Below are 46,929 nucleotides of genomic sequence, written 5' to 3' on the forward strand. Positions count from 1 at the left end.
TTGTTGGGTTAGATACAACAATTATACCAGAAAGAGGGGGGTCATTGCTTTTTTTGTTAAAAGTAGCTACAATCCTTGCAATAGCAGGGTTTTAAATAAATAAAACAAAGATAGTGTTTACACTATCTACAAAATTGAGGGGGATAATTAATGAAAAAAGCAGTATCAATTATATTGGCATCTTTAATGGTATTATCTTTAAGTGCATGTGGAGCGAAGACTGACACAGCAAAAGATGGATCAGCAGCTAAAAAGGTATCGGATAAGTTAATTGTTTATTCACCACATCCAATAGAATTTATAGATCCAGTAGTTAATGAATTTCAAAATCAGACAGGAATTAAGGTTGAGATTGTAGCAGCAGGAACAGGAGAACTTTTAAAGAGAGTTGAAGCAGAAGGAGCAAACCCATTAGGAGATGTTCTATGGGGAGGGTCATTATCCACTCTTGAGCCAAGTAAGGATTTATTCGAAAAATATCAATCTGTAAATGAAAAAAATGTTGTTGATGATTATAAAAATGTAGATGGACATATAACAAGATTTACTGTTATACCAAGTGTTATCATGATTAATAAAAATCTTATAGGAAAGATTAAAGTTGAAGGGTTTAAGGATTTATTAAACCCAGAGCTTAAGGGCAAAATAGCTAATGCAGATCCTTCTAAATCCTCTTCTGCTTTTGAACATGTGATAAATCATTTATATGCTATGGGAAATGGAGATCCTGAGAAGGGTTGGGATTTTGAAAAAGCATTAACAAAAAATTTAGATGGTAAGCTTTTAAGTGGTTCTTCAGCAGTGTATAAAGGTGTAGGGGATGGAGAATATACAGTAGGATTAACATTTGAAGAAGCAGCCGCAAAATATGTAAAAGATGGTGCGCCAGTTTCTATAGTTTATCCAAGTGAAGGGACTATTGCAAAAGCTGATGGTGTGGTTATTATAAAAGCTGCTAAAAACATGGAGAATGCTAAGAAGTTTATTGATTACGTTACTAGTAAGGAAGGACAAACACTAATAGTTAATAAATTAAATAGACGTTCAGTTAGAAACGATGTTCCAGCAGCAGCAGGCCTTAAACCACTAGATCAAATTAAGATAATAAAAGATGACGAAGCATGGCTTAAAGAAAATAAACAGAAAATTTTAAATAAATATAAAGATATAGTTACAAGCAACTAAAAAAATGAGCCCTAGGACTTTTAAATATAATATTATTAAAAAGTCCTAGGGATTTTTTTATAAAATTTCAAGTAGGGAGGAATTTAAATTATGAGTACATCCATTGAATTTATAAATATAGTAAAAAGATATGATGATATTACAGTAATTCCAAAGCTTTCACTTAAAATTAAGGAGGGGGAATTTTTCACACTACTCGGACCTTCAGGTTGTGGTAAAACTACTCTTTTAAGGATGGTAGCTGGTTTCAACTCAATTGAGGAAGGAGAGATTACTTTTAATTCAAAGGTAATCAATAATATTCCAGCGCATAAAAGAAATATCGGTATGGTGTTTCAAAACTATGCAATATTCCCTCATATGACAGTATCAGAAAATGTTGAATATGGTCTTAAGCTCAGAAAACATAGTAAGGAAGAGGCGACGAAAGAATTAGAGGATATATTAAAGGTCGTAAAAATATACGAATATAAGGATAGAGCTCCAGATAAGTTATCTGGAGGACAACAGCAACGTGTTGCACTAGCAAGGGCTATTGTAATTCATCCAACTGTACTTCTTATGGATGAGCCTCTATCAAATTTAGATGCAAAACTTAGAATAGAAATGAGAAGTGCTATAAGAGAAATACAAAAGAGTATAGGGATAACTACAGTGTATGTAACTCATGACCAAGAGGAAGCACTTGCAATTTCAGATAGAATAGCCATTATGAACAAAGGTGTTATTCAGCAAATTGATACACCTCGAAAAATTTACTTAAGACCATCAAATGTCTTTGTTGCTACATTTATTGGTCACTCTAATATATTTAAGGGCAAAATACTTATAGAAGCGGAGAAAAATTACGTTGTTTTTAAAAATGGATATAAAGTACCAATGGATAATTTAAAAAGTGAATCTAAAAACGGAAAAGAAATCCAAATATCTGTAAGGCCAGAGGAATTTATAATAAGCAATAATAATGATGGAATTAGAGGGGTAGTTCACTTCAACACATTCCTTGGAAAATATATAAATTACGAAGTAAAGCTTGATAATGGAGAAATAATTGAACTAACACAGGATACTAGTACTAATGATGCTTTTCATGAAATTGGACAAGAGTTATATCTACAAGTTTATAATAAAAAAATTAATATATTTAATAAGGAAGGGAATATAAGTCTTATCAATGGAGTGGAGAAATATGAAAAATAAAAAGAATAAAAAAATTAGATTTGATTTTTGGACAATAATAATTATTCTTTCTTTTTTATTATTTGCTGTATTTCTAATTTATCCACTAGGTTCATTGTTTTTGACTAGTTTTCAAGATGTGGACACTGGGAAATATACCTTAGACAATTTTGCGATGTTTTTTACTAAAAAGTATTACTATGGAACACTTATGAATAGTTTTACTATAAGTATTATAGTAACTGTTTTAGCTATTTTAATTGGTGCACCCTTAGCTTATATCATGGCTACTGTAAAAATTAAATTCAAATCAATTGTAGAAGTACTTATTATAATATCTGTATTATCTCCACCTTTCATAGGGGCATATTCATGGATATTATTACTTGGAAGAAACGGAGTTATTACAAATTTCTTTTTAAATACCTTAGGAATTCACCTTCCTAGTATTTACGGATTTAAAGGGATTTTATTAGCATTTACTTTAAAACTATTTCCATTTATATACTTATATGTATCAGGAGCATTAAAGAAAATAGACGTTTCATTAAGTGAAGCTGCAGAAAGTTTAGGTTGTAGTGGAATGAAAAAAGTGTTTACTATTATACTACCACTCATACTTCCTACAATAATGGCAGGATCATTATTGGTATTTATGAATTGCATTGCTGATTTTGGAACACCAATGCTTATAGGTGAGGGCTTCAGAGTTATGCCAGTTTTAATTTATTCGGAGTTTGTATCTGAGGTAGGCGGTCAAGCAAATTTTGCAGCAGCTCTAAGTACAATAATGGTAATTATAACAGCAGTTATTTTTTTAGGGCAAAAATATGTAGTTAATAGAAAGTCATATGTTATGAACTCATTAAAGCCCATATCTGCTAAAAAGATTGTTGGATATAAGAACGTTTTAGCACATTTATTCGTTTATATTGTTGTAGCATTAGCTGCAATTCCGCAGGTAACAGTAATATATACTTCTTTCTTAAAAACAAGTGGATCAAGGTTTGTTAAAGGATTTTCACTAAATAGCTATAAAACTGTAGTTTCAAAACTGGGAAATTCAATTCTGAATACTTATGTATATGGTATAATAGCTATAATAATAATAATATTACTGGGAATGCTTATATCTTACGTATCTGTACGAAGGAAAAGTGCATTAACATCTTTCTTAGATACATTAACCATGTTCCCATATATTATTCCAGGGTCTGTTTTAGGTATTACATTATTATTAGCATTTAACAAGAAACCAATGCTGCTAAGTGGTACTTTTATTATAATGATAATTGCATTTGTTATAAGAAAACTACCTTATACAATTAGATCTAGTGCAGCAATACTTATGCAACTTAGTCCAAGTCTTGAAGAGGCATCAATTAGTTTAGGATATTCTGAAATGAAAACCTTCTTTAAGGTTACTGCAATTATGATGATGCCAGGGGTACTTGCAGGAGCAATTTTGAGCTGGATAACGGTAATAAATGAATTAAGTTCATCAATTATCTTATATACAGGTACTACAAGAACCTTGTCAGTTGCCATATATACAGACGTTATAAGGGCAAGTTATGGAACAGCAGCTGCATTATCAAGTATACTTACGATCACTACTATTGTTTCACTTATAATTTTCTTCAAAGTAACAGGCAAGAAAGAAATAAGCTTATAAAAACTTAGGTAGGAGGAAGTGCGTATGAAAAATATAAAAAGAAAATTTTTCAAGGAAGAAATAAGAAAAACTTTTATATTATACGCATTGACTCCTATCATAATTTTGTCTTTTGTTTTTTATAATTTATTATTTTTGTATAGTAGCAAAAGTATTGAGAAAAGTAATAAAAGATATAACGACAGTATATCCAATGTTATAACTAAAGAGTTTGTAAGCTATGGATTTGAAGTAGATGATTTAGTTAAATGGGATGAAATAAAAAAGGTTTTTTATAATAAGCATGATGAAGCTAAGATATACGAGAGGCTTTACAATGTAGTTAATAAGCACAAAATAAGAAGTGTTTTTTATATTTACAATGCAAAGGGAGAGGCTCTAATAACCAATGCTAAAGGAGAACCTCAATATGCCAAAAGTGATGACTTATTTATGGGTGGAGTTTTTAAAAAGATGAAAGACAATCCTAACAAATCAGTTATGATGCTTAATAGGGCTCAACTTGATGTAAATACAAGAACTGTATACTCAATAGGAAAAACTATTACTGATGATAATAATCAAGTTGTAGGTTTTATTGTTTTTGATATTTTAGAAAATGAGTTGAATAAAATAGTTCACAGTAGTACAAATCATCATGCTGTAATAACTGATAGATATAATAATAATATAGTTACCACGAATACTGCACTTCTAGATGGTATAGGGAAATTAAAACCATTTTTGGATGAGGAAAATAATTATGTATATAATAATTCTGTATTAGAGGGTAATATACAAATTTATACTATTACATACTTGGACTTTGTAAAGAATATCTATTTCATAGGTGAAATATTTTTAATCTTAGTATTTTTAATATTGGTATTTTCTATGTTATTTATAGCTAAGAAAATAGGAGTAAGTAAGACAAGATCAATTGATAAATTGTTGTCTGCTATTAAAAGTGTTCAAGAGGGTAATTTAAATACTGTTGTCTCTATAAACTCTAATGATGAATTTCAAGTTATAGGTCAGTATTGTAATGAGATGATAATAAAAATAAATGAACTTATAGAAAAAAACAAAGAAGAAGCGAGAAGAAATGTAATGTCAGAGCTTAAGCAGTTAGAAGCGCAATTTAATCCTCATTTTTTATTTAATACTCTTGAAATGATTAAATATATGATAAAAACAGATGACAACAGTGCCACAAAAACTATTGTTTCATTGGCTAATCTGTTAAGGTATAGTATAAATAGAAATTTTGAAAAGGTGAAAATCCTGGAGGATATTAAATATATAGAGGATTATCTTATAATACAGAAATTTAGATTTGATGACAATTTTGATTACAAAATAGATTTAAGTAAGGGAGCAGAAAAATGCTTAATACCTAAACTTATAATACAACCTATTATTGAAAATAGCATAAAATATGGATTTGAATCAAAAGAATATTTAACAATAAACATACATTGTAGAGTTGAAAAAGAAAATTTGATAATATCCATTACTGATACTGGAGAAGGCATGAGTTATGAGAAATTATCTGAAGTATTAAATCTGATAACTAACAATGAAAATGATACAAACCATATAGGACTTTACAATGTTGAAAAGAGAATTAATCTTATATATGGTATGGAGTACGGGATAAATATATATAGTAAACTCCATGAAGGTACGCAAATAGTAATTCACCTTCCAGCCAATAAAAGTGAGGAGTAGATTATGATTAAAGTGCTTATTGTAGAGGATGAGAACTTAATAAGAAAAGGACTAATTAATACTATCGACTGGTTGAGCATGGATTGTGTAATTGCAGGGGAAGCATCTAACGGTAAAGAAGGGCTAAAAGCCATTATAGAAATTAAGCCAGATTTAGTTATTACTGATATTAAAATGCCAATAATGAATGGTATGGATATGTTGCAAGAAGGTAGCGAGATTTATAATTTTGAAAAGATTATTTTAACTAGCTATGGAGAATTTTCATATGCTAAAAAAGCTATAGATTTGAAAGTGTTTGATTATGTACTAAAGCCAATTGATGAGGTTAAATTTAAAGAAACAATTGTAAAGGTGAAAAATAAGATTAACGAGAAAAAAATATATGATGAATTCAAAACTGGGGTAAGGGACTATAGAAATATTGATGTTTTAAATTTGGAGTACTATTTAAAATCTGATAATAGAAAACCTCATTATACCGAGGCAATAATTGCCTATGTAAAAGAAAATTATTCAAAAAAGATTAGTATTGAAGACATTGCAGAAAAATTAGCAGTAAGTTCAAGTTACCTCAGTAGAAATTTAAAGGAACAGACAAATCAAACATTTCATGACTTTCTAAATAGATATAGAGTGCAAAAATCAATTGAATTACTTATGATTGGTGAGTACAGGGTTTACGAAATATCTTCTATGGTAGGGTTTACTGATTATAAACACTATTCGACTGTATTTAAGAAATATATAAAAGCTTCACCCTTAGAGTTTGTAAAAGCTAATTTATACCTTAAAAAGGAGAATGAAAATGACGATGAGTAAAAATATTTCATTAGTAATTACTGACATGGATAAAACTCTATTAGATAACGATAGCAATATATCAGAAAAGAATTTATCCTCTATTAGAAAGCTAAAAACAAATAAAATTAAGTTTGCTGTTGCTACTGGAAGATCAAGAAGCTCTTTATGTAACTTTATGAAAAAATATAAATTAATGGATGAAATAGATTACATTATAAGTATGAATGGTGTTAGTATTTACGATACTAAATCTGAAGAAGCATACGATTTCGGGTATGTGGATGAGAAAATTATTAATGAAGTTTATGATTCTTATAAGGATTATGACGTTTCATTTGCAGTCCATGAGGGTAATTGTTTAATTTGTAGTAAAAAGACTATTTATACAGATATTGAATGTGAAGTAAATGGATATGGTGTATCTGAGGTAATTGATTTTACAGGAGCGATAAATAAAAAATATGCAAAGTTAATGTTAATTGGAGATAAACGTATAGTGGATAGCATATATAGTAAATTAGCGCAAATCAATCCAAAAAATTTTAATTTCTTTAAAAGCCATGATTATTTTTTAGAGATTGTTAAAACAGGTGTGTCTAAAGGCAATGCATTAGTAAAACTTTGCGAATTAAAAAATATAGATATATCCAATGTAATGGCAGTAGGGGATAATCTTAATGACTTGGATATGATAAAAAATTCTGGATTTGGCGTAGCAGTAGAAAATGCTCATGAGGAACTGAAAAAGTATGCAAATTTTATAACAAAATCAAACAATGAGAATGGATTTGCATACGCTTGTGATGAATTAATTGATTTTCAAATTAATGAATACTAATTTTAATCTATATTTTGCTTCGCTCATAAAAACCCCCCGGTTACATTTTCCACTCAAGTATCTTATTTAAAAAACTCTTTAGTTGCTTTGATTTAGGAAATTCGAATATTTCCGAGCTTTTACCACTTTCAATTATTTTATTATCTGCTAAATATATGGACTTTTCACAAGCATTTTTAGCAAAACCCATTTCGTGAGTTACAATTATAGTTTTCAGACCATCATTTTTAAGCTCACGCAACATATCTAGCACTTCCGAAGTATACTCTGGATCAAGGGCTGAGGTTGGTTCATCCAGTAATAAAAGCTTTGGCTTTACAGCAACTGCCCTTGCTATAGATATTCTCTGCTGCTGACCTCCTGAGAGCTGAAATGGGTATTTGTTCTTCTCCTCTAATAACCCAAACCTCTCAAATAGCTTATTAGCTGTTTGTAATGCTTGTACTTTATTTATTCCAAAGCTATGTATAAGTGGAAGTGTAACATTTTCCATGGCTGTAAGATGCTCAAAAAGACCCTTAGATTGAAATACAAATCCAATATTTCTTCTATAATTTTGCAGTGGTTTTTCATTAAAATCAATTTTCTGATCATCAATATACATTTCGCCAGAGTTCGGGATAAGTAGGCCACCAATAATACGAAGCAAAGTAGACTTGCCACCTCCAGAGGGACCAATAATGGCAATTGAGTTAATGTCATCTTCAAAGCATATATCTTGTAAAACTACTTTATCTTCAAAACTTTTAGATATGTGTTTAAGCTCTATATTCATGCTTAAACCTCCTTTCAAACATTCCAGATAACATTGATATGAAAAAAGTAAGTATAAAGTATAACAATCCAACAAATATATAATTTTCGAACATTCTAAAGTTGTCTGCAGATATTTCCTGTATTGTTTGTGTAAGTTCAATCACAGCAATTACAGAAAGCAGGGACGAATCCTTTATTATAGACGAAAATTGACCTGCAAGTGCTGGTAACGTTCTTGACATTAAAATAGGGAACGTAACAAGCTGAAAAGTTTTTAATGGAGTAAGGCCAATAGCTTTAGCTATTTCATATTGCTGATTATCAATACTTTCCAGGCCGCCCCTAATAATTTCAGAGATGTAGGCTCCTTCAAAAATTGAAAGAATTATAATTCCAGCTAAGTATCGGTTGTCAACACCCCAAGCGGTGCCGATAATATAATAAAAAATGTAGATTTGTACCAAAAGTGGTGTGCCTCTTATTAGCTGTACATAAATTTTACATAGATAACTTATTGTTAATATTTTTGAATTCTGAAAAATAGCAGTTAATGAACCAATAAATAGACTTATTATTAGACTTCCAATAGATATTGCTATCGTCATCAGAAATCCCTGCCATAACCGCTGTCTGTATTGAAAGAGCGTTGTAAAATCTAATTCCAAGCCAGCTGATTTCACAGATAACCAAACAAAACCAATGAGAATTAGAACTACACTAATGGAACTTAAAACTTTATTTATAACTGTGGGCTTTTGATCAATTGTATATCTCATATTATCCCCTTAATCGAAAAACCATGGGAAACCAAGTTTATCAAAAATTTGTTTTTCCTCTGGCATATATTTGTTTGTAAGATCATTAAATTCACCCTTTTGTTTGTATTCTTTTAGAAAATTATTTATTTTATTTAATAGATCAGAATTCTCTTTTTTAACAGCCATTCCCCAATTGTCACTGTTCTGGAATGGTATTAATATAGCTTTTGTAGTATCCTTATTAGACTGATTCTGACGATAAATTGTTAGCTGATCATAAATAAAGGCATCTGCTTTTCCTTGAGTAACTTCTGTAACACATGCATTTTCTGAAGAAAGCGCATTTATCTTTGCTTTTGTCAAAAAATTTGTTGCATATATATATCCTGTAGTCCCTTTTTTAACATCTATAATTTTACCCTCTTGATTTAAGTCCTCAATTTTATTTACACTGGAGTTATTATTTACTAATAATGCAAGATAGGAATGAGCATATGGTATGGAAAAGTCCACAACCTTTTTACGTTCATCAGTAATAGTCATAGAAGATATAACAACATCTACCTTTCCAGTCTGAAGTGATGGAACAAGTCCATCCCAATTAGTATTTTCGATTTTCACAGGTCTTTTCAAATATTTACCTAAAGCTTTTGCCAAATCTACGCTGACACCACTTGGATTTCCTGATGCATCTTTTGTTTCAAAAGGTGGATATGCAAGCTCCATTCCTACAACTAATGATTTGTCCTCAGTACTTACATCTTTCTTCTTTGTTGTGCAACTTGTAAACAAAGTTGTTATAAGTATTAACACTAATAATGATGGTACTATTTTTTTCATAAACACAAATCCCCCTATTTTCTAAATTCCTATTATGGAATATAATTTATCATTTTTTATTAGCATAACATCTGAAATCCTTACATTTAGTTTAACTTATTATAGAATATCAAAGACTACTTACTTTAGCAAGAATAATAGACTAAGAGACTAAGAGATTTACTCCTTAATCCTACTTTAATTTAATTTACCATTCATTCTAATGGATACTTTGGAGCTTTATTTTTTCATTTAAAGTATATTTCCATACATTTATCCTAATCATAATTATATAATAAAAAAATAAAAAATATAAATGAAGGATGGCTAAAAAATGAAAAATACAAAATTTTCTTTAATATTAATTAGTGTTAGTATGACTATTTTAGTATTTACTGGCTGTGGTACACCAAACTCTACGAAAGTGCCAATGAATAATACCGATAGTACTAACCAAGTTAATAAATCTAACCAATCTACATCAACAGCCACAATAAACACAATTTATTCTAATACTCTTAAAGAACTAGTTACTGCTAATACAATAACAAATGCCCAATCAGAACAAGTACTTGCAGCGATAACAAAATATATGTCACAAGGGTCAGCCACAAATAGTAGTAATGGAACAACGGGAACACCAGGAACAACAGGGACAGCAGGATCAACAGGATCAACAGGATCAACGGGCACAGCAGGAACACCAGGAATAACAGGAACAGGCACAACAAATTCAACAAATTCAACAAACCAAATTGAGACAATAAATAATACTAATGTAATTAATGAATTAAGCTCATTAGTTAAAAGTAAAGTAATTACTCAAGCGCAGGCTGATACAATATACCAAAAAATTCAAACGGAATTGGAGAATATGCAAAGTAATAAATAATTGGTTGGGAAATCATGATTTTTAGTGTTTTAAGTATTCTATTATCTTAGCTATAACACCTAATACTTTCACCTTATCGAATTATATCTTAAGTATAAAAAACTGGCCACCTATTCAGATGGCCAGTTTTACTGATTATTCTTCTAATCCTAGAATATCTTCTATGGCGTTTTTATAAAGAATTGCCTTTGCACCGTAGATTGCTTGGATTCCTCCTCCAACTTCTAGAACAGCAGTTGCTCCTATTTTCATGAGTTCTTCTTTGTTTACCTTGCCTATTTCTTTAACACTAACTCTTAACCTAGTTATGCAAGCATCAATATCTTCAATATTTTCTTCTCCACCTAAAGCAGAAATGATAGCAACCGCCTCTTCTTTTAAAGATGTTTTTGTGGTCACTTTATTAGTTTCAGTAACTTCTTCTCCTCTACCTGGAGTTAGTATATTGAACTTAAGGATAAAGAACTTAAATGAGAAATAGTATAGTACTGCCCATATAGCACCTACGGGCAATTCAAGCAACCAGTTCGTCTTTGCGTTTCCTTGTAGTATTCCAAAGAGTGTAAAGTCGATGGCTCCACCTGAAAATGTATTTCCAATAGATATATTTAAAATATCCGCTATAAAGAACGATATACCGTCTAGAAAAGCATGGAATACATAAAGCAGTGGGTTAACAAATAAGAACATAAATTCAATAGGCTCTGTGATTCCTGTAATAAAAGAAGTTAAGGCCGCTCCAAGGAATAATCCGCCAAAGAGTTTTCTCTTTGCTTTAGGCACGGCATGATACATGGCGAGACATGCTGCAGGAAGTCCAAACATCATGGTTGCAAAACGTCCGGCAAAAAATCGAGTTCCTTCTGTGTATAATCCCACATGGTTAGGATCCGCAAGCTGTGCAAAGAATATTTTCTGTGCTCCAACAACTTGACTACCTGCTACAGTTGCAACTCCACCTAGCTCAGTATACCAAAACATTGGATATATAATATGGTGAAGTCCTACCGCTCCACAAAGTCTCATCAAGAATCCATAGAAAAAGGTACCTATGGGCCCCATTTTTGAAATAGTGTTTCCTGAATTAATAAGCATCTGCTGGAATGGTGGCCATACGATAAAGAATATAGCACCTAGAAAGATAGCTATAAATGCGGTTACAATAGGTACAAAACGTGACCCTCCGAAGAAACCTAAAACTTCAGGTAATTGAATGTTATGATAGCGGTTATGCAAATAGGCTGCAAAACTTCCAATTACTATAGCTCCAATAACACCAGTATCGATAGCTGCTGCGTCAGGCTTAAAAATCCCAAGCATAGTACTTGTGGTGCTTGTCATAATCAAGTATCCAACCACTGCGGCTAATGCAGCTGTTCCCTTGTCTTTTTTTGCCAACCCTATGGCTAAACCGATAGCAAGTAAAAGTGCTAGATTACTAAATACAACGTTTCCAGCAGATGCCATGATTTTAAATATTGCTTGTAAAATCGCAACGTCTAAAAAAGGATATGCTAATACTGTATTTGGGTTAGATAGTGCTCCACCTATACCCAGCAACAATCCAGCTGCAGGAAGTATGGCAATTGGCAACATAAAGGATTTCCCGATTTTTTGTAATTGTTTGAACATAAAATTACCCCCTTATTTTTTAAAACAGATAGAACAAAATTTCTCCAACCTTTTAACTAAACGTTTTCATTAAATTCTACAAATACATCATATATATTTTAACTTATCTTAGATAAATATTATTTTATAAAGATAGGGAAACATATCTCATGTTTATATTTCACTGTTTTTTAATAGAGTTAACAAATTTCTTAGTAATTAATTGTGGTCTAGTAATAGCTGCACCTACAACTACAGCCCATGCTCCTGCATCCAAACATTTTACAGCATTTTCTGGCGAATCAACGTTTCCTTCTGCAATAATTGGTATCTTTAATACATCTTTTAAGCTTTTTATTAATTCAAAATTTGGTTTTGGTTTATCTAACGTATAATCGGTATAACCGCAAAGCGTTGTTGAAACAATATCGAAGCCTATTCTTTCAGCTTCTATGCCCTCTTCAAGATTTGAAATATCCGCCATTATGAGTCCAGTATATACTTGTTTAATTTCCATAAAAAACTCTCTAAGTGTTTTACCATCTGGTCTATTTCTATTGGTAGCATCAACTGCAATAATCTCTGGTTTAATTATTACTAATTCTTTAACCTCTTCTATTGTGGGTGTTATAAATACATTACAATTTCCATAGGACTTTTTATAAATTGCTATCATTGGTAAATCAACATTTTGTTTAATCTCAGAACAATCCTGTGGAGAATTAGCCCTAATACCAATTGCTCCACCCATAACTGCTGCTTGTGCCATTCGCATCATTATGTTTGAACTATGCAATGGTTCATCTTCGAGTGCCTGGCAAGATACAATTAATCCACCTTTTATACTATTAAGCACTGCTATTGAATTTTTCATTTTATCACTCCATTCCTTACAAATTTGGGTAGTCAAAATCATCATCGTATCAAATTTATCTTAAACTATCTATAACATTATAATATCATCTTTTTCATGCATTGTATATACAATTATTACTATGTATATGCAATTTAATTATTGTATATTCAATTATTTTAGTTATTTATAATTATTAAATAAGTAAATATGTATATAAAATAAAAATGTAATCCAAAAAATCTTTAGGATTACATTTTTACTGCTATTTATTATTGTTGAAAAGTACCATGTTAAAGGTATAACGCTCAGCATGATAAATTGTTTTAGTATATTCAATTGGAACTTCCTCAATATTATACATTAACCTTTCAGAAATAAGCCCAACTCCTTTATTTTTTCCTATCAGCATTTCTGCATCTATTTTAGCAAGAGTTGATGCCTTCATGCTTTGCTTCATATAATTAAAATGTATATTGTATTCTTCTTTCATTATTGTATAAAGTGAACAGTTAGTCATATTATATTTCATAATGTTAGGATAAAATTTTTCTGGAAGATAACAATATTCAATAGCTATTGCTTCATTATTAGCTAATCTAAGTCTATTTAAAAAATAAATTTTTTCACCTTCGGAAAGTTTAAGCTTTTCTTTTATCTCTTCATTAGGACTAATTTTTTCAAACCTTATAATTTTACTCCCCGGAATAACTCCACGCTTTATCATATCATCACTAAAGCTTTCAATTTCAAGATTTTTGTTGATTACTTCTTTTGACACAAATGTGCCCTTACCTCGTATTTTGTATAATATACCTTTCTGAACCAAATTAGAAATAGCCTGTCTTATTGTCATTCTACTTACACCAAAGAGTTCAGTCAGTTCTCTTTCGGTGGGGAGCCCTTCACCAGGAAGATATTCTCTTGTTCTTACTTTTTCTTTTATAGCCTCTTCCAGTTGGGTATAAATCGGTATAGACGAATTTTTATTCATTAATTTTAAATCCTCCAAATTTGATTTTAAAAAGATTAGAGTGTATTACACTTTTTATGTTCCTACTCTATAAATATATTATACCTAAAAACAAAATTATTGTATATACACTCAGTATTAGATGTAGACATTAGTAGTTATATGCTACATTATGTATTTATTTATTCATTTTTTACATCCTATTTAAAATTTATATGGTTAGACAGACATAATTTGTTCACCTAAGAAGAAGATATAAATACTATGTAGCAGTTTATTTAGCTATTAAATCCTTTGATAATGCAGCTTGAAGTAAATCTAACTTACCCGCTAGCACAGAGATGTCACCATATTGTTTTTCAATAGTCAAGTTATTGATATTAACGTGAATAAAGAAGGTATCACTACCCTCTGTCACTAAAATATTCTTCCTTATAGTTAATTCCATTGGTAGATTCTTGAGTATACCAATATTTGATTAAAATATATCTCTTATTTGTAACATATTTACATAAAAAAGAATATCATGTTAATATATTCTTTTTTAGGAGTGGTGACTATGACTTATCGAAGTTCCGACGACCTTTGTCCTGCTGGATCGGTACCTTATATTGTAAGAGCGGGAGATACTTTAGGAAATATAGCAGTTTTCTATAATACTCTTGTACAGGATATAGTTCAGTTTAACCCTGGCATAAACCCTAATGCTTTGCTAGTTGGACAACAAATATGCATACCTATAAAGATTCAAATGTACCCATCATGTCCCACAACTAATTATTATGTTGTCGCACAAGGCGATACCATAAATTCAATCGCTATAAGCTTTAACATTACGCCTGGTCAGCTATTGTATTCAAACTATGGAATTGAACCTAATGATTTGTATTTAGATCAGGTATTATGCATACCTGTTGCACCTCCTATCGTTAACATTGAAATAAATGTAGTACAGCGTAAACTTGAAGTATACCTATACGGAAATTTATTTAAAACATACATAATTGGGCTAGAAAATCCTTCTGATCCAATTCCTAGGGGTACTTTCAAAGTAGTAAATAAGCAGGTAGATCCGGGTGTAGAACGAGGTGCCAGATGGCTTGGACTTTCTCAACCCGGGTTTGGCATACAGGGTACGAATAATCCTACGTTTATTCAAAATGTTTCAAAAGGGAGTAGTATAGTATTATCTAACCGAGATGTAAACGAGCTCTTTAACCTTATCCCTGTAGTGACAACAGTAAAGATACAGTAATGGTATCTACTAATAATTTAACTTTGAGGTGAGTTTTATGATTTATAAATATTTATATCGTCAGGTTCTTACCTGCCCCATTGGCACTTTCCCCTACAAAATAAAATCAGGAGATATATTAGCTTCTATCGCCAATACATTTAATACTACAATAGATTCAATACTATTAGTAAACCCGGGTATTGTACCAGAGAAGTTACTTATAGGGCAAGTTATTTGTATATCCCAGGAAAAATCCAAGCAGTCAGTTTGCCCGATGATGAACACATACGTTATCAGAAAAGGGGAAACTTTCGCCACGATTTCAAAATCATTTAATGTTCCCGTGCAGAGTTTATTAAATGCTAACCCTGGCATAAACCCATTAAATCTGTATGAAGGTCTTGTCATATGTGTATCTGTTATGCCTTTTCTTTTTAGAATTACTATAAGCACTACAGCAAAAATACTTACCTTATATCGTAATGGGATATTTTTTAAGGCGTATCCTGTAGCTACGGGTAAACCAACAACCCCTACCCCTATTGGCACTTTTACAATAGTAAACAAACAGGTTAATCCTGGAGGACCCTTTGGATCAAGATGGATGGGCTTGTCGAAACCACATTATGGGATACACGGCACAAATAAGCCTTCTTCCATAGGCACAGCTGCATCAAATGGCTGCGTGCGAATGTATGCAAATGATGTAGAGGACCTCTTTAACTTTGTGAGTGTGGGTACTGTAGTTAAAATATTTTAGCAGTAGCAAATCTGCTTCTTGTATCTGCTTATTTAGAATTTGAGGAACTTCAAGCTATCAGAAAATCAATGGCAAATGTTTAAGAAATGGGTTTTAAAAGATATAACACTGGTCGGGAAGTGTAAGTATAAGAATTTATTAATTGGTAATGATAAAAAATGTTAAAGCTCTTAAGCTTTAACATTTTTTTATTTGCTCAATTAAGTAGTTGAAACCATCTGAAGTATGGAAATGAATAAATTGTAATCACAATTTGTTTTGCTAATCGTTGGAAACAAATAAAGAAGTAATTGTTCAAAATAACAAAATGTAAATGGTTGCATAGAAACATTATTAGTGATACAATCTACTAAAGAACAAGAAACGTTTCGATTTTAGCTACATTATACTAATGTATGGAGGTATTGTTATGATACTTGAACAAAAAGTTAAGCCAATTCAATTTTTAAAAGGAAATAGCAAATTCGAATTTTTGCCTACGGGAGATGTATTACAGTTTTTAAGCGGAGATATATTAATAAATCAATTTCTAGGAAATACAGTCGAAGGATCAGCTAATAACATTTATTTAAGAATATACAATGATGAGGAAATAGATGTTTTTCCGTTACTAGGAATTAAATCAGAAAGTAAATTTAGTTATAATTCTACTAAGGCTATGTGGAGAGGTACTGTAAAAGAAATAGATTACACGGTTACATTTACATTAGCGGATGAATCAACATGGTTTTGGTCAATTGATTTAGACGGTAACGGAGAAATAGTAGACATATTATATGCTCAAGATATAAGTGTGGCAGATAAAGGTGGAACAGTAACAAATGAACTTTATATGAGTCAATATTTAGATCATAAAGTTATAAGTGGAAATAATGGATTTGTTGTTAGTTCACGTCAAAATCAAAATCAAAATCAAGATCAAGATCAAGGAGATAAGTTCCCCTATTTACAACAAGGGTCATTAAATACAAATATTGTAGGGTATTCTACAGATGAAATGCAATTTTTTGGAAAAGAATATAAGATAACAAATATACCAAAGGCTTTAAAAATGAATCTTCCAAATATAAATTATCAATTTGAACTTTCATATATAGCTATGCAAACAGAAAAAATTAATATAGAAGAAAAATCGAATGTGATTTTTTATGGTTTATTTAAAGAAACTCATAAAAATGCTGTTATTGAAATAGAGTTTGCCGATGATATTAAAAATGCTTACGAAAAAAAATTATGTCTTGAAGAAGAAATCGTGATTGAGGTTCCTAAAATTGGAATAAAAAAAGAATTTGGGGAATCATTAATTTCAGAAGAATTCACAACAGATGAATTAAATAAATATTTCTTAACTCGCAGGATGCAGGAGATGAATAATGGTAAGTTAGCATCATTCTTTACAAATGACCACAGTCATGTAGTGTTACAAGAAAAGGAATTGCAAGTTGAACGTCCACACGGGAATATAATAACAACTGGTATAAATGAAGAAAAAATAAGTTCTGGATTAATTACATCAACAAATTATATGTTTGGAATATTTAATGCTCAAGTTGTTGTTGGAAATACAAATTTAAATAAGTTATTATCAACAGCTCGTGGGCTTTTAAATATTCTTAAAAATACAGGACAACGCATTTACGTAAAATATAATGGAGAATTTAGAATGCTAACTATGCCAGCTGCATATGAAATTGGAGTAAATTATTCAAAATGGTTTTATAAATTTGAGGATGATATATTAACTGTTATATCTTATGCTGCAAAAAACAAATCAGATATTATACTGGAAGTAAAATCGGAAAAAAATAAATCATATGAGTTCTTAGTGACTAATCAATTAGTTATGGGTTTAAATGAATTTGAACAACCCGTTAATGTAAATAGAAAAGAAGAAAAAATAATAATTTCAGCAATGGAAAATCCATGCTTATCAAATACGTATCCAGAAATTCATTATAATATAAATATTTTAGGAACTAACTTTGAATTAAGTGACGATTCTATATTCTATAAAGATAGAATAACTAGAAATGGAACTTTAATGACAATTAAGACAGAGGGAGTTTCAGAATTTAAAATAGTAATTCAAGGAAGATTAACTAAGTCAGATGAATCTTTAGAAAATTATTGTCTAGAAATTGAAAAAGAAAAATTTGCAAAACTTTATAAAAAATTAACTTGTGGATTTAAATTATCATCAGATAAAAAGAATGATAAATATGATATAGAAAAAATCAATGAAATATTTTGGTGGTACACTCATAATGCATTAATTCACTTTGCAGTTCCACATGGCCTAGAGCAATCTGGAGGAGCGGCGTGGGGAACACGTGATGTTTGCCAAGGACCTATAGAGTACTTTATGATGACTCAAAATTATAAATTATTAAAGGAAATTATAGAAGAAATATTTAGACATCAATTTTTTGAAACAGGGGAATGGCCACAATGGTTTATGTTTGATAAATATAATATGCAACAAGATGATAGTCATGGAGATGTAGTGTTCTGGCCACTAAAGGTAGTTGGAGATTATATAGCAGCTACTGGTGATGATTCAATCTTGGATAAAGAACTTGTTTACAGGAGTTTTCCTCATGGGGAAATATTAAACGAAGAAACTATTTTAGTACATATTAAACGCTCAATAAAAAGTATTTCTGAAAGATTCTTATATGATACTTCATTAATATCATATGGAGGAGGAGATTGGGATGATACATTACAACCCGCTAACAAAGATTTAAGAGAGAAACTTGTAAGTTCATGGACAATGGCTTTAGCATACCAGTCAATAGGCCAATTAGGGAAGGTTATTGTAAATAAAGATCCAGAATATGCACAAAAAATTAGCAAAATATCAACTGATATTAAAGATGCATTTAATAAATTCCTTATTAAGGATAATGTTATTGCAGGGTTTGCTTATTGTGAAGAAGGTGAAGAGATAGATTATATGCTTCACCCAGATGATAAAAAGACAGGAATACAATATCGTCTACTACCAATGACTAGAAGTATAATAAGTGAACTTGTTGATGAAAAACAAGCTAAAAAGAATGTAGAACTTATAGAAGAACACTTAATGTTCCCAGATGGCGTTCGCTTAATGAATAAACCTGCAACATATAAAGGTGGGGTAAGTGAGTTCTTCCAACGTGCAGATCAAGCAGCTAATGTTGGACGCGAAATAGGATTACAATATACACATGCACATATTAGGTTTATTGAAGCTATGGCTAAGTTAGGTAAAGCAGATGATGCCTGGAAAGCAATGTTTGCAATTAATCCAATTAATATAAAAGAAAGTGTTAAAAATGCTGGAATTCGTCAAAGTAATTCTTATTTTAGTAGTTCAGATGGAGCTTTTGATTCACGTTATGATTTCCAAGAAAACTTTGATAAGTTGCATACTGGTGAAGTGGAGGTTAAGGGTGGATGGAGAATATATTCAAGTGGACCTGGAATTTATTTAAATCAAATAGTTTCAAATGTATTGGGATTAAGGTTCACAGCTAAGGATATAATCGTTGATCCAATAATACCAAATGAATTAGATGGATTGAGGTTTGATTATAAATACAATAATAAAAATATAGCGTTTGTTTATAATATTAAGCAAAGTGGAAAAAGTATAAAAAATATAAAATTAAATGGAAAAAATATAGAGTTTGAGTTGATAAATAATAAATATAGATGTGGTGGAGCTAGGATAGATAAAGAGTTACTAGAAACTTTATCACAAGATAATGATGTAGTTGAAATATTTTTAATCTAAATAAAGAAAACAATATTTTTTAATTAGAAATAAAAACGTTTCTAATAGAAAATTTAAATGTTTTTATATATAAAAAATGGAGGGGATAATAATGAAAAAGAAAAAAATTATTAACTTATGTTGTTTGACAATGGTATCAGTAATGTTATTTGCAGGTTGTTCATCAGGAAAAGATAGTGGTAGTGTTGATAAAAAGGAGGCCCTAAAAGTTTGGGGTATGGGCGATGAGATTAAATATTTATCTGAAGTATCAGAAGATTTCACAAAACAAACGGGTATAGAAGTTAATGTTCAGGCAATTCCTTGGTCTAGTGCACATGATAAGTTACTTACTGCTGTAGCATCAAAATCAGGACCAGATGTTTTGCAACTGGGCACAACCTGGATGCCAGAGTTTCACGCAGCGGGTGCATTAACAGATATGGGACCATATATTGAGAAATATCCATCACTTGCAAATGATAATTTCTTTGAAGGTTCAGTTAAGACCAATATATATGATAATAAAAACTATGGTATTCCATGGGCAGCTGAAACAAGAGTTTTATTCTATAGAACGGATACTTTAGAAAAAGTAGGCTATTCTAAGGCTCCTAAAGATTGGAAAGAATTGGAGGATGCAGCAGTTAAATTAGCCGCGCGTGGAGATGATAAATATGGTATTTCTATAGATGCAAAAGAGCAATCATTAGGATTTATGTTTGCTAGACAAAATGGATCAAAATTAATTGATGAAAATAATAAAGCATTATTTAATGAAAAGACATTTGTAGATTCTATTTCTTATTTAAATAATTTTATACAAAAGGGTTATTCGCCTAAAGAAGATTTAGGAATGGATGTTACACAAACATTTTCTGGAGAAGATCCAATAATTCCTATGTTTATTAGTGGACCATGGATGGTAAAAAGCGTTAATGAAACTGTTAAAGGTATCGAAGGAAAGTGGTCAACAGCACCATTACCAGCTAAAGAAAACAATACATCAAGTCTAGGCGGGTCAAACTTAACTATTTTTGAATATTCAAAAAACAAAGATAATGCAGCTAAATTCATTGAATTTATGACAAAATCAGAAACACAATTAAAATGGTTAGATAAGACAAATGCAATGCCTACATCTAAAAAAGCATGGGAAAATGATAAATTAAAAAATGATCCAAAATATAAAGTGTTTGGGGATCAGATGAAGAATTCACAACCAATGCCTCTAATTCCTGAGTTTGAAGAAATTGCTCAATCATATTTGAAACATTTTGAAAAAATTTATCTTGGTGGTCAAGATGTTCAAAAAGAGATGGATTTATTCAATAAAGAAACACAAATACTATTAGATAAAAAATAAATATATAATAGGAAGATTGTTAATCAAGAATATTGGTTAATAATCTTCAATTTATAGAAAGGATCTGTTAGAAATATGAAAAAATTTATGAATAAAAGTACTCCCTATATTTTTATTTCTCCTGCACTTATATTATTATTGGTATTTTCATTGCTTCCAATTTTTCTTGCCTTTTTCATTAGCTTTACTGATATGAGTTTAATTGGATTAGGTGATTGGTCTAAGATAAATTTTATTGGAATTGAAAACTATCAAAATATTTTCAAAGATCCTATTTTTATAAAATCAATAGTTAATACTATATTTTATGTAGTTATTGGAGTTCCTTTAGTAGTAATATGTTCATTAGGTATTGCGGTTATGATTAAATTTGGAGAATCTAAATTTTTTGGAATTTTTAGAGTGATTTTTTACACTCCATCAATTACAAATGTAGTAGCAGTAGCTATTGTATGGAGTTATTTATATAATCCGAGTTTTGGTTTTTTCAATCATATATTATCATATTTTAATATTTCAGCAGTGAATTGGTTACAGGATCCACTTATAGCTAAATTTTCACTTATTATATTAGCATTATGGCGTGCAATTGGTATTAATATGATTATTTTTTTAGCCGCACTTCAGGGGATACCTAAAGATTATTATGAGGCAGCATCGCTTGATGGAGCTAACAAATGGCAACAATTAATTAAAATAACAGTGCCAATGCTTAGGTTTGCAATATTTTTTGTAACAATAACAACAATGATCGGATGGCTCCAATTCTTTGAAGAACCATTTATAATGACTAATGGCGGACCGTTAGATAGCACAACCTCAATGGCATTATTTATTTATAGAAATGGATTCCAATTAAGTAAATTTGGATACGCAGCAGCAGGTTCATTCATCCTATTTATTGCAATAATTATAATTACATTAATTCAATTCAGAATTCAGAAAAAAAATAATGATAATTAAATTTAGTAGGGAGGGATTTTTTAGATGAATAAAATAAGAAAAAAAAGTAAAAATAAGACAGCCAAAATAATTGTAGGAGTTATTTTAGCTGTCGGAGGCTTATTTATGATAACTCCATTTATTTGGATGATATTATCTTCGTTAAAAACAGATGCAGAAATCATGAGGATTCCTCCTACAATTTGGCCACGACAGCTTACTATTGAAAATTTCAAAAAGCTTTTCACAGAATTTAATTTTTTACTTTATTTGAAAAATACATTAATAATTGTGGCATGTTCATTTGGAGGGTTATTTTTAAATGCTATGGCTGGATATGGATTTGCAAAGTATAAATTTAAGGGGAAAACAGTTTTGTTTTATATGGTACTTGCAACTATGATGATTCCCGGACAAGTTACAATGATTCCTGTTTACCTAATATTAAGCAAGGTAGGACTAACGAATACAATGGTTGGAATTGTATTACCAGGATTAGTTGGGGCATTTGGAATATTTCTATTTAGACAGTTCATGTCTAATATATCAGATGAATTACTAGAGGCAGCTCGATTAGATGGAGCAAGTGAAGCACGGATTTTTCTTAGAATAGTTCTACCTGTATGTCGTCCTATCATTGCAGTACAAGGAATTTTAGCTTTTATTGCTGGATGGAATTCTTTCTTATGGCCATTAATAATGGCTAATGATGAAAAGTTTTATACTCTTTCAGTAGGCTTATCTTTATTAAAAGGACAATATTCTAGTAATTATGCGTTACAAATGGCGGGTTCGACTTTTATGGTGATTCCAATTATTATTATGTTTATAGCTTTTCAAAAATATATCTTAGATGGATTCAATGTATCGGGTATGAAATAATTACTTTGAATGATAGAATAGTTTTATAAATAAGTATACTTTCCACTATGGAAAGTATACTTATTTATTAAACTAATAAAATAAATATAGAAAGGTAGATTAAATGAGTAATATTAAAGATGTAGCTCAATTGGCCAAGGTATCTATTTCTACTGTATCTTATGCTTTAAATAATACGGGCAGTGTTAGTGAAAAAACTAAAAGAAAAATCATAGATGCAGCAAAAAAACTTGAATATAAGCCAAGTGGGATTGCAAGAAGTCTAAAGACTAAAAAGACAGAAATAATAGGTGTTTTCTTAAATAACTTTAATGGACCTATATATAGTGAAATTATAAGAGGGGCTAGAGATGTTATAAAAGCCAATGGCTATGAAATAGTTGTAGCAGAATGTATGGTAGGAAAAAACAAAGTAACTAAATTATTTTCTCAATCTATAGTGGATGGAGCAATAATACTATCAACTACAATAAGTGATGAAATAATAAAAAAATATGCTACAAGTAAATTTCCTATAGTAGTTCTTGATAGAGAACTAAATAATGAGTATATATCAAATGTTTTAATTGATAATAAAAATGCTTGTTATAATGCTATAAAGTTCGCATCACATCAAGGTTATAATGATATAGCTTTAATAAATGGTCCAATTGGAACTTATGATAGCGAGAAGCGTTATGAAGGATTTATGGAAGGTATAAAGGATTTTAAGCTAAACCTTAAAAGTGAATGGGCTTGCATAGGAAATTTTGAAGAAGAAAGTGGATACAATATAACAAAAGAATTTATAGAAAATGATAATTTGCCAGAGATAATATGTGCAGCAAATGATGAAATGGCTATAGGGGCTATAAGGGCATTGAAAGAAGCAGATATAAAAATCCCGGAGGAAGTATCAGTTATGGGGTTTGATGATATACTCTTATGCAATTATATAACACCAAAACTTACAACAATAAGAAGACCCGCATATGACTTAGGAGTACTTGCAGCCCACACATTATTTAATAATTTAAAAGGTAACTTTGATAATAAAAGTAAAATGCTATCAACTGAGTTCATAATTAGAGAAAGCTTAATAAAAAAAGTAAAATAATTTTCAGCATTCCGACTATAAATAGTTGGGATATATTTTTAAAAATACGAAACGTTTCTAGAAAATATTAAATATTAGAAATGTAAAAGTTAGGGAGAGATGATTATGAGTGAAAATATTAAGCTAAAAGAACTATTAGAGAAAATGAGTATTGAAGAAAAAATAGGCCAATTATTGCAATTAGCTCCACTTATATTTAGTGATAATAATAAGGGTGAAGTAACTGGTCCAATGAAAGATTTGAATATAAGCCCAAATCAAATAAATAGAGCTGGTTCTGTTTTAGGGATTTCAGGAGCAAAAGAAATGAAGGAGATTCAAAGCGCTTATTTAGAAAAAAGTATAAATAAAATTCCTTTATTATTTATGGCAGATATTATTCATGGATATAGAACAATATACCCAATACCACTAGCTATTGGATGCTCATGGGATATGGAAATGGCTGAAGAATCTGCTATTGTAGCAGCAAAAGAAGCAGCAGCAGGGGGAATACATGTGACCTTCTCACCAATGGTTGATTTAGTTAGAGATCCAAGATGGGGAAGAGTTATGGAAGCAACAGGGGAAGACCCATATTTAAATAGCCTTTTTGCAAGAGCATTTGTAAGAGGTTATCAAGGAGATTTAACTAGTGATGAAAACATAGTAGCTTGTGTTAAGCATTTCGCTGCTTATGGAGCTGCAGAAGGTGGACGAGATTATAATACTGTAAATATGTCTGAAAGAAATTTAAGAGAATATTATTTGCCACCATATGAAGCAGCTATTGAAGAAGGTGCTAGAATGATAATGACTGCATTTAATACTGTAGATGGTGTTCCACCATCAGGTAACACTTGGCTAATGAGAGATGTATTAAGAGAAGAATGGGATTTTGATGGGATAGTTGTATCTGATTGGGGTTCAATAGGAGAATTGATTTCTCATGGGGTAGCGGAAGATGGAAAAGAAGCAGCAGAAAAGGCTATAAAAGCTGGAGTTGATATAGAAATGATGACACCTCACTATATCCATAATTTAGAAGAGCTAGTGAAGGAAGGAAATGTTGATATAGATTTAATAGATGAAGGTGTAATGAGAATTCTTCAATTAAAGAAAGATTTGGGGTTGTTTGAAAATCCGTTTAGAGGGGCAGATGAGGAATTAGAGGCTAAACTTTTTTTATGTGAAAAGCATAGAGAGTCTGTAAGGAAATCAGCTGAGAAGTCAATGGTTCTTTTAAAAAATGAAGGCGTCTTGCCTTTTAGCAAAGATGTTAAAAAAGTCGCAGTGGTAGGACCTTTTGCAGATAATAATAAAATTTTAGGTGGATGGTCATGGCAAGGAAAGTTTGAAGAAACAGTCTCGCTAAAAGATGGATTAATAAATAAACTAGGAGAGGATAGAGTGCAAGTATCAAATGGATGTGGATGTAAAATAGAATCTATGTCAGATCAAGACTTTGTAGATGCTATAAATGTTGCAAAAGAAGCTGATGTTATAATTCTAGCATTAGGAGAGAATGCTGATTTAAGTGGAGAAGGTGGAAGTAGAACAAATATTAAATTACCTGGAGTTCAAGAAAAATTTGCTGAAGAAATATTAAAATTAAATAAGCCAACAGCAGTTGTATTATTTAATGGTAGACCATTAGATATAAATAAGCTTTCACAAAAATCTGACGCTATATTAGAAGCTTGGTACCCTGGAACAGAAGGTGGAAATGCAATAGCAAACATATTATTTGGGGATGTTAATCCATGCGCTAGGCTAACTATGGCATTCCCATACAATGTTGGACAAGTACCTGTATACTATAATTGCTTTAATACGGGAAGACCAAAGTTAAATGAAGAGTCAGAGAGATATGTTACTCATTACTTAGATGCACCTAATGCACCATTATATCCATTTGGATATGGGCTTAGTTATACTAGTTTTGAATATGGTGAAGTTACTTTAGATAACTGTGAAATGACTAAAGAAGATAAAATAACTGTAAAAGTTAATGTTAAAAATATAGGTAAGATAGATGGTAGGGAAACAGTTCAATTATATATAAGAGATATAAGTGGTAGTGTAGTAAGACCAGTTAAAGAGTTGAAAGGTTTTAAACAAGTTGATTTAAAGGCTAAAGAAGAAGTAGAAGTTGCTTTTGAAATCAGTGAGAAAATGTTACGTTTCTATACTTTAAGTAATGAGTTTAAGTCAGAAAAGGGTAAATTCACAGTGATGATAGGGCCGAATTCAAGTGAAGTACAAATTCTAAAATTTAAATTAGTTTAAGTATAAATATATATAAAAAAAATACGTATAACGATAACGATTTAGTTTCTCACCTATTGTTTCTTATTGAAATCTGAGGATATGGTATTTGCGGCTTTGGATTAAATGACTAACAAAGGGGGAGAATAAAATGGAGGAAAAAAATAATTATGACAAGAACAATAAATATCAAATTCGTAATAGCACTATAAAGTCATATTGGGCATATATTAGGCATATATTGATAATAATATAATAACTGCTCTAGGAAGGGGAAGATTAATGAACATATTTTATAATAAAACATCAGAAGAGGTGATGCAAACTCTCGGTGTTACAGAGAAGGGGCTAAATGAACTTGAAATAAAAAATCGCAGAGAAGAAGAGGGCTTTAATGAATTAACCCAAGGAGCTAGAAAAAGTCACATACAGATATTCTTAGAACAATTTAAGGACTTCTTAGTACTAATCCTTATAGGTGCTGCAGTTATATCAGCTTTTCTTGGAAAATTTGAGAGTACACTTGTTATTATTATAGTTGTTGTTATAAATGCAATACTTGGAACTGTTCAGCATATCAAGGCGGAACAATCTTTGAATAGTCTTAAGGCTCTTTCTTCACCAACAGCCAAGGTTTTAAGAAATGGTCAAAAACTAGCAATTCCTTCAAGGGAATTGCTAGTTGGCGATATATTGTATTTAGATGCAGGTGATTATGTAAGTGCTGATGGAAGAATAATTGAAAATTACAGTCTTCAAATAAATGAAAGTTCACTTACAGGTGAGTCAGAAAGTGTTCAGAAAATAACTGAAATAATAACTGAAGATAATGTAGCAATCGGTGATAAAAAAAATATGGTGTTTTCCGGAAGCTTTGTAACCTATGGAAGGGGTGTAATTGTAGTTACTGCTATTGGAATGAAAACAGAACTAGGTAAAATAGCTAACCTTTTAGAAACTGCAAAGGAAAAAAGGACTCCATTACAGGTTAATTTAGATAACTTCGGGAAAAAACTTGCCTTTGTAATACTTGTAATATCATCCCTTATTTTTGCCCTGAATATATTTAGAGGACATGCAATTATTGAATCGTTAATGTTTGCTGTATCCCTTGCTGTTGCTGCAATACCTGAAGCATTAAGCTCAATAGTAACAATAGTTCTTGCCCTTGGGACTCAAAAGATGTCTCGTGAAAATGCTATTGTAAGAAAGCTTCATGCAGTTGAAAGCTTAGGAGGTATTTCAGTAATATGCTCAGATAAAACTGGAACGCTGACACAAAATAAAATGACTGTACAAAAGTTATATGTTGATGAAAAGGTACTTTCTCATGATGAACTTGATCATGAGAAGCTTTTGGAAAAGAACCTTGTACTAATGGCATTATTATGTAATGATGCTGTAACTATTGAAAATAAACAGATTGGAGATCCTACTGAGGTTGCACTTGTAAACCTAGGTGAAACATATGATTTGGATGAGTTAGATATTAGAAAAGATTATCCAAGAGTTTCTGAAGTACCCTTTGATTCTGATAGAAAACTAATGAGTACAGCCAATAAACTTAAAGACAAAACATATATGATAACCAAGGGTGCACTTGATATACTTTTATTAAGAACAATAAAAGTAGTCACATCAAGTGGAGTTAAAATTCTGACCGAGGATGACAAAAGGGATATTGAAAGAGTAAATAAGGAGTTTTCTGAAAGTGGACTGAGAGTTTTAGCCTTTGCTTATAAAGAAATAGAAAATGGCAAAATAATTGGTATTAATGATGAAAACGACTTAATATTTGTTGGGCTCATTTCCATGATGGACCCTCCAAGAATGGAATCTGCTACAGCTGTGTCAGATTGTATAAAGGCAGGTATTAAACCAGTAATGATAACTGGAGATCATAAAATAACTGCCTCTGCCATAGCAAAACAAATTGGGATATTGAATAGCGAATCTGAAGCTATGGATGGATACGCGCTTGACTCCTTAAGTGATGAAGAACTTAAAACTGTGGTAAAGAATATTTCTGTATATGCAAGAGTATCCCCAGAGCATAAGATAAGAATAGTAAGAGCATGGCAGGAACTAGGGAATGTTGTGGCAATGACTGGTGATGGTGTAAATGATGCACCTGCTTTAAAGCAAGCAGACATTGGTATTGCTATGGGAATAACGGGTACTGAGGTTGCTAAAGACGCTGCTTCTATAGTGCTTATGGATGACAACTTTTCAACAATTATAAAGGCAATTTCCAATGGCAGAAGTATATATTCAAATATACAAAATTCAATTAAATTCCTATTATCAGGGAATACGGCAGGTATATTATCAGTGATTTATGCTTCACTTACAGCACTGCCAATGCCTTTTGCACCAGTGCACCTTCTATTTATCAACCTGGTTACAGATAGTCTTCCAGCTATTGCAATAGGACTTGAGCCTCATAATAAAAATATAATGAATGAAAAGCCTAGAAATACAAATTCACCTATATTAAATAAATCCTTTGCAATGCAAGTAATAATTGAAGGATTGCTCATTGCTCTAGGGACTATGGCAGTATTCCATATAGGATTATCAACCGGTGATAAAATAGTTGCAAGTACAATGGCATTTGCAACATTATGTTTATCAAGATTGCTCCATGGATTTAACTCAAGGTCACAGCAATCAATATTTAAAATAGGAGTTTTCTCAAATAGATATTTATGGATTGCCACCATATTAGGTTATTTACTTTTAGAACTTATTTTAAGATTTGAGCCACTTATGGGAGTTTTTGAAGTAGCCCCCTTAACTTTAAATCAACATGGCATAATATATGGCTTCTCTCTTATGCCTCTAATTCTTATTCAAATATATAAACTATTAGTAAATTTGCATCGCTCATAAAATCTTTCGGTGGATATCTCCTGCGGAGCTAGATGCATCTTTAACTATCTTTGTTATATCTTATGTTGAGGGAGAATATTTATATAACAAATATAATTAATGGTTGAAAACCATTGATGAATAAAAAAAACAAGAATTGGGGTTTAATGAAAATGGTACTATTAAAAAAGGTGTCAAATTAGAATGAAAATATTCAAAGAAATATAGTAAGGCTAAAAAAAACTGAAAGATTTATATAGAGTACAAGCCGATATGAGACATCAATAGCACAACATAATGGCGAGTGAGTTATTAAAAAATTGTAATGTGGTTTTATGTTGAAGAAATAAATTTTGAGGGGCTACAAAAACGTCTTGAAACGTGCGTTATAATATCGCAAGTGGATTGGACTTAATTCTTGATTATTAAACTTTTAGGGGAAATAATTAGTGTTAATATCATTCGTGATGTTAACACTAATTATTTAGCACCTAAGAACCCCCTGCCTTTAGGCGTAGGAGTTTCAGCATTTCATGTTATCTACTTTAATTATTGTTTGCTAATAGGTACTTGATTTGTTCGTCAGTAATATTTGAATAATCTGATTGATTTAACAAGTCATTTTTTTGTTCTTCACTAATTTCACTACTAAATTCTACATCATATTTATTAGCGTTTTTGGTGTAATTGTCATTTTTGGAAATACCATCATTTTTATTCATTTATAACTACCTCCATCTATCAATATTTTTAATGTAAATTTATTTTGCCCTACAATGAGATATATTATACTAATGAATAACAGTAAATAAAAATAATAGTTTTCGATAATTAAATTAATTTATATATAAGTTAAATAGCCAAAGTTCGTTAAGTATTCATATCGTGCAGAGGGGGGGAGTATGATGTATCAGCAATAATATACCGTTTTTCAAACTGTTAATAACTTTTTTATAACAAAAATGTTTCCTATAGTAGTTAGAATTATTCCAATAACTATAAATCTCCAAGATATAGTTGTGAATATAAACGACGGCTTTATAAAACTAATGAACAGTGTTGCATAATAAGAATTTGCTTGGCGATATGCAAAACTATATAAGAAATAAAGTGCTATTACTGCGGACATTGAACCTAAGAATCCAGTTATTATCCCCTCAAAAATAAATTTACGTCTAATAAACCAATCTGTTGCACCAAGATATTGCATCATATTAATTTCATTAATTCTTGAATATATAGCAAGTTTTATTGTATTTTTAATCAAAAAAAATGTTGCTACCATAAGTATAAGAGAAAGTATTACTCCTAACCATTGAATTATTTTAATCATTCCCAAAATTTTATTAGGAATGTTTTGACTACTGTTAATTTTATCTATACCTTGTACACCTTTGAATTGAGAAATTATTTTAGGTATATCATTTTGTCCATTCACTTTTAATATATATGATGCTGGTAGGGGAGTATTATTTTTAAAAGTAATATTAGATACAACATTCGACGCATATATTTTTTTATTTATATTTTGCTGTTCAGTAATCTTTATATCATCTTTTAAAGTCACCCGCACTTCATATTGGGAGTATATACCGATAATTCCCATTCTAAGATTCAACATGAATAGCACAAATAGTCCTAAAATAAATAACGTTGACATTATTGAAGTCATGGAGGAAATGCTAGTAGTAGCATTGTTTCTAAGATTTTTTGAAGCATCTTTTGATAATAAATTTAAAGTACTAATCTTCATAACCGTATCTTCCCCTTTGCTCATCTCTAACTAGAACACCTTTTTCTAAAGCAAGTACCCTCTTCTTCATAGCATCTACTATGTTTTTTGCATGTGTTGCCATAATTACAGTAGTACCCGCTTTGTTAATATCCTTTAAAATATCCATAATACCTAATGCTGTTGCAGGGTCTAGATTTCCTGTTGGCTCATCGGCTATTAGCAAAGTAGGATTATTTACTATTGCTCTTGCAAGTGATACTCTTTGTTTCTCTCCACCAGAAATTTCATTAGGAAATGCCATATGTTTTTTTGATAGTCCCACTAAGTCTAAAACATAAGGTACTTTTTTTCTAATATCTTTTTCGCTAGATTCTGTTACCCTAAGTGCAAAAGCCACATTTTCATAAACATTTAATGTATCAATTAATCTAAAATCTTGAAAAACCACTCCGATTTTTCTTCTATGATATGGTACTTTTTTTCTAGATAATTTTGTTATATCAAGATTGTTTATAAAAATGCTACCTGTAGTTGGGTCTATCTCTTTTAGAAGTATCTTAACAAAAGTAGATTTACCCGCTCCACTAGGACCTACAAGGAATATAAACTCCCCCTTTTTAATAGTTATGTCTATATTGGACAATGCAATTACGTTATTATCATAAATCTTAGTTATTTTTTTTAGTTGTATCATATATAATCCTCCTTATCCTGTTAAAGTAAGCAACTAATAAAATCACTATTATTTGCTTTGTCATAAATTACAGTTGTATTGTAACTCTTTACTTAAAAAATCATGTTTTAGAATATTTTATAACCTTTTTTAAAGCAATAAAAATCACAGAATATAAAGCACTAAAAAGTATAGCTTTAGTAGACAATGTTGAGAATATAAGAATAAAAAACCGACTTATCTATTTAAGAAAGTCGGTAAGTTTTTTCGCTTATAAGAACTTTATGAACTACTTAAATTTTTCAGGTTTTTCAATTCTCATAAATAATATATATCCATAAATTGGACATTACTTATTACTTCCCATAAAATTATCCTAAATTATAGTTTATTCTTATATTAATTGTAACATAAATTTCAAATATAAGGGCTAATATTTTCTAAAAATCAGTTGTATATCTCTATATATTACAAAAAATATTCAACAGGATTCCTATTTTGGAACATTTGGGGTTGTTGTAGTTATATTGGGTCTGTACCAGATGAAGTGGCGTCATTCTTTCAAATGTATGCTATACTTCTTTTAGAAGCCATTTTCATCCTCCATTGCTTAATTTAAATAGTACTCATCTTTTTTTAACAGAGTCTTAAAATCTAAAATGGACATAGGTTTTGCATAATAGTAACCTTGGGCCAAATCGCAACCTATTCCACGTAAAAACTCTACCTGTTCCTTTGTTTCAACACCCTCTGCTACTGTTTCTATTTCTAAATCCTTAGCCATCGCAATAATACTTTTAATTATCATTTTTCCACGGGCTGAATTTGACGTTTCTTTTAAAAATTCACGATCAAGTTTCACAACGTCTATAAAAATATCCTTTAACACATTTAATGATGAGTAGCCTGATCCGAAATCATCAATAGATAGTCTAAAACCAATTTTGTGAAGTCTTCTCGTGATGTCAAATATAATATCCATATTGCTTTGAAATGCACTTTCAGTTATCTCTAATTCTATGACGCCAGGTTGTATATCATATTCATAAAAAATAGATTTTAATGTATCTATATATGTTGGGTTATTCAGATGAAGTCTTGACTGGTTTATTGATACAATAAGGGGCTTGTGACCTTCTTGTGACCATTCCTTCTGCAATTTGCATATTTCCTCAAAAACATACATATCAATCTTAGTCACAAATCCATTTTTCTCAAAAATAGGAATAAAATCGTTTGGCATTATCATCCCTTTTTGTGGGTGCTGCCATCGAATTAGTGCTTCTGCTCCTGAAATTTTTTCTGTATTAAGATCATATTTAGGTTGTAAAAACACCTTAAAATCTCTATTCTGTAAAGCTTTATACATTTCGTTTTCAATAGTATTCTCTATAATTATCTTGTTGCGTATAGCATCGTTGTAGAAAAAATACGCACTGGTGAAACCTCCTTTAATTATATTAGCTGCAAGACTTGCTCGATCGTTCATAGTATCAATTGCCATATTAGTATCCTTAATCACAAAAATACCTGAACATACAACTATATTAAAATTAGAGTCAGTATCAAACTCAAAGTTAGAAATTTCTTCATTGATTATTTTTAACCTACATTCTAGTTTGTTTTTATCCACATATTCAAGAAGTAAAAGGAACTTATCGGCGGTAATACGCCCAAAGGTTTCATATTGATTAATATAGCTAAATATTATATTAGCCATATGCTTTAAAAGTGAATCTCCCTTTTCATACCCCAAAATATCATTAATTAATTTAAAATTATCAATATCCAGTGCAATAAAAACGTATTGTTTTTGATTGTTTCTTATAAGTTTTTCAGCATTTAAATTAAAGGATTTTTTATTTGCACCACTAGTTAACTCATCAATATATATAAGCTTATTATTTTTTTTCTTTAAATTGATTTCCTGTTCTTTCCTAGCGGTTATGTCAAAAACTATACCAGCTACAAATTCAGGTTTTCCATTAATATCTCTTTGTGTTATCTTACCTCGATCATAAAACCATTTCCAACTTTTATCCTTTGCTTGAATGCGGTACTCAGTCTCATAAATACTGGTTTTACCTTGCATATGAAAAAGCATAGCATTCATCGTGTTCTGATAGTCATCTGGATGTATTTTATCTGTAAAAAATTGATAACTTACTTTTTGCGGCAACTCCTCCATGGTATAGCCTAAAGTAGTTATTTTTAAGTTATTAAAAACAACAGAATTAGTTCTAATATTGAAATACCAGTGCCCCAAATTTCCAGACCAGGCAAACTTGAGTTTGCTTTCCTGATCTTTTTCTATCAAGAGTTCCTTGTTAAGCATTTCAAACTCAGTTATTCTTTCAATTAATTGTTCACAAGTATATTTAGAATAATCCATGTATGTACCTTTCCTTTCATGATTTTTAATATAGACAAAGAGTACCTACTATTAAATCATCTCCTGCGTAGCTGCAACATCTTCATAGAAGATGTATTGACGACTTCAGAAGGTGACTTTCCTTCTGAAATGTCTTTAAAAAGTAATTCTATTGTTATATTATGAGCTTATCTCAATTTGGTACCGTATTTTTCCAATAAATTATAATATATATAGCAATTACAACTGACATTTGGAAAAATAGTATCTTTAATTATGATTATAATTATTATATTGCACATTAAACGGATGTATGATTTTTATATCCGAAATAGTTATTAGTCATTGTAAAATTTAATTTATTAAAAACATAATTCGAATAAATTGGGACATATTAATATTATGATTTATCCACTGCTAATTATTATTATATTGAGTTAGGTAGGTGTTTTTATGTATCTTATATTTCTTGCAGTTATATCTATTGGTATCTGTTATAAATCAGGGGATTGGAGGAATTGGAAAAAATATTATCCAACAATTTTATTTTTTATTTTGAGTAATGTTGTATGTATTCTTTTAACATATAATCACGCATTATGGCAATATAAAACAAAAATATTAAATCACACTTTTTCCGATTTATTTATTAGTATAACAGTATATCCAAGTATGGTAATGTTATTTATTCCTAATTTTCCTAAAAAAACAATGAAAATCATTACCCATATTTCATTTTATGTTGCGCTCTATACTATAGCAGAATTAATTGGTATGAAATTGGGGTATTTTATTCATTTTAATGGTTGGAATATATGGTTTTCTATCATAGTCAATTATATATTGTTCTCGCTATTATATCTTCATTATAAAAAACCAATATATGCCTGGATTATTGCACTATTGAGTCCTCATATTTTATTTTTTTTTATGAATATACCATATAACAGCATTAAATAAAATGAATTTGTAAATACTTATATTGTTGAATACAAGTATTTACAAATTGATTTTATAAAATATAAAACTAAAAATTTATAATGGAGGTTTTTTATGAATAAAAAAACAACAGTACCACTAATTGCACCTGAAATAGCGGGGATATGGAATGCTTATATGAGTGAGAGCCTAATAGTAAGAGTTCTTAGCTATTTTCTAAATAGAGTAGAAGATAAGAAAATACGTGACGTTTTGCAGCAAACATTTGATATGTCAAATCAAAATGTCACAGAACTTACTGAGCTTTTTAATCAGGCGGGATTACCTTTGCCAGATGGATTTACGGATAATGATGTTAATATTAATGCCCCACGATTATTTTCAGATACTTTCTACTTGGCATATCTATCATATATGTCAAGAATTGCAATGCACAATTACACATTAATTTTAAATGAAATAGCCCGTTCTGATATTAGAGATTACTTCTCGAAACGCATTAATAATTCTATAGAGCTATATAACAAATCAGCAGATTTACGATTATCAAAGGGTATATTTATAAGAGCACCATTTGTAGAAGTAGCTAAAAAAGTTGAATATGTTAAAAGCCAAAATTTTCTGCTAGGGATTTTGGGTAAAAAACGACCAATGCTTTTAAACGAAGTTACTCAATTGTTTGGAATTACTTTTTCAAATATAGTTGGAAGAGCTATGACTACTGGATTCGGACAGGTTTCAAAGAATGAAGAAATATCAGATTATTTCTTTAAAGGTAGAGATTTATCATCCAAAATAATCGCTGAATTAACAGAGGTTTTTTCAAATGACGATATTCCAATTCCTTCTACTCCAGATTCTTTTGTAACTGATTCTACAATATCACCTTTTTCGGAAAAATTGATGCTAACTCATATATTAGTGTCATCCGCTTCAGCTGTAGGTAGTCTTGGCATGGCTATGTCAGAAAGTTTAAGAGTAGATTTGTATGCAATATATGTTAAATACACAGCTCAAACTATGAAATACTCCCAAAATGGCGCTAAAATCATGATTGATAATAAATGGCTCGAACAACCACCAGCTGTATTAAAACATAAAGATTTAGTAGGAAAACAATAATAATTTTCTTGATAAAAGATTTTAACAAATGTTTTCATGTCTTTCTTTAAACTTATTTTTGGACTAGGTGGATTTATGTTAATTCGTATTTGCCATATATGTTGTCACAAGTAACCCCATATCTAATGATATGGGGTTACTTGTTTTAATTGTAAATATAATCTATATAGAATAGAATTTTATTATATTAGCTACAAATTTAAGTTTTTTTTGTTAGCTTATGTTAAAGTTATTGTAAGCTATATAAATAGAATTGATGTTAGATATCCAATGAGCAAAGAAGTTCAACGTGATTTATTTGACACTATTAATATACATAATAAGAAAAATACTCAATCACTTGCTAAACATCTCAGTAGTATTAAAGTAATGAAAAGTAACTTTATAAAAAATAGCAAGTATAAAAAGGTAGTATAAATTTAAAAGGATGGTGCATTAAATGTTTAATAAACGAAGTATAGTAACAAAACCACAGCAGGAAGAGGAATTAAACGAAAATATAACATCAGAAGAAACAAAGGTAACAATAACACCAAAAATGATAAAAGAACTATTAGATCAGTCTATAATAGGACAAGAAGGGGCTAAAATAGAGTTATCTATAGAATTACATAATCATATGATAAGGATTGCAACTGGTATAGAACTAGAAAAGCACAATATATTACTAACTGGACCAACAGGTACTGGAAAAACTTTATTAGCTAAAATATTATCAGATATTGCTGAGTTACCATTTGTTATTGGTGATGCTACAAGTTTGACCGAGGCTGGATATGTTGGTGATGATATTGAGAGTATGATTTACTCACTTTTAGTAAGGGCAGACGGCAATATTGAACTTGCCCAGAAAGGAATTATATTTATTGATGAACTTGATAAAATAGCCAAAAAGGGTGAGACCATGACTATTACAAGAGATGTATCAGGAGAAGGCGTTCAGCAAGGTTTACTTAAGATGGTTGAAGGTGGTATTGTTAGAGTACCAGAAGGTGGAGGTCGTAAAAATCCCACAAGTAAAATGATTGAGGTAGATACAACTAATATCTTATTTATTGCAGGCGGATCTTTTGATGGTATTGAAACTATTGTGGAAAATCGTCTTAAATTCAGTCCCAATAATAGATTAAAACAGTTTACTAAGCCAGGAATTGTTAGATCATTAGGTTTTGATGTAGCTAGTACAGTAGAATCAACTGTAAAGAATTATGAAAAAGATTACGAATATACAAAATATCTTAGGACAAACATAATTAAAAAAGATTTGCAGGAGTTTGGGTTAATTCCTGAGTTGCTTGGTAGATTTCAAGTATTATCAAATTTAGATCCATTATCAAGAGATAATCTTATTGAGGTACTTAAGCTTGATACTAGTGTGTTTGAACAGTATAAAAAGATATTTGCTTATTTGGGGAAAAATCTTGAGTTTAGCACTGATTGCCTTGAAGCAATTGCAGATATTGCCATTGAAGAAAAGATGGGTGCTAGAGGGCTCGTTAGTATTGTTTCGAGAGTTTTAAGAGATTTAAGATTTGATGCTCCTTCCGATGACACTAAAGATTACTATATAGACAAAGCCTATATACTTAATGTTTATGCTAAGATAAATAAAGAGCTGCCTATAGTAACTGACATAGAAGTTAAAGTAGAATCACAAGTAGCGGTTGAATCATTATAAGCTTCAAAGTATTTGAAGATATGTTGGGATAGCTGCATTAAATTATCCTATTTTAAAAGAGATAACTTTAAGTTATCTCTTTTTTTAAAACTAATATTTAACTATAAAATCTCTGAACTAAGGATATCATTTCTCCTAGTTTTTCTCTTTTCTTTAATAAACATTATTACTCTAGGCAATAATGAAATGATTGGTATAGCTATTAATACATAAGAAAAATGATTTTTTTAAAAAGGTAGATTATTTAGAAGGCATAAGTAATAAAAAAGGACTCAACATAATATTAATTATATTGAATATAATTAAATGAAAGTAGGGGATTAAATGTTATTAACCAAAGCAACATTAGTTTTATTAAATCAGCAAATATCTCATGAATTAAATAACCATAATATTTATCGCAACATGCAAGGATACTTTTCCGATTTAGATTTAGATGGATGGGCATCATTTTTTGGTGTGCAGGCTGAAGGTGAGTATGATCATTATAAACATATTATTAGTTACTTAGATGATAAGAATGCTAAATATGAGATAAATGTATCTGCTTATGATAATTATCAATTCAAGGATATTAAAGAAATACTTGAAAAATACTATGCTACTGAAATAGTAACTACAAAAAAGCTTTATGCTGTTTTAGAACAGGCGAAGGCAGATAATGATCATGGTACAATAGGTTGGTTATATACTATACCTGTATCTGAAGGTGGGTTATCACTAATTCACGAACAAATTGAAGAGGAAGATTCAGCATTATGCTTACAATCTGAGTTTATGCAAGGTTTTGGCAAGGATGATCAATTGAATCAACAGTGGATTCGTACAGTAAATGAAAATTTGATTCGCAGGCTGGACTAAGTAAAAAGTAAATGTATGGAACTTTTAATGGAAGCCAAATGGCTTCCATTATTTATAGCTTTTATTTATCTAAACTCTTTAGCACTATAATTATCATATGGAACATCGTTTATGAACTAAATTTACGATGTTAAATACCTAATTCTTGTTAATCCATCCTTTTGAGCTTAGTATCAATACCTACTTTGAGTTGTATTTCTTATACTTGTGTCCACAATTCATACATTTCATCTCAATCTTATTAGCACCTATAGCTCCACTAGCTAATCCTATAGGGCCTAATAACGTTCCCCAAATAACAGCTTTACCTACTCCAAATCCATTTTTAACAGGTTTTACATTTGATGATGAACACTTAGGACAATGTGGTATATAATTTTTATTTACTCGATTTCTTTCTTTTTTATCAACTACAATCACTTTTTCACGTTCAACATTTTTATTAACTTTCTCCCATTTAAGAAGAATTATTATACTTGCTATTACTATCCCACCAGTTAATAACGATTGTAACATAAGAATCCGCCCCCTTTTTTTTACTTGCTTTTTCATCTGCTCTCTTTTTATCTTCAATAATGTTATCAATTATAATTTTATCAGCAATTTTTTTATTTTCTATGCTTTTAGTTCAACCATAATTCCAAAAATTTAAAACCAGCTAGACATATATTAATTAATCGTGACTTTTTCTCCACTCTCCACTATATTTTCCTCTATTCAAAATTATTATTATATAAATTACTTTTATTGTACAATATTGTTATGTTTTATTCCATATATTCTTTAATAATATTTTTATAGAATTTTATATATGAAGGACTTAATTCTTGATAGTGAAATTTTTAGGGGAAATAATTAGGTTAATATCATTTGTGATGTTAAAGAGAGTTATTTAGTACCTAAGAACCACTTGCCTTTAGGCTTGGGAGTCTAAGAAAAGGGCTACTGAATATATAGCAAATAATCCAGATGAGGTAGCTAACTTAATTGCTAAAGATTTTATAATTACGCCAGCACATTTCTTTTAAAGGTTGCAACAGATGTTTTAGGTAATAGTGTTATAGCAATTACACCATTAAAGGATGCTGGTTTTACAAAAAATGATATAAGAAAATTGTCTAAGAAATTGGGTGCACTTACTTGGAACAAGCCAGCATTTGCATGTCTATCATCAAGGTTTCCATATGGTAATGAGATAACAGTGGAAAAGTTAAGTATGGTTGAAAGGGCAGAACAGTTTTTATTAGATTTAGGATTTAGGCAGATAAGGGTAAGCCACCATGAAGATATAGCGAGAGTAGAGGTTAGTGCTGAAGAAAGGGATGAATTTTTCGACATTAATATTATGGATAAAGTTGGAAATAAATTGAAGAATATTGATTTAAATCAATAGCTTTTATTTAATCGTCTTCGTCCCAGTTTTTAGAATAACTCTCAAAACTTCCGGAAAATTTATATCTTGCCACATAAAGTGTAATAATCTGTTCTTGTAAATTAACGTACAATTAACATTACCATAATATTTTTGTAATATTATAAGCCTATACTTATAAATATAATGATAGTTACTTATTAATGGTAATAAAATAATATACTTATAGGGGGTATAAAATATGTTAAAAGTAAGAAAAAAATTAATTACTGCTTTCTTGGTTGCATCAATTCTTACTACTACAGGTATTTCAGTATTTGCAGCAGATAATGATGGATGGACGGAGGCAAGTCAAACGCAATCATCCCAGAATGGTAAATGGGATGATTGGTGTACTACGTGGGAAACAATTAAAAATAACCCAGTACAAATGTCATTAACCATTGGCAAGGATGCAACAGAGTTGAATTTTGCATGGTATTCAAAAGATACCGTTACTGCTCCAAAACTAAAAATCGGAAAAGCTCAAGATATGAGTGATGCAAAAGAACTAAGTGTAATTAGTACATCTGTAGCTAATGGCTACAAATCAAATAAAACTACTGCAACAAATCTTGTGGAAAACACAACTTACTACTACAGTTATGAGGTAGCTGGAAAATGGACCAATGCTACTGTTTATAAAACTCAGAGTACAAAAAGTTTTAGCTTTTTATATGTTGGTGATCCACAAATAGGTTCTTCAAGTGGTAACCGGGCTACTGGTTCAACAACAGAACAAGGTCAAGATATTGCAGTAAGAAATGATGCTTTTAATTGGAATAACACTATAAATACTGCATTAAAAGCACAGCCTAATCTAAGTTTTATACTATCAGCAGGAGATCAAATTCAATCACGCGATAAGGAAAATCCAATATATACTGGAAATGAGATTGAATATGCAGGATATTTAAGTCTAGAAGCATTAAAGTCATTACCTGTTTCTACAGCAATAGGTAATCATGATTCTCCTAATACTAACTATTCTCAGCATTTTAATAATCTTAACACATCTAAATTAGGACTTACCCCAGCAGGAAGTAGCTATTACTACTCATATGGTAATACCTTGTTTATTATGTTAAATGATAATAACACTAATATGGCAGAGCACAAACAGCTAGTTGAGCAAGCTGTTAAATCAAATCCAAATGCAAAATGGCGTGTTGTAACAATTCATCATGATATATATGGTTCTGGTGAACATTCTAATGAACCAGGTATAGTTAACTTAAGATATCAATTAGTCCCTATTTTCGAGGATAATAAAATAGACGTTGTTCTTACTGGACATGATCACACATATTCAAGATCTTTAATATTAAATGGTGGAGTACAAGATACATCTAAGTCAATAAGTGATGATGAATTTGATGATTACGAAGATGGAAAAACTCCAATTGATTCAAAATATAATGAATATTTATCAAGTATTGAAGACACTAACTCTGTACAAGACGTAACTCTTAAAAATGGAAGTGTTACAAATCCAAATGGGATTTTATACATGACTGCAAACTCTGCATCAGGTAGTAAATATTATGATTTAGTTCCACATCAGCAAGCATATATTGCAAAGAGATGGCAGGAAAATGTACCAACATATTCAAATATATCTATTAATGATACAAGCTTTACTATAAATACTTACAGAACAGATAATGGTGCAAAAATTGATAATACATATTCAATTATAAAAACTTCTGAAGAGGTAGCAATAGTTGATCCAATAGTTCCACCAGTAACCACGGTAACAATTCCAAGTGCTCCTACAGAAGTAATAGTGGCACCTGCTGCTACTTCTACAGGTATTGGAAGTGTTAAAACGGGAGAGAATTCTAGTAATACTACAGTAGTTATTCTCATTTCATCTTTAGTGGCAGTAGCTTACTTAAATAAACGTAGGATTTTGAAAATAGTTAATAAATAAAATTAGCTTATCTAAAATTAATATTAGTTAATATCCACAGGAGTATGCGATGTATACTCCTGTAATTTAAGGAGAAATATTATGTTTGAAAAACTATTTGCGAATAAATTTACAACGCTACGAAGAATGATAATCCTTATGCTTGCTATAGGATTTTTATTGTTTTTAATTTATCAATTTATAGTTATTACAGGGCACCTATTATTTATATTTTTGTTTATACCAATGTTATATAAGGGTTACTCGCCATTTTTATCAGCAGTTATTGTAGCCATGCTTATTACCATTGTCACAAATTATTTAATTGGTGGTTATAGTATAAAAACAGTAGCATCAATTCTAGGAACTGTAATTGGAGTAATGGTTGCAGGTGGGGTTGCCGTAGGTTTTGGTTATTTTACACATATATCTGGATATAATGTTTCAGAGGTAGAGGAATTAGTGTTTGTTGCTAATAACACAAATTTGAAGGTTGGTGGAATTTTATTTGCAGGGATACTAATTGCATCATTAGGTGCAGTTATGGATGTTAGTATATCGGTAGCATCTGCAATAAATGAAGTTTATGTTACAAATCCTAATTTATCTAAAAAGGAACTTTTTTCATCAGGAATGAATGTTGGACGAGATATAATGGGAGCAAATGCAAATACACTTATATTGGCATATACAGGAGGAGCTCTCAATACATTAATATTAATATATGTATATAGCATGAAATATAATCAATTAATAAACATGTATTCAATAGGTATAGAAATTATGCAGGGACTCTCAGGAATCGTTGCTGTAGTTTTAACTGTACCAATTGTATCATTCATAGCTTCACAACTACTAACTAATAAATCAATAAAAAGTGCCCTTCAAAAAGAACTATGAATAAAATAAATATTAATAAGTTAATAAGTATAATTCTTATCCTGGTAGTAATAGTTTGTTCTTTAAAATTGTTTTATAAAGACTTTTCACATTACAAAGATCGTAAAAACTACTCTGAATTTAAAGAAATTAAGCAAGCAGCTACGGTTACACCACCGAAAAAAACTGATAAAATGGAAGATTCAAAAGAAAATAAATTAAAAGCTATTAACTCAGATTATAAATTGTGGATTAATATCCCTAATACTGATATAGATTATCCAGTTGTTCAAGGAAAAGATAATGATTTTTATTTACATAAAAATTTTAATAAACAAAAAAGTGAATCTGGAACTATTTTTATTGATTATAGAAATGATATGAATTTAGATACAGAAAAAAACATAGTTTTCTATGGCCATCATATGAAAGATGGTACTATGTTTAATCAAATAAATAAATATAAAAATGTTGAAAATATTAAAAGTGGTATTATAAAAATAGTTAAAGATGATAAGGAATATATGTATGAAATTTTTTCGGTTTTTGTATTAGATGAGAAGAAAGATAATTTAAAGATTAAGTTCACTTCCACTAAAGATTATGCAAATTATATACAGTTTTTAAAAGAAAAATCTATATATAAAAAAGTGATTGAAGGCAACGATTATAACAATATTATAACTTTATATACCTGCAGTTACGAATTTACTAATGCAAAAACAATAGTATGTGCAGTATTAAAATAAACACGCCCTAACGCTTGCCATTAATAGGTGTAGATGTTGTGCTATAAGTCATAAAATAGAGGGAATCAAAATTAAAGTAGATATTATCTACTTTAAATGAATAATTCTGGTTTTCTTCTTTTTTCGAAATTAATTTCTAATTCATTTTTATGTCTCAAATAATCTACACTATCATAGTATTTAGCTCCAGTAGGACATGCTTTAATACAAGCACCACATTTAATACAGATACCATTCAACTTAGATACATCGTCAGAATCAATAGAACCCATAGGGCATACATTTACGCAAACTTTACAATTAATACAATTACTATTTGTTTTGGGCGTAACCCTTCTAATATCTGCAATATTACCATTATTATCTTTAGGCATATAATAATTTCTATAGGGAGTATTCCCTTTTACATCAACGGTACATAGGTTATCTTGTATCATTAGTTTTTTGCATATTTCATTACCAAAATCACTTACTATATCCATATCTTTTTCATCAGGTCTATTTTTTGCAAGAATTTTAGAAAATGAGTGTTCGCCAATAAATGCCCCCCCTGCAATTACAGTAAAACCATTAAAATTCAAAATATCTCTTAGTTCAATTAAAGCATCATCATAGTTTCTATTTCCATAAACAACTACAGCAATTGCCAAAGCACCATTACCCTTAAGAGTATTCAGATATTTAAGTAATATATTTGGTACCCTTCCTGCATAAACTGGTACGCCTACAATAACAATATCCTTATCTGTAAAGCAGACAGATTTCTTTCTACTATCTGGTAATGTAAAATTAATATTTTTCAATACCTTTTCTACATTCAAATTTTTTAAAATAGTATCAGATAGCCCAGTCACCACTTTTTTTGTTGTACCTGTTGGACTAAAAACAACTGTATTTATTTTCTTATTCATAATGTTTCCTCCTGTAATAATATTAATATATAAGTCAATTAAATAATATAATTTTAACATATATTAATGCAAAAGTTAAACCTAATAATCTAGCTGATTATATTATTAAGTTTAATAATTAAAACACAGAATATAAACGGCTATAGCAAGTAATGTCTGTGTGCTAAGAGCGCTTAATTTTTGCCAGCTTTTATGAAATTTATTATAGATATAGATGTTATTATATGGTATAAATTAATTTTACTTATTAAAATTATCTAAGGTTAATCCTTAATATTTGATATGTTATAATGGTATATAACATATTAAAGAGAGATAGATGACTTTGAGTTATATAATAAAAATTAGGAGGAGATAATAATGGAAGTAATATCAAGCTTTCAAGTTAATCATATTAAGTTATTAAGAGGTTTTTATGAATCTAGGATAGATGGGGATGTCATTACTTATGATCTTAGAATGAAAGAACCTAATAGGGAAAAGGTTATGTCAACAGGTTCTTGTCATACTACTGAACATATTGGTGCTACGTTTCTAAGAAGTCAAGATATAGCAAAAGACGTTATCTATTTTGGCCCTATGGGGTGTAGAACAGGGTTCTACATGATTATGAGGAATATAGATAAGACAAAGGGTATTGAGGTAGTAAAAGATATGATGAAGTTTATATTGGCGTTTGAAGGAGAGATACCAGGAGCACAACCAGATCAGTGTGGTAATTATTCGGATATGGACCTAATAGGAGCAAAGAAGGATGTACAGGAATATCTTGATACTCTTCTTAATGCAACTTCTTTAAATGTAAACTATCCAGAAATAAAATCTTAGGATTTTAATGGAATTTTACAAGGAAAGTCTCCTACTTGTAAAAGTGGATGACTATTATGAAAGTAGTGAAATTTGAACAATTAAAGAATCAGACGCAATATGATGGGATTAAACCATTGACTAATGTCCAAGGATAACTTTAGAGAAAAATTAGCTGAGAATTTATATAGGTAATAGCAACAAAAAAATATAAACTTTGATAAGGCGGCGTATAGTTATGGGTCAAACAATTATAAAAGAACTGACAGTAGAGATAAGAGATAAGGTCAATGCTACAATAGTTAAAGTTTTAGGGTATGATAATGTTTCACTTGTTTATGGACAAAGTTATCAAAAAGGAGATAAAATTTGTTTTACAAATTTATCTGAAGATAAATATTTAGTGATTAAGATGGATGATGAGTTAGATGAGGCTCTAATCTATGTGGTGGGGAATACATTGGAGTTTGAGATTCCCTTTGATGAAGATACTAAGCCATACTCTGAAAATACCTTTAAAGGAATAGAACATAATATCAGTATACACAAGGCTAGAAAAGAAGAAATATACGCCTATAGAGACCTTGCAAAAAATGTAATGGATAAGCGAGGAGAAACAACATATTATCCTCATGCAACAGCAAATGTGGAGACTCGGAATGAGGCAGTTTTCGCTGCACGAAATGTTATTGATGGAAGAACAGATACACAAGGACATGGCAGATGGCCTTACCAGTCTTGGGGAACATGGCAAAGAGAAGATGCCGAAATTAGTGTTAATTTTGGTAGAGAAGTAGAAGTGGATAAGATAGCTTTATATTTAAGAGCAGATTACCCACATGATACTTATTGGAACTTTATTAGAATTGAATTTTCTGATGGAAGTTATAAAATTGTTGAACCAGTAAAGTCTTGTGATGCTCAATATTTTGAGTTTGATAAAAAAATAATTACATGGATTAAATTATTGAATTTTAAGAAGGCTGAAGAAGAAATCGATTTTGCAGCACTGACGGAAATTCAAGTGTATGGTAAGGATATTTAAAATAGAAGACAATAAGGTAATGGTGGAGGACTTAAAATGATTTTAACGATGAACAATTCATAAGTTTAAATACAACCCACCAGTCAAAGTAGATGAAGATAATGTTTCAATTTGCATGGGATAACTTCTCATGATGTACTGATTATACAATTAAATTACAGAATTTAAACGGCTAAAGCCCTAAATTTCAGGGGGCTAAGGCCGTTTAATCTTTGTCCATTTTTATGGAATTTACCATAGATTTTATATTTGGTAACAAAATAATAAGTATGGTTCTCAATACTAAGGGTATTAACAAATAAGAAGTACTGGTGATTATAATGGTTGATTATGTTTAAAACATAATCTTTTATACTGAAAGTCATAAAATTGCAGTAAAAAGCAATGATAGTTAAATACTGAAAACGTTTTATAATGTTAACATTATATTAAGTTAATGGAAGGGAGAAAGATAAGATGATTAAGAGCATTAAAAAAAAGCGTAAAAATAATGACAACTTTATAATGGTACCTATAGGAAGGACACTTGAAAAAAAAGTGTTTGGATTATAGGTGCTTTTTTTGTATAATTTATATATAGATTGGATGGTGGCAAATGAGTAAAATATTATTTACCGAAAAAGAT

38 protein-coding genes and 1 pseudogene are annotated in these 46,929 nt (G+C 30.2%); 26 read left to right on the forward strand and 13 right to left on the reverse strand.

Features of this window, described 5'->3' with window-relative positions; all coding sequences use genetic code 11:
* The first annotated feature begins 150 nt into the window (after positions 1-150).
* From ACREVX_RS00440 to ACREVX_RS00465, 6 genes are all read left to right on the forward strand, one after another.
* On the forward strand, positions 151-1,185 hold the full coding sequence (locus tag ACREVX_RS00440) for an ABC transporter substrate-binding protein (protein WP_431542076.1): 1,035 nt from the start codon (positions 151-153) through the stop codon (positions 1,183-1,185).
* A gap of 90 nt (positions 1,186-1,275) precedes the next feature.
* Positions 1,276-2,385 (forward strand): ABC transporter ATP-binding protein, encoded by a 1,110-nt coding sequence (locus ACREVX_RS00445; RefSeq protein ID WP_431542077.1) that lies wholly within the window; start codon positions 1,276-1,278, stop codon positions 2,383-2,385.
* Positions 2,375-4,039 carry an ABC transporter permease gene (locus ACREVX_RS00450; RefSeq protein WP_431542078.1) on the forward strand — a complete coding sequence of 555 codons (1,665 nt, stop codon included), beginning with the start codon at positions 2,375-2,377 and terminating at the stop codon, positions 4,037-4,039. The genes ACREVX_RS00445 and ACREVX_RS00450 overlap by 11 nt, the downstream gene beginning before the upstream one ends.
* A gap of 24 nt (positions 4,040-4,063) precedes the next feature.
* Positions 4,064-5,749: a sensor histidine kinase gene (locus ACREVX_RS00455; RefSeq protein ID WP_431542079.1), complete on the forward strand. Its 1,686-nt coding sequence runs from the start codon at positions 4,064-4,066 to the stop codon at positions 5,747-5,749.
* A gap of 3 nt (positions 5,750-5,752) precedes the next feature.
* Positions 5,753-6,571 carry a response regulator transcription factor gene (locus ACREVX_RS00460; protein ID WP_431542080.1) on the forward strand — a complete coding sequence of 273 codons (819 nt, stop codon included), beginning with the start codon at positions 5,753-5,755 and terminating at the stop codon, positions 6,569-6,571.
* On the forward strand, positions 6,558-7,391 hold the full coding sequence (locus ACREVX_RS00465) for a Cof-type HAD-IIB family hydrolase (RefSeq protein ID WP_431542081.1): 834 nt from the start codon (positions 6,558-6,560) through the stop codon (positions 7,389-7,391). Before ACREVX_RS00460 ends, ACREVX_RS00465 begins: the two co-directional genes overlap by 14 nt.
* A gap of 40 nt (positions 7,392-7,431) precedes the next feature.
* On the opposite strand, the gene ACREVX_RS00470 is transcribed toward ACREVX_RS00465, so the two are convergent.
* From ACREVX_RS00470 to ACREVX_RS00480, 3 genes are read right to left on the reverse strand one after another with little or no spacing between them, the layout of a single operon-like run.
* Positions 7,432-8,166, reverse strand: coding sequence for an amino acid ABC transporter ATP-binding protein (locus ACREVX_RS00470; protein ID WP_431542082.1), 735 nt, complete (start codon positions 8,164-8,166; stop codon positions 7,432-7,434).
* A complete protein-coding gene (locus tag ACREVX_RS00475) occupies positions 8,150-8,923 on the reverse strand; it encodes an amino acid ABC transporter permease (RefSeq protein WP_431542083.1) in 774 nt (257 codons plus the stop codon). The genes ACREVX_RS00470 and ACREVX_RS00475 overlap by 17 nt, the downstream gene beginning before the upstream one ends.
* A 9-nt stretch (positions 8,924-8,932) precedes the next feature.
* Positions 8,933-9,745: a transporter substrate-binding domain-containing protein gene (locus tag ACREVX_RS00480; RefSeq protein ID WP_431542084.1), complete on the reverse strand. Its 813-nt coding sequence runs from the start codon at positions 9,743-9,745 to the stop codon at positions 8,933-8,935.
* A 313-nt stretch (positions 9,746-10,058) separates the two neighbouring features.
* Here ACREVX_RS00480 and ACREVX_RS00485 point away from each other — a divergent pair, with 313 nt between their 5' ends.
* Positions 10,059-10,616, forward strand: a complete 558-nt coding sequence (locus ACREVX_RS00485) for a hypothetical protein (protein ID WP_431542085.1) — start codon at positions 10,059-10,061, stop codon at positions 10,614-10,616.
* 135 nt (positions 10,617-10,751) lie between these two features.
* Here ACREVX_RS00485 and ACREVX_RS00490 read toward each other — a convergent pair whose 3' ends face one another.
* The 4 genes from ACREVX_RS00490 to ACREVX_RS00505 all read right to left on the reverse strand — a co-directional run bounded on the left by ACREVX_RS00490 (position 10,752) and on the right by ACREVX_RS00505 (position 14,471).
* Complete coding sequence (locus ACREVX_RS00490) at positions 10,752-12,248, reverse strand: PTS transporter subunit EIIC (protein WP_431542087.1); 1,497 nt, start codon at positions 12,246-12,248, stop codon at positions 10,752-10,754.
* A 160-nt stretch (positions 12,249-12,408) separates the two neighbouring features.
* Positions 12,409-13,101: an N-acetylmannosamine-6-phosphate 2-epimerase gene (locus tag ACREVX_RS00495; RefSeq protein ID WP_431542088.1), complete on the reverse strand. Its 693-nt coding sequence runs from the start codon at positions 13,099-13,101 to the stop codon at positions 12,409-12,411.
* Between the two features lie 244 nt (positions 13,102-13,345).
* On the reverse strand, positions 13,346-14,074 hold the full coding sequence (locus tag ACREVX_RS00500; RefSeq protein ID WP_431542089.1) for a GntR family transcriptional regulator: 729 nt from the start codon (positions 14,072-14,074) through the stop codon (positions 13,346-13,348).
* Between the two features lie 253 nt (positions 14,075-14,327).
* Entirely contained in the window at positions 14,328-14,471 is a 144-nt protein-coding gene (locus ACREVX_RS00505; RefSeq protein ID WP_431542090.1) for a hypothetical protein, read from the reverse strand.
* A gap of 141 nt (positions 14,472-14,612) precedes the next feature.
* On the opposite strand from ACREVX_RS00505, the gene ACREVX_RS00510 reads away from it, so the two are divergent.
* The 9 genes from ACREVX_RS00510 to ACREVX_RS00550 all read left to right on the forward strand — a co-directional run bounded on the left by ACREVX_RS00510 (position 14,613) and on the right by ACREVX_RS00550 (position 29,232).
* Entirely contained in the window at positions 14,613-15,308 is a 696-nt protein-coding gene (locus ACREVX_RS00510) for a LysM peptidoglycan-binding domain-containing protein (RefSeq protein WP_431542091.1), read from the forward strand.
* A gap of 403 nt (positions 15,309-15,711) precedes the next feature.
* Positions 15,712-16,050 (forward strand): L,D-transpeptidase, encoded by a 339-nt coding sequence (locus ACREVX_RS16990; RefSeq protein WP_500861846.1) that lies wholly within the window; start codon positions 15,712-15,714, stop codon positions 16,048-16,050.
* Between the two features lie 409 nt (positions 16,051-16,459).
* Entirely contained in the window at positions 16,460-19,828 is a 3,369-nt protein-coding gene (locus ACREVX_RS00520) for a GH36-type glycosyl hydrolase domain-containing protein (RefSeq protein WP_431542093.1), read from the forward strand.
* A 91-nt stretch (positions 19,829-19,919) separates the two neighbouring features.
* Positions 19,920-21,173, forward strand: a complete 1,254-nt coding sequence (locus tag ACREVX_RS00525; RefSeq protein ID WP_431542094.1) for a sugar ABC transporter substrate-binding protein — start codon at positions 19,920-19,922, stop codon at positions 21,171-21,173.
* 87 nt (positions 21,174-21,260) lie between these two features.
* Positions 21,261-22,136: a carbohydrate ABC transporter permease gene (locus ACREVX_RS00530; RefSeq protein WP_431542095.1), complete on the forward strand. Its 876-nt coding sequence runs from the start codon at positions 21,261-21,263 to the stop codon at positions 22,134-22,136.
* Between the two features lie 24 nt (positions 22,137-22,160).
* Positions 22,161-22,997, forward strand: coding sequence for a carbohydrate ABC transporter permease (locus ACREVX_RS00535; protein ID WP_431542096.1), 837 nt, complete (start codon positions 22,161-22,163; stop codon positions 22,995-22,997).
* 103 nt (positions 22,998-23,100) lie between these two features.
* Positions 23,101-24,093, forward strand: coding sequence for a LacI family DNA-binding transcriptional regulator (locus ACREVX_RS00540; RefSeq protein WP_431542097.1), 993 nt, complete (start codon positions 23,101-23,103; stop codon positions 24,091-24,093).
* A gap of 105 nt (positions 24,094-24,198) precedes the next feature.
* Positions 24,199-26,361 (forward strand): glycoside hydrolase family 3 N-terminal domain-containing protein, encoded by a 2,163-nt coding sequence (locus ACREVX_RS00545; RefSeq protein WP_431542098.1) that lies wholly within the window; start codon positions 24,199-24,201, stop codon positions 26,359-26,361.
* A gap of 261 nt (positions 26,362-26,622) precedes the next feature.
* Positions 26,623-29,232 (forward strand): cation-translocating P-type ATPase, encoded by a 2,610-nt coding sequence (locus ACREVX_RS00550; protein WP_431542099.1) that lies wholly within the window; start codon positions 26,623-26,625, stop codon positions 29,230-29,232.
* A 524-nt stretch (positions 29,233-29,756) separates the two neighbouring features.
* On the opposite strand, the gene ACREVX_RS00555 is transcribed toward ACREVX_RS00550, so the two are convergent.
* From ACREVX_RS00555 to ACREVX_RS00570, 4 genes are all read right to left on the reverse strand, one after another.
* A complete protein-coding gene (locus tag ACREVX_RS00555; protein WP_431542100.1) occupies positions 29,757-29,933 on the reverse strand; it encodes a hypothetical protein in 177 nt (58 codons plus the stop codon).
* A gap of 209 nt (positions 29,934-30,142) precedes the next feature.
* Positions 30,143-30,988 (reverse strand): permease-like cell division protein FtsX, encoded by an 846-nt coding sequence (locus ACREVX_RS00560; protein ID WP_431542101.1) that lies wholly within the window; start codon positions 30,986-30,988, stop codon positions 30,143-30,145.
* Positions 30,954-31,640, reverse strand: a complete 687-nt coding sequence (gene ftsE / locus ACREVX_RS00565; protein ID WP_431542102.1) for a cell division ATP-binding protein FtsE — start codon at positions 31,638-31,640, stop codon at positions 30,954-30,956. Before ftsE ends, ACREVX_RS00560 begins: the two co-directional genes overlap by 35 nt.
* Positions 31,641-32,229: 589 nt before the next feature.
* Positions 32,230-34,011: a putative bifunctional diguanylate cyclase/phosphodiesterase gene (locus ACREVX_RS00570; RefSeq protein WP_431542103.1), complete on the reverse strand. Its 1,782-nt coding sequence runs from the start codon at positions 34,009-34,011 to the stop codon at positions 32,230-32,232.
* A gap of 432 nt (positions 34,012-34,443) precedes the next feature.
* On the opposite strand from ACREVX_RS00570, the gene ACREVX_RS00575 reads away from it, so the two are divergent.
* The 4 genes from ACREVX_RS00575 to ACREVX_RS00590 all read left to right on the forward strand — a co-directional run bounded on the left by ACREVX_RS00575 (position 34,444) and on the right by ACREVX_RS00590 (position 38,590).
* Positions 34,444-34,950: a CBO0543 family protein gene (locus ACREVX_RS00575; protein ID WP_431542104.1), complete on the forward strand. Its 507-nt coding sequence runs from the start codon at positions 34,444-34,446 to the stop codon at positions 34,948-34,950.
* A 93-nt stretch (positions 34,951-35,043) separates the two neighbouring features.
* The gene (locus tag ACREVX_RS00580; protein ID WP_431542105.1) at positions 35,044-36,051 is read left to right on the forward strand and encodes a DUF3231 family protein; all 1,008 of its coding nucleotides are present in this window, start codon (positions 35,044-35,046) and stop codon (positions 36,049-36,051) included.
* Positions 36,052-36,490: 439 nt separating this feature from the next.
* Positions 36,491-37,729, forward strand: coding sequence for an ATP-dependent Clp protease ATP-binding subunit ClpX (clpX, locus tag ACREVX_RS00585; protein WP_431542106.1), 1,239 nt, complete (start codon positions 36,491-36,493; stop codon positions 37,727-37,729).
* Positions 37,730-38,053: 324 nt separating this feature from the next.
* Complete coding sequence (locus tag ACREVX_RS00590) at positions 38,054-38,590, forward strand: ferritin-like domain-containing protein (protein WP_431542107.1); 537 nt, start codon at positions 38,054-38,056, stop codon at positions 38,588-38,590.
* Positions 38,591-38,770: 180 nt separating this feature from the next.
* Here the strand turns inward: ACREVX_RS00590 and ACREVX_RS00595 are convergent, their stop codons facing one another.
* Complete coding sequence (locus tag ACREVX_RS00595; RefSeq protein ID WP_431542108.1) at positions 38,771-39,106, reverse strand: hypothetical protein; 336 nt, start codon at positions 39,104-39,106, stop codon at positions 38,771-38,773.
* Between the two features lie 550 nt (positions 39,107-39,656).
* On the opposite strand from ACREVX_RS00595, the pseudogene ACREVX_RS00600 reads away from it, so the two are divergent.
* The 4 genes and pseudogenes from ACREVX_RS00600 to srtB all read left to right on the forward strand — a co-directional run.
* Positions 39,657-39,968: pseudogene (locus ACREVX_RS00600) on the forward strand (adenine nucleotide alpha-hydrolase family protein); the annotation flags it as partial.
* A 235-nt stretch (positions 39,969-40,203) separates the two neighbouring features.
* Positions 40,204-41,934, forward strand: a complete 1,731-nt coding sequence (locus tag ACREVX_RS00605) for a purple acid phosphatase family protein (RefSeq protein ID WP_431542109.1) — start codon at positions 40,204-40,206, stop codon at positions 41,932-41,934.
* 81 nt (positions 41,935-42,015) lie between these two features.
* Positions 42,016-42,813 (forward strand): YibE/F family protein, encoded by a 798-nt coding sequence (locus ACREVX_RS00610; RefSeq protein ID WP_431542110.1) that lies wholly within the window; start codon positions 42,016-42,018, stop codon positions 42,811-42,813.
* Positions 42,810-43,541, forward strand: a complete 732-nt coding sequence (gene srtB / locus ACREVX_RS00615; RefSeq protein ID WP_431542111.1) for a class B sortase — start codon at positions 42,810-42,812, stop codon at positions 43,539-43,541. The genes ACREVX_RS00610 and srtB overlap by 4 nt, the downstream gene beginning before the upstream one ends.
* 92 nt (positions 43,542-43,633) lie before the next feature.
* On the opposite strand, the gene ACREVX_RS00620 is transcribed toward srtB, so the two are convergent.
* The gene (locus ACREVX_RS00620) at positions 43,634-44,452 is read right to left on the reverse strand and encodes a flavodoxin family protein (protein WP_431542112.1); all 819 of its coding nucleotides are present in this window, start codon (positions 44,450-44,452) and stop codon (positions 43,634-43,636) included.
* 360 nt (positions 44,453-44,812) lie between these two features.
* Here ACREVX_RS00620 and ACREVX_RS00625 point away from each other — a divergent pair, with 360 nt between their 5' ends.
* The gene (locus ACREVX_RS00625) at positions 44,813-45,280 is read left to right on the forward strand and encodes an S-ribosylhomocysteine lyase (protein ID WP_431542114.1); all 468 of its coding nucleotides are present in this window, start codon (positions 44,813-44,815) and stop codon (positions 45,278-45,280) included.
* Between the two features lie 217 nt (positions 45,281-45,497).
* Positions 45,498-46,304 (forward strand): DUF7402 domain-containing protein, encoded by an 807-nt coding sequence (locus tag ACREVX_RS00630; RefSeq protein WP_431542115.1) that lies wholly within the window; start codon positions 45,498-45,500, stop codon positions 46,302-46,304.
* The last annotated feature ends 625 nt before the right edge of the window (positions 46,305-46,929 follow it).

It is taken from the genome of Clostridium sp., from assembly GCF_050717545.1.
Taxonomy (GTDB): domain Bacteria; phylum Bacillota; class Clostridia; order Clostridiales; family Clostridiaceae; genus Clostridium_AD.

Excerpts from the sequence above, each read along its gene's own strand:
- ACREVX_RS00440 (WP_431542076.1), top strand. The coding sequence starts at position 151 with ATGAAAAAAGCAGTATCAATTATATTGGCATCTTTAATGGTATTATCT.
- ACREVX_RS00445 (WP_431542077.1), top strand. The coding sequence starts at position 1,276 with ATGAGTACATCCATTGAATTTATAAATATAGTAAAAAGATATGATGAT.
- ACREVX_RS00450 (WP_431542078.1), top strand. The coding sequence starts at position 2,375 with ATGAAAAATAAAAAGAATAAAAAAATTAGATTTGATTTTTGGACAATA.
- ACREVX_RS00455 (WP_431542079.1), top strand. The coding sequence starts at position 4,064 with ATGAAAAATATAAAAAGAAAATTTTTCAAGGAAGAAATAAGAAAAACT.
- ACREVX_RS00460 (WP_431542080.1), top strand. The coding sequence starts at position 5,753 with ATGATTAAAGTGCTTATTGTAGAGGATGAGAACTTAATAAGAAAAGGA.
- ACREVX_RS00465 (WP_431542081.1), top strand. The coding sequence starts at position 6,558 with ATGACGATGAGTAAAAATATTTCATTAGTAATTACTGACATGGATAAA.
- ACREVX_RS00470 (WP_431542082.1), bottom strand. The coding sequence starts at position 8,166 with ATGAATATAGAGCTTAAACACATATCTAAAAGTTTTGAAGATAAAGTA.
- ACREVX_RS00475 (WP_431542083.1), bottom strand. The coding sequence starts at position 8,923 with ATGAGATATACAATTGATCAAAAGCCCACAGTTATAAATAAAGTTTTA.
- ACREVX_RS00480 (WP_431542084.1), bottom strand. The coding sequence starts at position 9,745 with ATGAAAAAAATAGTACCATCATTATTAGTGTTAATACTTATAACAACT.
- ACREVX_RS00485 (WP_431542085.1), top strand. The coding sequence starts at position 10,059 with ATGAAAAATACAAAATTTTCTTTAATATTAATTAGTGTTAGTATGACT.
- ACREVX_RS00490 (WP_431542087.1), bottom strand. The coding sequence starts at position 12,248 with ATGTTCAAACAATTACAAAAAATCGGGAAATCCTTTATGTTGCCAATT.
- ACREVX_RS00495 (WP_431542088.1), bottom strand. The coding sequence starts at position 13,101 with ATGAAAAATTCAATAGCAGTGCTTAATAGTATAAAAGGTGGATTAATT.
- ACREVX_RS00500 (WP_431542089.1), bottom strand. The coding sequence starts at position 14,074 with ATGAATAAAAATTCGTCTATACCGATTTATACCCAACTGGAAGAGGCT.
- ACREVX_RS00510 (WP_431542091.1), top strand. The coding sequence starts at position 14,613 with ATGACTTATCGAAGTTCCGACGACCTTTGTCCTGCTGGATCGGTACCT.
- ACREVX_RS16990 (WP_500861846.1), top strand. The coding sequence starts at position 15,712 with ATGCCTTTTCTTTTTAGAATTACTATAAGCACTACAGCAAAAATACTT.
- ACREVX_RS00520 (WP_431542093.1), top strand. The coding sequence starts at position 16,460 with ATGATACTTGAACAAAAAGTTAAGCCAATTCAATTTTTAAAAGGAAAT.
- ACREVX_RS00525 (WP_431542094.1), top strand. The coding sequence starts at position 19,920 with ATGAAAAAGAAAAAAATTATTAACTTATGTTGTTTGACAATGGTATCA.
- ACREVX_RS00530 (WP_431542095.1), top strand. The coding sequence starts at position 21,261 with ATGAATAAAAGTACTCCCTATATTTTTATTTCTCCTGCACTTATATTA.
- ACREVX_RS00535 (WP_431542096.1), top strand. The coding sequence starts at position 22,161 with ATGAATAAAATAAGAAAAAAAAGTAAAAATAAGACAGCCAAAATAATT.
- ACREVX_RS00540 (WP_431542097.1), top strand. The coding sequence starts at position 23,101 with ATGAGTAATATTAAAGATGTAGCTCAATTGGCCAAGGTATCTATTTCT.
- ACREVX_RS00545 (WP_431542098.1), top strand. The coding sequence starts at position 24,199 with ATGAGTGAAAATATTAAGCTAAAAGAACTATTAGAGAAAATGAGTATT.
- ACREVX_RS00550 (WP_431542099.1), top strand. The coding sequence starts at position 26,623 with ATGAACATATTTTATAATAAAACATCAGAAGAGGTGATGCAAACTCTC.
- ACREVX_RS00555 (WP_431542100.1), bottom strand. The coding sequence starts at position 29,933 with ATGAATAAAAATGATGGTATTTCCAAAAATGACAATTACACCAAAAAC.
- ACREVX_RS00560 (WP_431542101.1), bottom strand. The coding sequence starts at position 30,988 with ATGAGCAAAGGGGAAGATACGGTTATGAAGATTAGTACTTTAAATTTA.
- ftsE (WP_431542102.1), bottom strand. The coding sequence starts at position 31,640 with ATGATACAACTAAAAAAAATAACTAAGATTTATGATAATAACGTAATT.
- ACREVX_RS00570 (WP_431542103.1), bottom strand. The coding sequence starts at position 34,011 with ATGGATTATTCTAAATATACTTGTGAACAATTAATTGAAAGAATAACT.
- ACREVX_RS00575 (WP_431542104.1), top strand. The coding sequence starts at position 34,444 with ATGTATCTTATATTTCTTGCAGTTATATCTATTGGTATCTGTTATAAA.
- ACREVX_RS00580 (WP_431542105.1), top strand. The coding sequence starts at position 35,044 with ATGAATAAAAAAACAACAGTACCACTAATTGCACCTGAAATAGCGGGG.
- clpX (WP_431542106.1), top strand. The coding sequence starts at position 36,491 with ATGTTTAATAAACGAAGTATAGTAACAAAACCACAGCAGGAAGAGGAA.
- ACREVX_RS00590 (WP_431542107.1), top strand. The coding sequence starts at position 38,054 with ATGTTATTAACCAAAGCAACATTAGTTTTATTAAATCAGCAAATATCT.
- ACREVX_RS00595 (WP_431542108.1), bottom strand. The coding sequence starts at position 39,106 with ATGTTACAATCGTTATTAACTGGTGGGATAGTAATAGCAAGTATAATA.
- ACREVX_RS00605 (WP_431542109.1), top strand. The coding sequence starts at position 40,204 with ATGTTAAAAGTAAGAAAAAAATTAATTACTGCTTTCTTGGTTGCATCA.
- ACREVX_RS00610 (WP_431542110.1), top strand. The coding sequence starts at position 42,016 with ATGTTTGAAAAACTATTTGCGAATAAATTTACAACGCTACGAAGAATG.
- srtB (WP_431542111.1), top strand. The coding sequence starts at position 42,810 with ATGAATAAAATAAATATTAATAAGTTAATAAGTATAATTCTTATCCTG.
- ACREVX_RS00620 (WP_431542112.1), bottom strand. The coding sequence starts at position 44,452 with ATGAATAAGAAAATAAATACAGTTGTTTTTAGTCCAACAGGTACAACA.
- ACREVX_RS00625 (WP_431542114.1), top strand. The coding sequence starts at position 44,813 with ATGGAAGTAATATCAAGCTTTCAAGTTAATCATATTAAGTTATTAAGA.
- ACREVX_RS00630 (WP_431542115.1), top strand. The coding sequence starts at position 45,498 with ATGGGTCAAACAATTATAAAAGAACTGACAGTAGAGATAAGAGATAAG.